Source organism: Streptomyces mabaensis, assembly GCF_053763515.1.
Window position 1 is genome coordinate 1 of the sequence record NZ_JBSOPZ010000032.1, and the last position, 56,799, is coordinate 56,799.

Consider the following 56,799-nt stretch of genomic DNA (forward strand, 5'->3'; position numbering starts at 1 on the left):
GTCGGGCGGCCCCGGGGAGCGGGGCCCCACCAGAGCCGGGACGCTGGCTGCGCTCTCGTCGGTGACCTCAGCCCGGTGGGTAGGTACAAGACACGCACCAGGTTCGGGGACTGCTGGCCCCGGCATAGCGGCCGACGGCCGCCTGTTGCACCGGAACAACGCCCAATCCGAGGTGAGACGACACCAAGCGGCCGAGGGGGCCCCCAAGCAGGCCACAAACCCCGGCAAACCGGACAGGATTGAGGCTCGGCGGACCCCGCATGCCGACAGATGTAGTCATACCTCAGCTCCACCGACCTGACAGCCGGATAGCCGGGGCCAAGCACCTCCCGGCCTGCCACCCGCGGCCCCCGCCCACCGGCCTGCGGCCGCTGAGCCGGGGGCCGGGCCCATCCCGGACCTGCCGCACCCGCCTGGTCACCCACTACCCGGTGGTCGCTGAGCCGGAGCCGGACTCCCGCGAGTCGATGGCGGACCACCCACCGGCCTGCGGCCGCTTGGCCGGGCCGGGCCCAGCCCGAGCCGACCGCGCACCACCCACCACCCGGTGGCCGCCGAGCCGGGGCCGCGCCCATCCCGGGCCTGCCGCGCCCCGCAACCGCCCACCGGCCTGCGGCCGGGGGCGGACCCGCAAGCGGGGCACCAGCAGCCCCGGGACCCCGCTCCGGGGGCCGCCCCCTCAACAAGCAGTAGCGGTGGAGGGACGGGAGTCCAGGGTGGGCGCAGCCCATCGCGCAGCGACGCGACCGCAGGGAGCGCCCTTGACACCCGGCCCGGAGCCGCCATCATCACCAACCGGGCGGCCCCCCACCCGCACGAACCCGCCCCCGGGCACGGCTGCCCGCCCCCCGGCTCACCCCCCGCTACCCCGCCACCGCCACCCGTACCGCCCTCACCAGGGCCTGGGCGCGGGGGTCCGCCGTGACTCCCTTCCGCATGCCGTTGGTCACGTACCCGAGCGCGATTCCCGACTCCGGGTCCGCGAAGCCCAGCGAGCCGCCGCGGCCCGGGTGGCCGAACGAGCCCGGGCCCAGCAGCGGGGACGCCGGGCCGTGCAGCATGAAGCCCAGGCCGAAGCGGGTGTTCACGACCAACACCCGGTCCGGACCCGCGGACTCCTCCGTGCGGGCCAGCGTCAGCGTCGCCGGGGCGAAGAGCCGGTGGCCGTCGACCTCACCGATCGTCGCGGCGTAGAAGCGGGCCAGCGCGCGGGCCGTCGAGATGCCCGCGGAGGCGGGCAGTTCGGCGGCCCGGTACGCCGGGTCGTTCTCGTCCGGGACCGGATCGATGGCCCCGAACGCCCGCCGCGTCAGGGACTCCGGATCCCGGTACGCCTCCGAAACGCTGCGCTTGGGCCTCAGCCGCAACGCCGCAGCACCGCCCCCCGCAGGCTCCTCCACCGGACCGACCCGCCCCGCCCGGTGCGCCTCCCCCGGCGGCAGGCCCATCCAGAAGTCCAGGCCGAGCGGGCCCGCGATCTCCTCCGCCGTCCAGCGCCCGATACTCCGCCCGGTCACCCGGCGGACCAGCTCACCGAGCAGCCAGCTGTACGTCTGCGCGTGGTAGCCGTGGTCCGTACCGGGCTCCCAGACCGCCTGCTGTGCCGCGACCGCGAGCGGCCCGCTCTCCCCGTCCCCCGCCTCCGCCACCGTCAGCGGCCGGTCGAGCACCGGCACGCCCGCCCGGTGCGCGAGCAGGTGCCGTACCAGCGCCCGCTCCTTGCCGCCGGCCTTGAACTCCGGCCAGTACGTGCCCACCGGCGCGTCCAGGTCCAGCTGCCCCCGCTGGTGGAGCAGCAACGGCACCGCCGCGGCCACCCCCTTCGTCGCGGACCGCACGATCTGCGCGGTGTCGACGGCCCACGGCTCGGTGCCGTCCACGTCGCGCGTACCGCCCCACAGGTCGACGACCTTGCGCCCGTCCCGGTAGACGGCGACCGCGGCGCCGCGCTCGCCGCGCTGCTCGAAGTTGCGTACGAAGGCGTCCCTGACCGGCTCGAAGCCGGCCGCAACCGTGCCCTGGACGTCCACGCGCGCACTCACTCCCACGTTGTTCCGAGGCGCCCGGGTGGCGCGTCGTCCCTCCATGGTGCAACGGACGGGCAACCGCCCGCCGCGCGGGTCAGCTCAGCACGATCGCGACGTCGATGTTGTCGCGGGTCACGTTGGAGTACGGACAGACCTGGTGCGCCGCGACCACTCCGACGGACGGAGTCCGGCGCAGCCGGCCGAAGCCTGGGAGGCGCCCCGGCGCCGAGCAGTGCGAGGTCGGCGTTAAAAGGAGACAGCGCGCGGATCGAAGCCGAACGGCAGCTCCAGGCGGTGCGCCCGCATCAGGTCGTCGTCGCACAGCAGATCCTGCGTACGGCCGTCGGCCACGATGACCCCCTCGCTGAGCACCACCGCACGCGGGCACAACTCCAGCGCGTACGGCAGATCGTGCGTCACCATCAGCACGGTGACGTCCAACGACCGCAGGATGTCGGCCAGTTCGCGGCGGGACGCCGGGTCGAGGTTGGACGACGGCTCGTCCAGCACCAGGATCTCGGGCTCCATCGCCAGTACGGTCGCGACGGCGACCCGGCGGCGCTGCCCGAACGACAGGTGGTGCGGGGGCCGTTCCGCGTACTCGGCCATGCCCACCCGCTCCAGCGCCGTGGTGACCCGGGCGTCGAGCTCCGCGCCGCGCAGCCCGGAGGCCGCCGGGCCGAACGCCACGTCCTCGCGGACCGTCGGCATGAACAGCTGGTCGTCCGGGTCCTGGAAGACGATGCCCACGCGCCGGCGGATCTCCGCGAAGTTCCGCTTCTCGACCGGGAGTCCGGCGACCCGCACGGAGCCCACGCCGGCGTCGAGGATGCCGTTGAGGTGCAGGACGAGGGTGGTCTTGCCGGCGCCGTTGGGGCCCAGCAGCGCGACCCGTTCGCCGCGCGCGACGGTCAGGTCGACGCCGTACAGGGCCTGGTGGCCGTCCGGATAGGCGTAGGCGAGGCCGGACACCTCCAGCGACGGAGGCGAGGACGGCGACGCCGACGACACGGGCGCCGCGGGCGACAGGGGCGACAGGGGCGACAGGGGCGACAGGGAATCGTTCACAGGGTCCATCCCATCAGGCAGACGGCGAGGGCCGCCGCCGGGAGTGCGGCCGCGTACGCCCACTGCGCCCGCGAGGCCGTCACCTCGTCGATCACCGGCATGGCGCCCGCGTACCCACGGCTGACCATCGCCAGGTGCACCCGTTCACCGCGCTCGTACGAGCGGATGAAGAGGGCGCCGGCCGTCTTGGCGAGGACGCCCCACTGCCTTACGCCGCGCGCCTCGAAGCCGCGCGAGCGCCGGGCGATCGACATCCGGCGCATCTCGTCGCTGATCACATCGCCGTAGCGGATCATGAAGGAGGCGATCTGGACGAGCAGGGGCGGCAGCTTCAGCCGTTGCAGCCCGAGCAGCAGCGAGCGCAGCTCGGTCGTCGAGGCGAGGAGTACGGACGCGGCGACGCCGAGCGTCCCCTTGGCCAGGATGTTCCACGCGCCCCAGAGGCCGGAGACGCTCAGCGACATGCCGAGCACGTCGACGCGCTCGCCCTCCGCCACGAACGGCATGAGCACAGCGAAGGCGACGAACGGGATCTCGATCAGCAGCCGCTTCAGCAGGAAGCCGGCCGGGATACGAGCCACCGCCGCGACCCCCGCGAGCAGTGCCGCGTACAGGCCGAAGGCCCACACCGCCTCGCGCGGGGTGGACACGACGACCAGTACGAAGCAGAAGACCGCGGCGAGTTTGCAGTGCGGGGGCAGCTCGTGGACCGGCGAGTGCCCGTGCCGGTAGAGCTTGTGTGCGTGGCCCGCGCCCATGTCAGGCCGTGTCCCCCGCGCGCGCCGCCGAGCCGGCCGGGGACACGGCGGACGCCGAGGCCGCTCCGGAGGCCGGCTCCTCGGTACGGCGGCGACGGACCGCCCAGAAGACCCCGCTGCCCGCGGCGACGGTCACGCCGACGCCGATGACACCGGCCAGGCCGCCGGACAGCCGGGCGTTGTCGACGTCCTTGACGCCGTAGTCGGCGAGCGGGGAGCCGGCGGCGTCGTGCTCCTCGACGTTCTTGTCGAAGCCGACCTCCGCGGCGACCTTCTCCAGGCCGTCCGGGTTGGCGGAGGCGTAGAAGCTGACGAACCCGGCCAGGACCAGGGTGGCGGCCAGGCCCGCGCCCCACACCGTACGAGTGGACCGCGCGGCGGCCGGCGCGGGCGCCGCGGCGGGCGCGTCCACCAGCTCGCCGCCGACGCGGAGCTTGAGCGGCGCGGACAGCCCCCGGGCGCCGTGCACCAGGTCGGGGCGTACGGCGATGACCGCACCCACGGTCGCCGCGGTGATCGCGGCCTCGCCGATGCCGATCAGCACGTGGACGCCGACCATGGCGGTCAGCACCTTGCCGATCGGCACGTCGGTCGTACCGCCGACCGCGTAGAGCAGGGTGAACGCGGCCGCCGAGGCGGGCACGGAGACCAGCGCGGCGACGAAGGCGGAGGCGGTCACCGAGCGGCGGCCGCCCGGCAGGATCTTGACCAGGCCGCGGAAGAGGGCGTACGCGACGACGGCCGTCACCACACCCATGATCGTGATGTTCACGCCGAGGGCGGTGAGCCCGCCGTCGGCGAAGAGGATGCCCTGCATCAGCAGCACCACGGACACACAGAGCACGCCGGTGTACGGGCCGACGAGTATCGCGGCCAGTGCCCCGCCCAGTAGATGGCCGCTCGTACCGGCCGCGACCGGGAAGTTCAGCATCTGCACGGCGAAGATGAACGCGGCGACGAGCCCGGCCAGCGGCGCCGTCCGCTCTCCCCCATAGCCTTCGGCATGGGAGGTACCCCCAAGTTCCCTCCGCGCGCCGCGCAGGCTGACGGCGACGGCACCGGCCGCGACGACTCCGGCGGCCACCGAGACCGGTGCGTTGATGAATCCGTCGGGGACATGCATAGGTGGGCTCCGCTTCCTGCGGTCGGTCCGGTCGGCCCGGTCGTCCGATCCAGTCCTGATGAAATGCTTAACCGTTTGATGATAGTGCCCACCTGCAAACTCATTGCAAGAGCGGCGGAGCCGCAATCGAGTTCGAGCAAACGCGCGGAAATATGCGACATTGGAGGACATACGTCGCGAGTGTGAGGAGCCGGCCGATGTCCACCGCCGTCGAAGACCCTGCCCGCGCGCGCATCATCACCGATGCTCCCTACTACAGAGCGGTCCCCGTCGCCCTGCGCTTCGATCCGGACGCGCCCCAAAGCGTGAGCATCGTGTTCCCCGCCGGCCTCTCCCCCGACGGCACCGAGAACGAGTGGATGCTCACCCGCGGCCTCCTGGAAACGGGACTGCGCGCCCCCGCAGGCACCGGCGACGTCCGGGTCTGGCCGTGCGGCCGGGTCCAGGTGGTGGTCGAGTTCCACGCGCCCGAAGGCGTGGCGGTGGTGCAGTTCGACAGCTCGGCGCTGCGCCGCTTCCTGCGCCACACCTACGCGGTCGAGATGGCGGCGGACGCGCAGCGGCCCGGCCGCACCCCCTCGGGAGCACGACCGGGCCGCTGACGCCTGACCCTCGGGCTGACGCCCGGACTCGGACTGACGCCTGGACCTCGGACTCAGACGCGCACCAGCTCGCGCTCCTCGTCCGGGTCCGGGTCCGCCAGCCGCTCACGCAGCTGCTCGCCCTCCACATCCACATTGGGCAGCGCCCGGTCCAGCCAGCGCGGCAGCCACCAGGCCTTCTTGCCCAGCAGCGCGAGGACCGCCGGCACGACGGCCATCCGGACCACGAACGCGTCGAAGAAGACGGCGATCGCCAGACCGAAGCCGATCATCTTGATCATCTGCTCGCTGGACCCGATGAAGCCGGAGAAGACCGCGATCATGATCACCGCCGCGGCGGTGACGACCCGGGCCCCGTGCCGGAAGCCGGTGACGATCGCCTGCCCCGGCCGCTCGCCGTGGACGTAAGCCTCCCGCATCCGCGTGACCAGGAAGACCTCGTAGTCCATGGCCAGGCCGAAGACGACGCCCACCATGAAGATCGGCATCATGCTCATGATCGGGCCGGTCTGCTCGACGCCGAAGACGGAGCCGAGCCAGCCCCACTGGAAGACGGCGACGACCGCGCCGAGCGCGGCGACGACCGAGAGCAGGAACCCGAGGGCCGCCTTGAGCGGGACCAGGACCGACCGGAAGACCACCATCAGCAGCAGGAAAGCGAGACCGACGACGAGCGCGAGGTAGGGCAGCAGCGCGTCGTTCATCTTCTGCGAGAAGTCGATGTTCATCGCGGTGGCGCCGGTGACCAGCACGTTGTCACCGCTGGTGTCCCGGATGGTGTGCACCAGGTCCTCGGTCTCGACCGAGGACGGGCGGTCCTTCGGTACGACGGTGATGATCGCGGTGTCCCCGGCCTCGTTGGGCGTGGGCGGGGTGACCGCCGCGACCCCGTCGAGGCCCTCGATCTCGCTCGCCGTGCGGCCGGCCGCCGCCTTGTCGCCGTCGACGACCACCATCAGCGGCCCGTTGAAGCCGGGGCCGAACCCGTCGGACAGCAGGTCGTACGCCTTGCGCTGGGTGGTGGAGACCGACTGCGAGCCGTCGTCCGGCAGACCCATCTCCAGCGAGGCGGCGGGTACGGCGATGACGCCGAGCCCGACCACACCGGTGAGCAGTACGGCGACCGGCCGGCGCAGCACGAAACGCGCCCAGCGGGTGCCCATGTTGGGCTTGTCGTCGGTCTTCGTCAGAGGCGCCTTGCGGGCCTTGCGGCCGTGCACCCTCTTGCCGGCGAAGCCGAGCAGCGCCGGGATGAGGCTGAGCGCGATGAGTACGGCGATCACGACCGTGCCGGCCGCGGCGACGCCCATCTTGGTGAGCATCGGGATGTTGACGACGGCCAGGCCGACCAGGGCGATGACGACGGTGAGGCCGGCGAAGACGACGGCGGAACCGGCCGTTCCGACGGCCCGTCCAGCCGCTTCCTCACGCTCGCGCCCCTCGGCCAGCTCGGCCCGGTAGCGGGAGACGATGAAGAGCGCGTAGTCGATGCCGACCGCGAGACCGATCATCGTCGCGAGCGTCGCCGTGGTGGAACCCAGGTCCAGGACGTTCGCCAGGGCGGCGATCGTCGAGACGCCGATGCCGACGCCGATGATCGCGGTGAGCAGCGGCAGTCCGGCGGCCACCAGCGAACCGAAGGTGATCACGAGCACGATCGCGGCCACGACGACACCGATGATCTCGCCGGCCCCGGTCTCGGGCGCGGCCTGGAGCGCGTCTCCGCCGATCTCGACCGTGAGGCCGGCGTCCCGCGCCTCCTCGCCCGCCCCCGTGAGCGCCTCCCGGGTCTCCTCGGTCAGCTCCATCCCGCTGACCTTGTACGAGACCTGCGTGTACGCGGTCGAGCCGTCCCGGCTCACCGCCTTGCCGGCGTACGGGTCGACGACCGAGGCCACCTGGTCCGAGCCGGACTTCAGGTCGGCGACGACCTTCTGGACCTCGGCCTTGTGGGCCGGGTCGGTCATCTTCTGGCCGTCGGGGGCCTTGAAGACGACGCGGGCGGTCGCGCCGTCGGCGCTGGCGCCCGGGAAGCGCTGCTCCAGCAGGTCGAAGGCCTTCTGGGCCTCCGTGCCGGGTATCGAGAAGGAGCTGGAGGTGGCGGTCGAGGCGGAGGCCGCGCCGACCCCGGCGAGCGCCAGCAGGGCCACCCACAGCAGGGCGACGAAGCGGCGGCGCCGGAAGGCGAACCGCCCGAGCTTGTAGAGGAACGTGGCCACGAGGGCGTACTCCCGGTCAGGTCGTTGGAACAAGAGGGCAGGAATGACCAGCCCGACGACGTGAGCGGTGCGCGTCAGGTGGGGCTTGGTGCTGCGGGGAGAGTCAGACGCCGAGGGCGGGGAGGACCACGGAGTCGATGTAGTCGCCGAGGAAGGCCTGGTCGGGGGACCGGTCCTGGATCAGCGGATGGGCGATGAAGGCGCCGATGAGCATGTGCGACATGTATTTGAGTGCGGGGTTGTCCGCGGCGACCTCGCCACGGTCGATCGCACGCTGCACCACGACGTCGAGTCCGGTCATCTCGGGCTCGATGAGCAGCTCACGCAGCGCCTGAAGCAGATCGGGGTTCTCGTGGACAGCCCGGGCGAGACCACGCAGCAGCGCGGTGTCCCGCTGCATGCGGACGTCGTCCGAGCGCGCCACGATTTCATGGAAGTCGCCGCGCAGGCTGCCGGTGTCGATCTCCGAGACGTCCACCGGCGTCCCGTGCCGCAGCGCACGCGCCACCAGCTCCGGCTTGCTCCCCCACTGGCGGTAGAGGGTGGCTTTGCTGGAGCGGGTCCGGGTGGCTACGGCGTCCATGGTCAGGGCGTCGTAGCCGACGTCTCGCAGCAGGTCGAGCACGGCTTCGTACAGCTCGGCCTCGCGCTCCGGCGTGATCCGGCTGCGCCGCGACATCACACACTTGGCCATTACCCACCTCCTGTCCGCCTGTTGGCCCGCCGTCCGAGAATCCGTACGTCCGCCTATCCGAACGAAACGGTTTCGTACGCTTAACTTACCGCGCCCGCCCCATCGAAACGAAACCGTTTCGCTGTGGCCTGTGTCACGACCCCGGACGCGGCCCGTACGACTACTCCGTGCGTACGAGTTGCCGCGCCCCCCACAACGCGGAAAGCATGGGAACGTGAGTGACGACCTCGCGTATCTCCGCTGTCCGCATCTCCACGACGACCTGCTCTGCTTCGCCGCCGAGGACGACCTCTGGGTTGCCCCCCTCGTCCCCGCCGGCCAGCGCCCCGGTCGCGCCTGGCGAGTCACCGTCGACCGGACCAGAGTCAGCCACCCGCGCTTCTCCCCCGACGGCCGTCACATCGCGTACACGACCTGGCGCAGCCTCGACCCCGAGATCCACCTCGCCCCGGTCGAGGGCGGCCCGGCCCGCCGGCTCACCTACTGGGGCTCCACCGACACCCGGGTCTGCGGCTGGGACCCCGACGGCAACATCCTGGCCGTCTCCTCGCACGGCCAGCCCTTCTCGTACTTCTCCTGGGCCTACAAGGTGGCCACCGACGGCTCCCCCGGCCGGCGGCTTCCCTGGGGCCCGGCCTCCGACATCCAGGTCGCGGACATCGAGGGCGAGCACCTCACGATGCTGCTCACCGGGAAGCCCCCGCACGAGCCCGCCGCCTGGAAGCGCTACCGCGGCGGGGCGACCGGCCGGCTGTGGCTGCACGGCAAGCGGCTGCTGGACGGCATCGGCGGCCATCTCGACTGCCCGATGTTCGTGTCCGGCCGTATCGCGTTCCTGTCCGACCACGAAGGCATCGGCAACCTCTACTCCTGCCTGCCGGACGGCACCGACCTGCGGCGGCACACCGACCACGACGAGTTCTACGCCCGGCACGCCTCCAGCGACGGCCACCGGGTCGTGTACCAGTGCGCGGGCGATCTGTGGATCGTCGAGGACCTGGGCGCAGACGCCGTACCGCGCAAGCTCGACGTACGCCTCGGCGGCCCGCGGGCCGGCCGGCGCACCTACCAGGTGCCCGCCTCCAGCCATGTCGACTCGCTCTCCGTGGACTCCACCGGCCGCGCGAGCGCGGTGTCCGTCCGCGGCAGCCTGTACTGGCTCACCCACCGCGACGGCCCGGCCCGCACCCTCGTCGACACCCCAGGCGTACGGGTCCGGATGCCGGAGATGCTCGGCAGCGGCGGCCAGGTCGCGTACGTCACCTCGGCGGACGGCGAGGACGCGGTCGAGATCGCGTACCTGCCACGGGCCAGCGGGGAACGCGAGCCGCGCCGGCTCGCCTCCGGGGAGCTCGGCCGCGTACTGGAGCTGCTCTCCGACCCCGACGGCGAGCGGCTCGCGATCGCCTCGAACGACGGACGCCTGCTGCTGATCGACGCGACCGAAGAGTCTGGGGGCACCTCCCGGACGAAGTCTGGGGGAGGAGAGGTCACCGAGCTGATCCGGTCCGTCAACGGGCCGGTCCGCGACCTGTCCTTCTCCCCCGACGGCGCCTGGCTGACCTGGTCCCATCCCGGCATCGGCCGCTCGCTGCGGCAGATCAAGGTGGCCCGGATCAAGGACCGCACCATCGTCGACGTCACCAACGGCCGCTTCGAGGACGAGAATCCGGTCTTCACCAGCGACGGCCGCTATCTCGCGTTCCTGTCCTGGCGCGGGTTCGACCCGGTGTACGACGTGCACACCGGCGACCTCTCCTTCCCGCTGGGCTGCCGCCCCTACCTCGTACCGCTGTCGTCCGCGACCCCCTCGCCCTTCGCGCTGTCGCCGGACGGCCGCCCGGCCGCGGGTGGCCTGGACCCGGCGGACGGCGAGAACGGGGCGGCGGGCGACGGCACGGTGCTGGTCGAGGTCGAGGGCCTCGCGGACCGGGTCACGCCCTTCCCCGTCACCGCCTCCAAGTACTCGGCGCTGCACGCGGTCAGCGGCGGCGGACTGGTCTGGCTGCGCTGGCCGATCTCGGGCGCGCTCGGCGAGACGTTCGTCAACCCGGCGGACACCACGGGCCGTCCCACACTCGAACACTTCGACATCTCCAAGGCGCGCAAGACCGAACTGGTGGGCCACCTCGACTGGTTCGCGGTCAGCGGCGACGGCACCCGGCTGGTCGTGGTCGACGACGGCGACCTGCGGGCCGTACCGGCGACCGAGTCCGGCGACAGCGACTCCACCGTCTACCTGGACCTCCGCCGGATCCTCCACCAGGTCGACCCGGCGGCCGAGTGGCGTCAGGCGTACGACGAGGCGGGCCGCATCATCCGCGCGTACTTCTGGGAGCCGCAGATGTGCGGCATCGACTGGGACGGCGTGCTCGACCAGTACCGCCCGCTCGTCGAACGGGTCGCGTCCCCCGACGAGTTCGCCGATCTGCTGCGCGAGGTGCTGGGCGAACTGGGCACGTCGCACGCGTACGTCTCCCCCGCCCGCCGCAACGAGGGCCCCCCGCACTACCAGCGCGCGATGGGCCTCCTCGGCGCCAACTTCGTGTGCCGGGACGGCGCGTGGGTGGTCAGGCGGATCCTGCCGGGCGACTCGTCCGACTCCAAGGCCCGCTCCCCGCTGGCCGGTACGGGTATCCGCGAGGGCGCGGTCCTCACGCATGTCGACGGCCGCCCGGTCGACCCGGTGACCGGACCGTATCCGCTGCTGTCGATGGCCGGCGGCACGACGGTCGAGCTGACCTTCCAGCCGGCGGAGGGCGAAGGGCGGGCGCGCCGGGTCGCGATCGTGCCGCTGATCGACGAGCGGCCGCTGCGGTACCAGGACTGGGTGACCAAGCGCCGTGAGGTCGTCCACGAGGTGAGCGGCGGCAAGTGCGGTTACCTGCACATCCCCGACATGGGCGGCTCGGGCTGGGCCCAGTTCAACCGGGACCTGCGGATGGAGGTCTCGCGGCCGGCGCTCATCGTGGACGTACGCGGAAACGCGGGCGGCCACATCAGCGAGCTGGTGGTCGAGAAACTCACCCGCACAATCCTTGGCTGGGACCTCACCCGCAACGCGCAGCCCGTCAGTTACGCCTCGAACTCGCCCCGGGGTCCGGTGGTCGCGCTGGCGGACGAGGCGACGTCCTCGGACGGCGACATGATCACGGCGGCCTTCCGGCTGCTGGGGCTCGGCCCGGTGGTGGGTCTGCGGACCTGGGGCGGGGTCGTGGGCATGACCGGGCGGCACCAGCTCGGCGACGGCACGGTCATCACCGTCCCCATGAACGCGGCCTGGTTCGACCAGTACGGCTGGTCGATCGAGAACCACGGCGTAGAACCGGATCTGGAGATCGAGCGCACCCCGCTCGACTGGGCGGAAGGCCGCCACGCGCAGCTGGACGACGCGGTCGAGGTGGCCCTGGAGCTGCTGGAGCGGAACCCGGCCGCGACGCCCCCGGACTACCGGGACGTACCGGACCTGCGCCGCCCCAAGCTCCCGCCGCGCAACGGGGGTTGAGGGCCCGGCGGCGGCACGGAGGGCGCGCCCGGTGGTCCGGGCGCGCCCTTCGTCTGCGTGGTCTGCGTGGGTGGGGAGGTCAGACGTCGTAGTCCTGGTCGAACTTCCGCCGCGCCTCGTCGGCCCGCCGCTCCTCCTCCATCCGCTCCCGGTCAGGATCGGGCATGCCCTGCGGCCGACGCTCGGGCGTGCCCTGCGGGGTGCGACGCTCCGGCGACCCTTCCTTGCCCTTGCGCGCCTTCTGCTTGGCCTGGTCCGCGAGCTCCTGCGCCTTGTCCTTGAACTGGTCCGATATGCCCATGAGATTCACTCCTAGGGGGTGTGAGAGGTGTAGGGCCTGTCCGGCGGATCTTGACCGGGGCCGCGACGCTCCCCCAGCTACCGCTGGGAGGTGCCCCCAGGCACGGCACCTCGCCGCGTTGCCGAAATGCCCAAATAGCTCCGCTATTAGGGCACTCCGGCGCCTTGCGATGCACCGCACCAGACGCCGCGTCCTATCCGGCCCTGATCCGCCGGACAGGCCCTGGGCCTGGACAAGACTGACACGGGCCGACATTCCACGCATTTCGATCAGTGACCGCGCGTGCGCTCCCTCTCGTCCGCGGCTCCGCCCGCCCCCACAAGTCCCTTGCTGACACCGGCAAGACGCGGCTCGAACCTCTTCATCTCGCGCTGCCCGACCGTGGCGATGATGCCCGGCAGATACCCGCGCACCCCCTGCATCCCGCGCAGCCACCACTGCGCGTAGACGTGCGCCGACCGCCGTTCGATCCCGGCGACGATGCGGTCCACCGCCGGGCCGAGCGGGTACGTACGGTTCGACGGCCAGGGCAGCCGCTGCCGCAGCTCGCGCATCACGTCGTCCTGGTCGGCGCCCCGCACCATGTCCGTGTCGGTCCACGACAGATAGCCGACGCCGACCCGCACCCCCTTGTACCCGACCTCGGCGCGCAGGCTGTGCGCGAACGCCTCGACCCCCGACTTGGACGCGCAGTACGCGGTCATCATCGGCGCGGGGGTGATGGCGGCGAGCGAGGCGATCTGCAGGAAGTAGCCCCGGCTCTCCATGAGTACGGGCATGAACGCCCGTCCCGTGACCGCTCCGCCGATCAGATTGACCTCGATGACCCGCCGCCAGGCGTCGGGGTCGGAGTCGACGAACGGCCCCCCGGCGGCGACACCGGCGTTCGCCACGACGATGTCGACCTTCCCGAAGCGCTGCTTCACCTCCTGCGCCACCCGCGCCATCGCCTCGTGGTCGGTGACGTCCACGCACCAGTGGTCGCTGTCGGTGTGCAGCCGCTCGGAGACCTCCTTCAGCGCGTCGGGCTCCAGGCCCACCAGCGCCACCTTCGCGCCGCGCGCGGAGAGCTTGCGGGCCAGCAGCTCGCCCACCCCCCTGGCCGCGCCGGTGACGACGGCGACCTGGCCTTCCAGACTCCTGCGTGCGCTCACAGCGCCTCCTCCTCGGCCGGTACGGGTACGGGTACGGATACGGGTGCGGCAGGGGTGGGTATCAGGACGTACTGGGCCACCAGTTCGCGGATCCGTCCGGTCACCGCCTCAGGTGCCTCGACCGGGGTCATGTGCCCCACGCCCGCGAGTTCGGTGAGGCCGACGCACACCGGGAGGGTCGCCGCGAGGGCGCGCGCGTGCACGATCGGGGTCATCCGGTCCGCGGTGCCGCCGATCACGGCGGTGGGCACCGCCATCTCCCGTACGACTGCGTCCAGATCCAGTTCGCCGAGGACGTGCGACCAGCCGTGCCGCACCGCGCGCGGGCAGGCGTGCACGACCCTCGCGCACGCCTCCACCTTCTCGGGGGACGCGCCGGGGCCCATGGTCGCGTACTTGAGGATCCGCTTGGCCAGGGGCGTGACGGGCCCGAGGGGAGCGCGCGAGCCCAGGACCGAGTGGGTGAGCCGGTTCCGTATCCGCCCGGCGCGCAACGGCAGTACGAGCGATTCGTCGACCAGCCGCGAACTGCCGGTGCTGCACAGCAGTACGGCGGCGGCGTGCTCCCGGAACCTTGCCCGGCCTGAGCTCGCCATCAGCGTCATGCCGCCCATGGAGTGGCCGGCCAGCACGGCCTTCTCGCCCGGCTCCAGCGCCGCGCCGAGCACCGCGTCCAGGTCGTCCGCCAGCGCGTGCGTGCTGTAGCCGCCGGCCGTCGCGGGCGCGGGACTGCGGCCGTGGCCGCGCTGGTCGTAGACGATCACCCGGTGGCTGTCGGCCAGCCCCCGGATCTGCGCGGCCCAGAACGCGGTCGAGCAGGTCCAGCCGTGCGCGAGCACGACGGCGGGGGCGCCGGCGGGACCGTGGATCTCGACGTGCAGCCGGGATCCGTCCGCGGAGACCGCGGTGAGTTCACGCCCGGCGACGGGAGGGGCGTACGGCCCGTCGATCACATGCAGGAGCCGGCTCACGCGGAGACCTCTTCCGCCTCGGAAGCGGCGACAGCAGGGACAGCGGCCAGGGCCCGCACCCGCAGCACCTCGTACTCGGCGAGGTCGACCTCGCGGGTCGCGCGCCGGAACTCACCCGTCGTCCCGGGCCAGATCGTCGTGTTGCGGCCGCTGGCGTCCAGGTACCAGCTGGTGCAGCCGCCCGTGTTCCACACGGTCCGCTTCATTCGCTCCTGCACCCGGCGGTTCCAGGCCTGCACGGCGGACGGCCTGGCCGCGAGCGCGGCCTTCCCGCCGAGGGTGGTCAGCTGACGCAGGTAGTCGGCCATGTAGTTGAGCTGCGACTCGATCATCAGGATCATCGAGCTGTTGCCCAGCCCGGTGTTGGGCCCGATGATCGTCATCCAGTTGGGGAAGCCGGCGGCGGTCGCGCCGCGCAGCGACTCCATGCCGTCCTTCCACTCCTCGGCGAGCGTGGTGCCGTTGGCGCCGACCACGCGTTCGGCGATCGGCATGTCGGTGACATGGAAACCGGTACCGAAGATGATCACGTCCGCCTCGGTCTCGCTGCCGTCGGCCGCGACCAGCGTCGATCCGCGCACCTCGGTCAGGCCGGAGGCGACGACGTCCACATTGGGCTGGGCGAGCGCCGGGTAGTACTCGCTCGACAGCAGGATGCGCTTGCAGCCGATGCGGTACGAGGGAGTCAGCCTGGCCCGCAGCGCCGGGTCCTTGATGGACCGCGCGATGTTGGCCTTGGCGAGCGACTCGATGAGCCCCAGCCGGTTCGGGTGCTTGGTGAAGGCGCCCACCTGGAGCTCCCGGATCCCCCACAGCAGCCCGCGGCGCGCCGCCCCGGTGAACGGCAGCTGCCGGTGCAGCCAGCGCTCGGCGCCCGTGATGGCGCGGTCCACGCGCGGCATCACCCACGGCGGCGTGCGCTGGAAGAGGGTCAGCCGGCCGGCCTCGGGCTGGATCGCCGGGACGATCTGGATGGCCGAGGCGCCGGTGCCGATCATCGCGACGCGCTTGCCGCGGAGGTCGTGGTCGTGGTCCCAGCGGGCGGAGTGGAAGACCTTGCCCGGGAAGTCCGCGAGCCCCGGGATGTCGGGGACCTTGGGGTCGGAGAGCGGTCCGGTCGCGGAGACGACGACATCGGCGGTCAGCCGGCCGTTCGCGGTCTCGATCTCCCAGTGGAGCGCGTCGCCGTCCCAGCGCATCATGCGCACTTCCGCGTTCAGCCGGATGTGCGGGCGCAGCCCGAAGGTGTCGGCGACGTGCTCCAGGTACGCGCGGATGTGCGGCTGGCCGGAGAAGGTACGCGGCCAGTCGGGGTTGGGGGCGAAGGAGAACGAGTACAGATGCGAGGGCACGTCGCACGCACAGCCTGGATAGCTGTTGTCCCGCCAGGTGCCGCCGACGGAGTCCGCGCGCTCCAGAACCACGAAGTCGGTGATTCCCTCGCGGCGCAGCCGGACCGCGGCGCCGAGGCCGCCGAATCCGGATCCGATCACCGCCACTCGTACGTGCTCGTGCTCGGCCATGCCGCCTCCAGCTGTCCTGCGACTCTGCCAGCGAACACTGGCACGGTTGGGAGAGTAGAGCAGCACCGTACTCATGGGTAGGGGTCCGGCACAGGAAAGTTACCGACGGTACGGGGCTCGCCGCGCCCCCGGCCCCACGACATAGGCTGCCGCTGTGGCAGAAGCACAGGAGAGCGACACCGGCACCGTACGCGAGTACCGCATGGCCGAGCTGGCCAGGGAGGCCGGCATCACAGTGCGCACCCTGCGCTTCTACCGCGAGCGCAAGCTGATCCCGCCTCCGCGCCGCGAGGGCCGGATCGCCTGGTACGACGAGCACCACCTGGCCCGGCTGCGCACCATCGCCGCGCTGCTCGAACGCGGCCACACCCTGGGCGGCATCGCCGAGCTGATCACCGCGTTCGAGCACGGCCGGGACGTCGGCGAACTCCTCGGCCTCGGCGGGCTCGGCGGGCTCGGCCCGGACGAGCTCCCGCAGTGGACCGAGGAAACCCCGGTCCGCCTCACGCCCGAGGAGCTGGCCGACTACTTCGAGGGCGAGGTCACGGCGGAGAACCTGGCCGCCGCCCTCGACCTCGGCTACCTGGCCACCGACGGCGACCAGATCGTCCACATCAGCCGCCGGCTGCTGGACGTCTCCGCGGCCCTGGTCCGCGAGGGCGTCCCCCTCGCGGCGGTCCTCGCGGCGGGCCGCCGGGTCCGCGAGCACGCGGAGGCAATGGCCGACCTGTTCACGACCCTGGTGGGCACCCACATGGCCCAGGGCCCGGACGACCTGGGCGCGGCACTGGAACGGCTGCGCCCGCTGGCCAAGAGCGTGGTGGAGGCGGAGCTGTCCATGGCAATGGACCGCAGACTGGCCCACCCGGGTCCCGCCGGCCCGATGCGGCGTGCCTTCGTCCACGAGGCGGTTCTCGTCATGCAGCCGGACGCGGACCTGGCGGCGCCCGGGGCGGCGATCACCGCTGCGCTGTGCGGACACTGGGAACACCCGCCGCCATGTCCGCTGGCGGCGCACCACACCGGAGTGGAACGGGTGGGGGACCAGGTGCTGCTGCGCACCCTGTTCGCCACCGAGCCCGCCACCGAGCACGTGGTGCGCGACCGCATCGACCTCGCCCTGTCCACAGGCCGGCTGCAGGGCCCGGACGCGGCGGTCACCCATTGGCGGCTGCACAGCAGCAGGCCCGGTGAAGTGACCGCCGAGGAGGCGGGCCAGGCCGAGCGCCTGATCAGCGAAGGCCCATGACGGCCTGGCAATCGCCTCCTCGGGATGACCGCCCGCCCCGACGCAAGCGACGGGCCTACAGGTCGTAGACCGCCGTCACCGGTGCGTGGTCCGACCACCGGTCGCCGTGGGTCGTGGCCCGTTCGACGTACGCCTTCACCGCGCGCTCCGCGAGCCGCGGGGTCGCCACCTGGTAGTCGATGCGCCAGCCCGCGTCGTTGTCGAAGGCGCGGCCGCGGTACGACCACCACGAGTACGGCCCCTCCTGCTCCGGATGCAGGGCCCGCACCACGTCCACGTACTCCGCCTCCCCGAAGACCCGGGACAGCCAGGCGCGCTCCTCCGGGAGGAAGCCGGAGTTCTTCCGGTTGGCCTTCCAGTTCTTCAGGTCCGCCTCCTGGTGGGCGATGTTCCAGTCGCCGCACACCAGGACCTCGCGCCCGCCGGCCGCCGCCCGCTCCCTCAGCTCCTTGAGGTAGGGGAGGAACTCGCCCATGAAGCGGACTTTCTCGTCCTGCCGCTCGGTGCCGACCTCCCCCGAGGGCAGGTACAGGCTCGCGACCGTGACACCGGGCAGGTCCGCCTCGACGTACCGGCCGCTGCCGTCGAACTCACCGCTTCCGAAGCCGACCTGCACCCGCTCCGGCGCGCGGCGCGTATAGAGGGAGACGCCGGCCCGGCCCTTGGCGGCGGCCGGTGCGTGCACGGCGTGCCAGCCCTCGGGCTGCCTGACCTCCTCGGGGAGCTGCTGCGGTTCGGCCCGTACCTCCTGGAGGCAGATCACGTCGGCGGCCGTCCCGGCCAGCCACGGCACGAAGCCCTTTTTGGCGGCGGCGCGCAGCCCGTTTACATTCACGGAGGTCACAGTGAGCATTGCGGCACGATACCGAGCCGGATATTCACTCACCCAATCCACTGCATAGAAGTACGATACTCCACATGATTATTCGGCCCACCGCCTACGACCACCCTGACGCGGTCAAGCTCAACGACCAGGTCCAGCTCGAGTACGCCGAGCGCTACGACGGCGAGGGCGACGTCACCCCGCTCGACCCCGCCATGTTCCGGGCGCCGAGCGGCCTCTACCTGCTCGCGTACGACGACCAGGAGCGACCGGTGGCGACGGGCGGCTGGCGCGCCCAGGAGCAGAACGGCGAGGGGTACGCGGACGGCGACGCCGAGCTCAAGCGCATGTACGTCGTGCCCGAGGCCCGGGGCCTGGGGCTGGCCCGCCGCATCCTGGCCGCCCTGGAGGACAGCGCCCGGGCGGCGGGCCGCCTCCGGATGGTCCTGGAGACCGGTACGGCCCAGCCGGAGGCGATCGCCCTCTACACCTCCAGCGGCTACCTGCCGTGCACGAAGTTCGGGCACTACCGCGAGTACGACAACAGCCGCTGCTTCGCGAAGCCGCTCACGTCCCTCACGCCGCTCACCGCCGTCGCGCCGCTCACGCCGTGAGCCACGCGGCCCGGTCCGTCCCCCACCGGCTGGGCGGCCGGCTCCAGTCCGCGGGAGCTCCGTCGAAGCCGAGCGGCGGCAGGGCGTGGCGCAGCGGCCCGTAGGCCGATTCCGTCTCGCTCAGCCACTTCTCCGCCTCGTACTCCCCCGCGCCCGCCGGGGCGGCCCCGATGCCGTGCATCAGCCAGGACGCCGTCCCCGCGAGGGAGAGCCGCAGGTGCCTGCCGAGCCCGTCCTCCTGCCGCCCGGTCAGCGACCGCAGCACCGCGGCCGCCAGCAGATACCCCGTGCCGTGATCCAACGCCTGCGCGGGCAGCACGCCGGGGCGTCCATCCGGCCCGGCCTCGATCCGCGCGATCCCGCACCCGGCCTGTACGAGACTGTCGAAGCCCCGCCGCCCGGCCCACGGCCCGGACCATCCCCACGCGCACAGCTGCGCCACAACCAGGCCGGGCCGCCGCTCGGTCAGCGCGGCCGGCGCCAAGCCGTGCCGGTCCAGCGCGCCCGGCCGATAGCCGGTGATCACCACATCGGCGACCGCGAGGAGCTCCTCGAAGGTCCGCCTCCCCGCCGCCCCGTCCAGATCGAGCCGGGCAGACCGCTTCCCGAACCCGGTGTCGGCCTGCGCGTCCGCCGCCTCCGGCAGCGCCGGGGAGTCGAGGCGCAGCACGTCCGCGCCCAGCAGTCCGAGAGTGCGCGTCGCGACCGGCCCGGCGATGACCCGGGTCAGGTCCAGCACCCGCACCCCCTCCGCCGGCAGCGCACCGGCAGCGAGCGCCGGGCTCCTGCCCTCGCCTCCGGCCGGCCCCATCTCGACGAGCGGAGGGCGGCCCGGGGCATCCCCGGGCGGGGCCACGGCGACGGCGAGCCCGCCGGCCGCGTACACCCGCTCCTGCACCTCCACAGCGGGCAGCTCCGCCACCACCTCGGCCAGCCGTTCCCCGTCCCGGATCCCGAGGGCGTCCAGCAACCGGTCCCGGTGATGCGGATAGTTGGCGTGCGTCCGCACCCAGCCGTCCGCCGCCCGCCAGAACCCGGAGAGCGGCGCGAACGTCGTCGGCGTCCTGCCGCCGATCCGCAGGTGCCGCTCACTGACGAACGCGGTGGCCACGGCGCCTTCGTCCACCCGTACCGCGGCCAGGGGTTTCCCCGTGCGCACCGAGACCAGTTCGGCGGCGGCAAGTGAACACACCCCGACACACGCCCGGGCCAGCTGCCGCACCGGCAGCCGGGCGGCGAGGACGTCCCCGGCCGCGCGGTACGACACCAGCCCGGCCGGCCCGGCCGCCCCGCCGAGGGCGGCCCAGGCCTGCGCGGTCGGGCCGTCGACGGCCTCGCTGCCAGAACTGCCGTGGCTGCCGAAACTCTCGTCCGCGTCCGTCATACCGGCATTGTCGTGTCACTCCACGACCGGGAGCGGCTGCTCCGCCCAGATCGTCTTCCCGCGCCGCGTGTAGCGACTGCCCCATCGCTGGGTGAGCTGCGCGATCAGGAACAGGCCGCGCCCGCCCTCCTCGGTGGTACGCGCCCGCCGCATCCGTGGTTGTGTCGCGCTCGGGTCGGAGACCTCGCAGATCAGCGTGCCTGCCCGGATCAGCCGGAGTTCGACCGGCCCGCCCGCGTAGCGGATGGCGTTGGTGACCAGCTCGCTCACCACCAGCTCGGTGGTGAAGGTCAGTTCGTCCAGACCCCAGCGGGACAGCTGTCCCACCACCAGCTCACGCGCGCTCGCCACGACCGCAGGATCGGCGTCCAGCGACCACGTCACGCTGTCGTCCGGGGCGACCACCCGGGTACGGGCGAGCAGCAGGGTGACGTCGTCGGGGAGCCGGCTCGGCGCGAGCCCCTCCACCACCTCCCGGCCGACCTCCCGCAGCGGCCGTCGGACGGCGTCCGCGTCCATCAGCCGGCTCCGCAGCGCCTCCATTCCCTCGTCGAGGTCGCCCGCGCGCCGCTCGACGAGTCCGTCCGTGAAGAGCGCGAGCACGCTGCCCTCCTCGACATCGATCTCCACGGGTTCGAACGGCAGCCCGCCGACCCCCAGCGGCGGGCCCGGGCTGACATCCACGTACGCGACGGTCCCGTCCGGCGCCACCACGGCCGGCGGCGGGCTCCCGGCGCTGGCCATCACGCAGTGCCGCGCCACCGGGTCGTACGTCATGTACAGGCAGGTGCCGCCGAACGAGTGATACGGGCCCTGCGGTTCGGCGCCCTGCGCGTCGGGCTCGTTGCTGCCGGCTTCGACCGTGAGCTGGGAGACGAGGTCGTCGAGATGGGCGAGCAGCTCGTCCGGCTCCAGATCGAGATCGGCCAGCGTCCGCACAGCCGTGCGCAGCCGTCCCATGGTCGCTGTGGCGTGCAGTCCGTGGCCGACCACGTCGCCGACGACCAGGGCGACGCGGGCGGAGGACAGCGGGATGACGTCGAACCAGTCGCCACTCACCCCGGTGGCCGCGTCGGTGGGCAGGTAGACGCTGGCCGACTGGACCGCGACCGTGTCACTCTCCTCCGGAGGCAGCAGGCTCCGCTGAAGACTCACGTTCGCGCGGCGCTCGCGTGCGTAGCGGCGCGCGTTGTCCACCACCAGGGCCGCGCGGGAGGCGATCTCGCCCAGCAGGTCCAGATCGTCCTTGTCGAACGGGAGGAGGCCGGTGCGCTCGACGGTGACCCGGCCGAGGACCATGCCCCGGGCGCGCAGCAGTACGGTCATCCCGGAGCGGACGCGCTGATCCCGCCCGGCGCCGGTCCCGGCCGTACCCGGCACCTCATCCCCCCAGACATGCCCCCGCTGCACTCCCCCGGTGTCCAGCTCGATCACGTCGCCGGGCTCGCGCCGGCCCGTATCCGGTCCGGCCGCGGCGGCATGGCGCAGCAGGTGGTGCCGATGATGCTCGGGGCCCGGCTCCGCATACCGGAAGACGGCGTCGGCGATGTCGACGGCGGCCGAGTCGGCAAGATCCGGCACGAGTACGTCGGCGAGGTCCTGCGTGGTCTCGGCGACGGACAGCGAGTGCCGGAGCACCGCGGTGGCGCGGTGCAGCAGATCGAGCCGCCGGCGCGCCCTGCGCTGCTCCGTGACGTCGGTGAACAGGCCGGTGACCCCCATCACCCGCCCGTCCGGCTCCTGGAGGCGGAAGGCGGACACCGCCATGATCCGCCCGGCCCCCGGGTCGACCAGCGTGCGTACGTGGGCGTCCACCCCCACCAGCGGGATCCCGGTGCGCAGGACCTCTCGTACCTGGTCGTCGATCTGCCGCGCGTCCTCGGCCCAGATGACGTCCCCCAGCCGGCGGCCCTCCAGGTTCGGGGGCAGGCCGGTGTACGGCAGCAGGTGGGTGTTCGTCCGCACCAGCCGCAGGTCCTTGTCGAACACCGCGAGGCCGACGCGGTCCTGGAGGAGCAGTTCCTGCGTGAACGCGAAGTCCTGCCGCCACTTCGACACCAGTGCGCTCGGCGCCCCCGTGACCAGCCAGTGCGAGTCGTGCTCGCTCATCCCGGCCGGATCCAGCGGGAGGACCCGGTAGGTGATGTCCAACTCCCCCCGGTCCCCCGTCCGCACGACGGCGCGGCCTTCCCAGACCGAGGTGCTCCGCCGGGCCATGATCTCCGCCCAGCCGGCGGGGTCGGCCAGCAGGGAGCGCAGGGGCCGGCCGCGCAGCTCCTCCGCGCTGCGGCCGAGGAGCGCCTCGGCCGCGGGCGTGCAGCCCAGCACGGTCGCGGTGCCGTCCAGCACAAGCCCCGCCGCGTACCCGGCGTCGAGGGGATTCTCGATGTTGCGAACCATGTGCATGCACACCTCGTTCGACGCTCCCGACCACTGGCCATTCTTCACCGCGAGCGGGCAGCAGGCTTCCCGGCCGGTGATCGGACGGCGTCCCGGGAACGCGAAAATCCCGCCCGATCTGAACGATCGGACGGGATCTCTGCGTGCGGTGGACCTGTGGGGATTTGAACCCCAGACCCCCTCGATGCGAACGAGGTGCGCTACCAGACTGCGCCACAGGCCCTTGCAACGAGTGAAACCTTAGCACCCCCGTCGGGGTGCTTGGTAATCCGTTCCCTCGCAGGTCACGTCTCACTCGTTGGCCGCGCGCGGCCGGGCTTCCTCCTCGTACTGGTCGAAGAGCGGAGTGCGGCCGGCCTCGCGAGCGCGGCGCGGTGAGGGCGCACGGCGACTCGGGGCCGGATCGGCTGCCGGGGGTACGGAGGACGCGGGAGGCGCCGCGGCCGGGGTCGGCTCGACGGTGCTGGAGCGGGCGGAGCTCCAGGCGTCCGGGGCCCCGAGGTCCACGCTGCCGGTCGCCCGCGGGGCCACCGGGGCCGTGACGTACGTGGGCAGCGGGACCGGGACCGGCTCCCAGCTCTCGCCCTGGGCCGGACCGCGCTCGCGCTGCTGATCGACCCACTCCGCGTGGTCGGTCTGCTCGACCAGGGCCCGTCGGCCGGCTTCCTGCGGCGAGACGACGGGGACCGGTTCCGGCTCCGTTCGCGTCTCGGGTTCCTCGGCCGGCTCGGCCGGGGGGGCCTGCCTGCGCCGCGTGCGGGTCTCGCGCAGCCGCTGAGCGGCGGCCTCGGCCCGGCGCCGGTCCATGGTGAAGGTGAAGCGCCGCCGCTCCTGGGCGCGCAGATGCATGATGTACGCGCTCAGCAGGGCGGCGGGCACGCCGGGCGCCCAGAGGAAGCGCAGTCCGCCGACCGCCGCGACGACGGCGCCCAGCGTGAAGGCGAGGAAGAGGACCACGGTGGTGCGCCGGCGGCGTGCCAGGACCTTCAGGCGCTTGGCGCGGCGCGCGCGCTCGGCGGCGTCGCCGGAGGAGCCCGATGCACCCGAGGAGCCCGATGCGCCGGACGGGCGGGCGGGTCTGGCGGGCGTGGACGGCTCGGGCCGTCCCGTGGACTCGACGTGTTCGTGCTGCTCGATACTTGTCGGGGGCACGGCGAAAGCCCGGACGTCGACGGAACTGGGAGGGTCCGTCACAGCGTCCGGGTCGGTGCGGTGTTCCGCCTCCTCGTCACTGCGCTCCTGCAGATCCTTGGCGTAACGGCGCTCCATGGCCGCCCGTCCCGACAGCAGCCGGATGGCGGTGGAGAAGCGTTCCGTCGGACGGGCCTCGTTCAGCTCGTCCTGCCTCCGGAGCCACATCGGCACCAGGTAGGCGGCCCAGGCCCCGACAATGACTGCGTAGATGAGGCCGCTGCTGCTCACCCTCACACCGTAGAGGGGTACGAGCGAGGCCATCCGCCAATTGGCCCGGTGTGTCGCACGATCCGGCTGATATCACGGACTTTTTTTGTGATTGTTCGGATCAACCGGCCGCACGAGTGAGCGTGTTTACGGTCGGAGTGCGGTCAATTTCGAACACGCATTTCATTTCCGTGTTGTTCCGGGTCTGGCCTGGTGCCAGCGGCGCAGCAGGCCGTCGGGGACCTCCTCGGCCGTCAGCGCGTACACCAGATGGTCGCGCCACGCGCCGTCGATGTGGAGATAACGCGGGCGCAGCCCCTCCTCGCGGAATCCGAGTTTCTCCACGACCCTGCGGCTGGGGCCGTTCTCGGGGCGAATACAGACCTCCATGCGGTGCAGCCCGACCGAACGGAAACAGTGGTCGACGGCGAGGGCCACCGCGGTGGGCACCACCCCGCGGCCCGCCACCTCCCGGTCGACCCAGTAGCCGACATGCCCCGCGCACATCGAGCCCCAGGTGATCCCGGCGACCGTCAGCTGCCCGACGAGGCGGCCCTCGTACTCGATCACGAACGGCAGCATCCGGCCGGCGTTGGCCTCCGCGCGCAGATGGCGGACCATCTGACGGTACGTGGGCCGCTGCGCGACCGGGCCGGCCGGCGCCGGCGGCGGGATGGTCGCCTCCCAGGGGCGCAGCCAGTCGCGATTGCGCCGGTTGACCTCCCGCCACGCCCGCTGGTCGCGCAGCTTTATCGGGCGGAGGACGACTTCGCCGTCCACCAGCACGACAGGCCAGGAGGGAGCGTTCAGCTCGGGCCCCCCGCCGGCCGTGGGTGGTCGCCGCCCCGCATCTGGTCGACGGCGTGGACGAGAAGCCGGTCCAGGACCGCCAGTCCGTCCCGGACTCCCCCGGTCGAACCGGGCAGGTTGACGATCAGCGTCCGCTCCGCGACACCGGCCAGGCCCCGCGAGAGGGCGGCGGTGGGGACCTTCGCCAGTCCCTCGGCGCGGATCGCCTCGGCGATGCCGGGGATCTCGTAGTCCAGCACCCGCAGGGTCGCGTCGGGGGTCCGGTCGGTGGGCGAGATGCCGGTACCGCCGGTGGTGAGGATGACGTCGTACGCGGCGGCGACGCCGGCGCGCAGCGCCTGCTCGACCGGCTCGCCGTCCGGTACGACCTGCGGGCCGTCGACCGAGAAGCCCAGCGCGCGCAGGCCGTCGGCGAGGACCGGGCCGCCCCGGTCGGCGTAGACGCCGGCGGCGGCGCGGTTGGAGGCGGTGACGACCAGGGCCCGCCGCGGCGACGCCTCCGCCGGAGCGGCAGGCGCACTCGGCTCGGCCGCGGGGCCGCGGCTGTCGCTCGGCTCGGGTGCCGGGCCGTGGCTGTGGCTGTGCACCTCTCCGGCGCGCGGCGCGGCACTCACGACCGGCTCCAGTCGCCGGACTTGCCGCCCGTCTTCTCCTCCACGCGCACGTCCGTGATGACCGCGCCCTTGTCGACCGCCTTCACCATGTCGATGACGGTGAGCGCAGCGACCGAGACGGCGGTCAGCGCCTCCATCTCGACGCCCGTCCGGTCGGTGGTCTTCACCGTGGCGAGGATCTCGACCGCGTCGTCGGCGACCGCGAGGTCGAGCGTGACGCCGGAGACCGCGAGCGGGTGACAGAGCGGGATCAGGTCGGGCGTGCGCTTGGCGCCCATGATCCCGGCGATGCGCGCGGTCGCGAGCGCGTCACCCTTGGGCACCCCCTCGCCCCGCAGCAGCTCGATCACCCGGGGAGAGACCAGCACCCGCCCGCTCGCCCGGGCGGTCCGACTGGTGACGTCCTTCTCCGACACGTCCACCATGCGGGCCGCGCCCGCGGCGTCGATGTGCGTCAGCCTGTCTTGCTGGGGGGATCCGGGGGTCGTCCCCCGGGAAATCGCAGTCATCTTGGGGCGCTCCCGGTCCGGGCCCCATCAGGGCCTCTGTGGGCAGCCACGGTACCCGCACCGGGAGGGATTCAGCCGAGCAGGACCACCTCGAGCCCCGTGCCGGGTTCGGCCGAGGTGACGTCCTCCGGGACGACGATCAGCGAGTCGGCGTGCGCGAGGGCCGCGATCAGGTGGGATCCGGCGCCGCCCACCGGGGTGACGGTGCCCGCCTCGGCGTCGTACGTACCGCGCAGAAACTGGCGGCGGCCGGCCGGTGAGGTCAGCGCCTTGTCGGTGCGGAGCACGGCCCGGACGGTGGGACGCCGGACGTCCCGCAGACCCATCAGGGCACGGATCGCGGGCCGTACGAACAGCTCGAACGAGACGTACGACGACACCGGGTTGCCCGGCAGCGCAAGCAGCGGCGTGTGGTCCGGGCCGATCGACCCGAAGCCCTGCGGCTTGCCCGGCTGCATGGCCAGCTTGCGGAAGTCCACCCCGCTGCCCGGCTCGTCCGCGTCGCCGACGGAGGACAGCGCCTCCTTGACGACGTCGTACGCGCCGACGCTGACGCCGCCCGTGGTGACCAGGAGGTCCGCCCGGATCAGCTGGTCCTCGATCGTCGCCCGCAGGGTCTCCGCGTTGTCCCCGACGGCGCCGACGCGGTACGCGATGGCGCCGGCGTCCCGCGCGGCCGCGGTGAGCGCGAAGCTGTTCGAGTCGTAGATCCGGCCCTCGGTCAGCTCCTCGCCGGGCTGGACCAGCTCGCTCCCGGTCGACATGACGACGACCCGGGGCCGCGGCCGGACCCGGACCGTGCCACGGCCGATGGCGGCGAGCAGGGCGATCTGGGGCGGTCCCAGCACCGTCCCGGCCTCCAGCGCGAGGTCGCCCGCCTGGACGTCGCTGCCGCGCGCCCTGACGTGCGCCCGCGCCTCGGCGGCGCGGTGCACCCGGACCTCGCCGCTCGCGCCCTCCGGTGCCGTACTGGCCGCACGCATCGTCGTCGCCGCGCCCCCGCCCGTACCGCCGTCGGTCCACTCGACGGGGACGACGGCCTCGGCGCCGGGCGGCAGCGGGGCACCGGTCATGATGCGGGCGGCCTCGCCGGGGCGCACGGTGGGCAGCTCGCCGCTGCCCGCCGCGACATCACCGACGACGAGCAGCACCGCGGGGAACTCCTCGCTCGCGCCCGCGACATCGGCCGTACGGACCGCGTAGCCGTCCATCGAGCTGTTGTCGAAGGGCGGCAGGGCGACGGGCACGGTCACGTCCTCGACCAGGACACAGCCCTGGGCGTCGAGGAGTTGCAGCTCGATCGGTTCGAGCGGGCGGACGGCACCGAGGACGTCGTCCAGGTGCTCGTCGACCGACCAGAGCCGCGGGCTGCCGGTGTCCGATGGCGCGGTGCTGCTCAAGGGCTACATCTCCTCGGTGACGTAACTGCGAAGCCAGGCCCGGAACTCGGGTCCCAGGTCTTCACGTTCGCACGCGAGTCTGACAATGGCCCGCAGGTAGTCGCCACGGTCACCGGTGTCATAGCGGCGGCCCTTGAAGACGACGCCGTGCACCGGGCCGCCCACCTTTTCGTCGACGGCCAGCTTCTGCAGCGCGTCGGTGAGCTGGATCTCGCCGCCCCGGCCCGGCTCGGTCTCTCGGAGTATCGCGAAGACGGCCGGGTCGAGGACGTAACGTCCGATGATCGCGTAGTTGCTGGGTGCCTCGGCCGCGTCCGGCTTCTCCACCAGGCCGGTGACCTTGACGACGTCCCCGTGCTGGGTCGGCTCGACGGCCGCGCAGCCGTACAGGTGGATCTGCGCCGGGTCGACCTCCATCAGCGCGACCACGCTGCCGCCGTGCTGTTCCTGGATCTCCACCATCCGGGCCAGCAGCGGGTCGCGCGGGTCGATCAGGTCGTCGCCGAGGAGTACGGCGAAGGGCTCGTGGCCGACGTGCGGAGCGGCGCACAGCACGGCGTGGCCGAGGCCCTTGGGGTCGCCCTGGCGGACGTAGTGCATGGTCGCGAGGTCGCTGGACTCCTGCACCTTGGCCAGCCGCTCGGCGTCGCCCTTACGGGTCAGCGCCGACTCCAGCTCATAGTTACGGTCGAAGTGGTCCTCCAGCGGGCGCTTGTTGCGACCGGTGATCATGAGGACGTCGGAGAGCCCGGCCGAGGCCGCCTCCTCCACCACATACTGGATCGCCGGCTTGTCGACGACGGGCAGCATTTCCTTCGGCGTGGCCTTGGTGGCCGGAAGGAACCGTGTTCCGAGACCAGCGGCGGGAATGACCGCCTTGCTGATCCTGGGGTGCAACTGAGTCATGCGCAGAACCATATCCGCTGCCTATGGGCGGAACATGATGCTCCGGTTAATTCACGGTCATATGGAAGGGTTTGTGAACTGAATATGCACGGGGACCAGTCCAGCAAGTCGGACATCCGGCGCGAACTGCTCGCCACCAGAGCGCGGTTGTCCCAGGAAGACGCCGGGAAGACGGCCGCGGTTCTCGCCCGCCGGGCCCTGGAGCTTCCCGAACTCACCCGGGCCGGCACGGTGGCGGCGTACGTCTCCGTGGGGCGCGAACCGGGCACCCGAGCGCTGCTCGACGCGCTGCGCACGCGGGGCGTGCGCGTCCTGCTCCCGGTCCTCATGGCCGACAACGACCTCGACTGGGGCACGTACGACGGCGCGGAGCAGCTCGTACGCGCCCACCACCCCGGCAAGATCAGCCTGCTGGAGCCGGCCGGTCCACGGCTCGGCCCGGACGCCGTCCTGACCGCCGGCGCGGTACTGCTCCCCGGCCTGGCGGTCGACTCCCGCGGGATGCGCCTGGGCCGCGGCGGCGGTTCGTACGACCGGGTACTCGCGCGGCTCGCCCGGGCGGACGCGCACCCCGCACTGGTGGTGCTGCTGTACGACAACGAGGTGGTCGCGCGGGTCCCGGAGGAACCGCACGACCACCCCGTGCACGCCGTGGTGACACCGGGCGGCGTCACCCGCTTCGGCGGCTGAGCCGGCCTGGGCGGCCGGGGCGGCCGCCCGGGTCCGAGCCCCTACGGCTTGAGCACCATCGCGTCGACCGTGCTCTTGCCGACGGCCTCCTCGGTGAACGCCCAGTCGAGCAGTTCCCCGTCGGCCCACTTGTCGGTCTGGTCCGTGTAGTGCGCGCTGTAGGCGTGCCCCGAGGCGCCGCTGAGGTTGATCCAGCGGGACTTGTCGAGGTCGCCCAGGTTCACCACCATCCGCATGGACGGAACCCAGATGACGTCGTAGCCCTCCGCCGCGTTCCAGCCGGTCGCGTTGACCGCGGCCTCGCCGCCGCCCAGGTGCCACGGGCCCCGGTTGAGCAGCCACTGCAGGTAGCCGGGCCCCTCGGTGCCGAGGGTCTGGTTCTTCAGGGTCAGCTGGTGCAGCCGGCCCCAGCTCCAGCTGTCGACGTCCTTGCCGAGCTTGGCGGTCAGCTCCCAGCGGGCGTCCTTCATGGCCCGGGCGAAGAGCTCGTCACGCGTCTTGGTCGCGGGGTCCAGACGCGTACCGGGCGTCTGCCACCACGCGTTGTCCTCGTCCTCGATGAGCCCGCGTACGACCTCGAACCACCGGTCGCCGCCGTCCGGCTGGGCGGTGTCCCCGCTGCGCTCGCCGCACTCGCGGACCAGCTTGTCGAGGTCGTCCACGGGGCCCGTGGGGTCGGCGGGCCGGACGTTCAGGCACTGGCCCTCGACCCGCAGCTCCTTCGGCAGCTTGTTGCCGAAGGCGAGCTTGAGGATGTTGCGCCAGACCCCGTTGAAGTACGCGGCGGCGGCCGAGTCCGGCTCCTGGGTGTAGTCCCAGCCGTCCAGCAGCTGCTGCGCCTCACGGACGTGCGGGTCCGAGATGTCGATCTCCGACAGGATGTCCTTCAGCAGCACGGCGATCTCGCTGTGGTTGTCCATCTGCATCTTCTGCATGTCCTCGGTCGAGACCTTGCCGCCGTCCTTGATCTTCGTCTCGATGAGGTCGTTGATCCGCTGGCTGCGGGCGCCGTAGCCCCAGTCCGTGGTGAGCGTGTACGGGTACTTGCCCTCGCCCGACTCGGTGACCGCCTGGTTGGCGGTCACGATGTAGCCCCGCTCGGGGTTGAGGTCCCAGGGCAGCTCGTCCTGCGGGATGTACGCGTCCTCGCCGGTGGGCCAGGCGTAGTCGGGGTCCCAGCCGGGGGCCGGCATCCGGCCGTCGCCCTTGCGGCGGTCCGGGATGCGGCCGGGCGCCTGGTAGCCGATGTTGCCCTTGCCGTCGGCGTAGATCAGGTTCTGCGAGGGGACCTCGAAGTCACGGGCCGCCCGGCGGAATCCGTCGAAGTCCTTGGCCCGGTTGAGCTGGAAGACGGCGTCCATGGTCTTGCCCGGCTTGAGGGCGGTCCACTGCAGCGCGACCGCGTAGCCGGTGCCGCGCTCGGGCGCCTGGGTGTCGACCGGGGCCTTCTCGCCGACCGTCTCCAGCTCGTCGCTGCGGTCGGAGACGATGGGGCCGTTGCCGGTGGTCCGGACGATGATCTTCTTGCTCGGGCCGCCCGCGACCTTGATGACCTCTTCGCGCGTCGTGAACGGGCGGGTCTTGCTGCGGTAGAGGTAGCCGTCGGGGGTGATCCGCTCCAGGTAGAGGTCGGTCACGTCGGCGCCGAGGTTCGTCATGCCCCAGGCGATGTCCTGGTTGTGACCGATTATCACGCCCGGCATGCCGGCGAAGGTGTAGCCGGCGACGTCGTACTGGCACGTGGCCGAGACGCTGCGGCAGTGCAGGCCCATCTGGTACCAGAGCGACGGCAGCTGGGGCGCCAGGTGCGGGTCGTTGGCGAGCAGCGGCTTGCCGGTGGTCGTGTACTTGCCGGAGACGACCCAGGAGTTCGAGCCGATGCCGTTGCCGTTCGGGCCGATCAGCGCCGGGACCTCGTCGAGGGTGTCGGAGAGGGCGGAGAGCTGCGTCTGAAGACCCTGGACGGCGCCCTGCGCCCCGCTGCCGTCGCCCTGTCCGTCGCCGCTGCCCGGTCCGTCACCGTCCGAGAGACCCTGTCCGTCGCCGCTGCCCTCTCCGTCACTGCCGGAGGCGGCCTTCGGGTCGTACTTCCCGTCGGCGGAGTCGACGCCACCGCCCTCGACGACCGGCTTGTTCCGGTCGAAGGGGTACGGCGGGTAGAGCTCGTCGATCTGCGTCTTCGACAGCCGGCTCTCCATCAGCGAGCGGTCGATCTCGTCCTGCATATTGCCGCGCAGGTCCCAGGCCATCGCCTTGAGCCAGGCCACCGAGTCGACCGGCGTCCACTTCTCGGGCTTGTAGTCGTTGCTGAGGCCGAGCGCCGCGTGCTCGACGGACAGTTCCTTGCCCGAGCGGTCCTTGAGGTAGGCGTTGACGCCGTCGGCGTACGCCTGGAGGTACTTCTTGGTCTCCGGCGCGAGCTTCGTTTCGTACTCGGCCTGCGCCACCCGGTGCCAGCCGAGGGTGCGCAGGAACGCGTCCGTCTCCACCTGTCCGCTGCCGAACATCTCCGACAGACGTCCGGCGGTCATGTGGCGGCGGACATCCATCTCCCAGAAGCGGTCCTGGGCCTGGACGAAACCCTGGGCGCGGAACAGGTCTTCGTCGGAGTCGGCGTAGATCTGCGGAATGCCGTACTCGTCGCGCTTGACGTCGACGGGTCCGGAGAGGCCTTCGAGCTTCACCGTCCCCGTGGTCTGCGGGAAGGAGGCACGCACGCTGTCGATGCTCCAGTACGCGCCATATCCGACACCTGCGACGAGCGCCAGCACCAGGAGGATCACGATCAGGCGGGCGCGTCGCCCCTTCTTCTTGCCGGAAGAGGCGGTTTCGTTGGCGGGCATCGCTGTCCTTCGAGGGGCAGGGTGGTCCTGGGAGTGCTGGGAGCAACCATAGGCGCAGCGCCTGCGCGGTCCGGACGCGGTATCAGTAACGCGGTCGAACTGCTGTCGCACCGACGGACGCCCGCGTAAAGAACCCGCGTAAAGAAAGCGTCAAAGATTAGGTAAGGTAACGAAGTACCTGCCGCCGGAGGAACGATCCGGCAGGCGTTCGAGGGAAAGGCCGGCCCCTGACTGTTCATCAGCTCAATGAGCTCCTGCTGATCTGCTCGCTCGTCCTGCTCGTCGCGGTCGCGGCCGTACGTGTCTCCTCACGCAGCGGGCTCCCCAGCCTGCTCATCTACCTCGGACTCGGCATCGCCATCGGACAGGACGGCATCGGGGGCGTCGTCTTCGACAACGCCGAACTGACGCAGGTCATCGGCTATGCCGCACTTGTGGTGATCCTGGCCGAAGGTGGCCTGGGCACGAAGTGGAAAGAGATCAAGCCCGCACTGCCCGCCGCCGCCGTACTGTCGCTCGTCGGCGTCGCGGTGAGCGTGGGCGTGACGGCCGCCGGCGCGCACTATCTGGTCGGGCTGGAGTGGCGGCAGGCGCTCATCATCGGCGCGGTCGTGTCCTCGACGGACGCCGCGGCGGTCTTCTCCGTCCTGCGGAAGGTCCCGCTGCCGTCCCGGATAACAGGCGTACTGGAAGCGGAGTCGGGCTTCAACGACGCCCCTGTCGTGATCCTGGTGGTGGCCTTCTCGGCAGCCGGCCCGGTGGACGAGTGGTACGTACTGGTCGGCAAGATCGCCATGGAGCTGGCGATCGGCGCCGCCATCGGCCTCGCGGCGGGCTGGCTCGGTGCCTTCACCCTGCGGCATGTGGCACTGCCCGCCTCCGGCCTCTACCCGATCGCGGTGATGGCCATCGCCGTGGTCGCCTACGCGGCCGGCGCCATGGCGCACGGCAGCGGCTTCCTCGCCGTCTACCTGGCCGCGATGGTGCTCGGGAACGCCAAACTGCCGCACTGGCCCGCCACCCGCGGGTTCGCGGACGGGCTCGGCTGGCTCGCGCAGATCGGCATGTTCGTCCTTCTCGGCCTGCTGGTGACCCCAAGCGAGCTGCTCGACGACTTCTGGCCGGCCGTGGTCGTGGGACTGGTGCTGACGATGGTGGCGAGGCCGCTGGAGGTCTTCGTCAGCCTGCTGCCCTTCCGAGTGCCGTGGCGCGAGCAGGCCCTGATGTCGTGGGCGGGCCTGCGCGGTGCGGTGCCCATCATCCTGGCCACCATCCCGATGGTGGCGCAGGTCGAGGGCAGCGACCGGATCTTCAACATCGTCTTCGTGCTGGTCGTCGTCTACACGCTCGTCCAGGGACCGACGCTGCCCTGGCTGGCCCGCAAGCTGGACCTCGGCGAGTCGGAGGCGGCCGCGGACCTGGGCATCGAGTCGGCGCCGCTGGAGCGGCTGCGCGGGCACCTGCTGTCGGTCGTGATCCCCGAGAAGTCGAGGATGCACGGGGTGGAGGTCAGCGAGCTGCGGCTGCCGCCCGGCGCCGCGGTCACCCTGGTCGTACGGGACGGGAAGAGCTTCGTACCGGGGCCGACGACCGCGCTGCGCCGGCACGACGAGCTGCTGGTGGTGGCGACGGATCCGGTGCGGGACGCGGCGGAGGCGCGGCTGCGGGCCGTCGGGCAGGGTGGCAAGCTGGCGGGGTGGCTGGGAACCGGACATCGAAACTCCGGTTAATCGCAGGTGAACGGTCCGGATGTAGGCGCAATCACAGGTGCACAAGGCCGGTATGCCTGTACCATGAAGGCACACTGATCGACCAACTCTGCCTGACGCAGAGCTGGCGCGACCGCTCGGCGGCCGCGGCGGCCCCCTTCACCGGGGGCGGCCCTGGTATCTACCCCGGTCCTGCGCGTGAGGACAGCTCTCGGGGCTCCCGTACGGCTCACAAGGCCTGTGACGGGGGAGCACTACCAGGCGGCAGAAAGGCAAGGACCGTGCCTAACACGGTCAACGTCAACACCACCGCGGTCACCACCGAGGACTCCCGCCCGGGATACGGGCAACTGCTGCGCACACCCGGAGCCTGGGGCTTCCTGCTGCCCGGCTTCGCCGCCCGCCAGCCCTTCGCGATGCTGACCATCGGCATCGTGCTGCTGGTGCAGCACACCACCGGTTCGTACGGAAGCGCCGGCATCGTCGCCGCGGTCACCGGCGTCTCCATGGCGCTGTTCGCCCCGCAGAGCGGCAAGCTCGCGGACCGGTTCGGACAGAGCGCCGTACTGCTGCCGGGCGTGCTGGTGCACGCGGCCTCCGTCAGCGCCCTGACCGCTCTCGCGCTCGCCGACGCCCCGCTGTGGGCCCTCTTCGCCGCCGCCGTCCCGGCCGGTGCCTCCGTCCCGCAGGTCGGGCCGATGGTGCGGGCCCGCTGGGCCGCCAAGCTGGAGGGCTCGCCGCTGATGTCCACCGCCGCCGCGTTCGAGTCGGTGACGGACGAGTTCACGTTCGTCATCGGCCCGGTGCTGGCGACGGCGCTGTGCGCCGGCGTGCATCCCGCGGCCGGCCTGGCGGCCGAGGCGGCGCTGACGCTGATCGGCGGCCTGCTGTTCGCGGCGCAGCGGCGTACGCAGCCGAAGCCGAGCCGCGGCTTCGACGCGGCGGCCGGCACCGGCGCACCGCACGCCTCCGCGCTCTCCGTCCCGGGCGTGCGCGTCCTGGCGATCGCCTTCCTCGGGATCGGCGCGGTCTTCGGCGGCATGCAGGTCTCGCTCACCGCGTTCTCCCAGGAGATCGGCAACCCGGGCGCCAACGGCCTGCTGTACGGCGTCTTCGCGGCCGGCAACATGCTCGCGGGTATCGCGTGCGGCGCCATCGCGTGGAAGTCCGGTCCGCGCAGGCGCCTGATCCTCGGCTACACGGCGCTCACCCTGGCTACCTCGGCCCTGTGGGCGGTGCACTCCGTACCGGTGCTCGGGGCGCTCGGACTGCTGGTCGGCCTGTGCATCGCGCCCGCGCTGATCACCGGCTACACCCTGGTCGACAAGCTGGTCCCGGCCACCGCCCGGACCGAGGCCTTCACCTGGCTCACCGGCGCGGTCGCGCTCGGCCAGGCGGCAGCCGTCATGGTGGCCGGCCGGCTGGCCGACGCACACGGCGCGAGCGCCGGGTTCATGGTGCCCCTGGCGGGCACGGCGCTGGCGCTGGCGACCCTGGTGGCACTGCGTGCGCGGCTGTCGCCGCAGGTTCCCGGGCGGATCGCGGCACGGGGCGGCCACAGTGGTATCGGTCACCGAGTGCCGGTCACGGTGGACTGATCCCGGGGAATACGTCAGTATGGACCGTCGTTAGCACTCATTGAGTGAGAGTGCCAGGAGGAGCAAGTGCCGACCTACCAGTACCAGTGCACCGCATGCGGCGAGGGCCTCGAGGCGGTGCAGAAGTTCACCGATGACGCCCTGACCGAGTGCCCGAGTTGCGAGGGACGCCTGAAGAAGGTGTTCTCCGCGGTCGGCATCGTCTTCAAGGGCTCCGGGTTCTACCGGAACGACAGCCGCGGCTCGTCGTCGAGCAGCGCACCGGCCGCCAAGCCGGCGGCTTCGACGTCGTCCGCTTCGACCTCGGCGTCCTCGGGTTCGTCGTCGTCCTCGGGTTCGTCGGCCTCGTCGTCGAGCTCCACCAGCTCCGCGAGTTCCGCCGGCAGCTCCTCCTCGGCTGCCTGACACGCTTCGCCGGGGACCCCGCCGTACTCCTTCGTACGGCGGGGTCCCCGGCGTTTTCGCGTCCCCGCCCGAACAGGACCTAGGGTGATCGCCATGGCGAACGCAGAGATCGGCGTGATCGGCGGGTCCGGCTTCTACTCGTTCCTGGAGGACGTGTCCGAGATCGAGGTGGAGACCCCGTACGGAAAACCGAGCGATTCCCTCTTCCTCGGCGAGATAGCTGGACGGCAGGTCGCCTTCCTCCCCCGCCACGGCCGTGGCCACCACCTTCCGCCGCACCGCATCAACTACCGCGCCAACCTGTGGGCGCTGCGCTCCGTGGGCGCCCGCCAGGTGCTGGGACCGTGCGCGGTGGGCGGACTGCGGGCGGAGTACGGGCCGGGGACGCTGCTCGTACCGGACCAGCTGGTGGACCGTACGAAGGCGCGGACGCAGACCTACTTCGACGGCGAGCCGCTGCCTGGGGGCAGCATCCCCAATGTGGTGCACACGACGTTCGCCGACCCGTACTGCCCGGTCGGACGGGCGGCGGCGCTCGCGGCGGCGCGCGGCCGGAACTGGGAGCCGGTGGACGGCGGGACGCTGGTCGTGGTCGAGGGGCCTCGCTTCTCCACCCGTGCGGAATCGCAGTGGCACGCGGCCATGGGCTGGTCGGTGGTCGGCATGACCGGGCACCCGGAGGCGGTGCTCGCCCGGGAACTCGGGCTCTGCTACACCTCGCTGACGCTGGTGACCGACTTGGACGCGGGGGCGGAGACGGGCGAGGGCGTCTCGCACACCGAGGTGCTCAAGGTGTTCGGCGAGAACGTCGGACGGCTGCGCGAGGTGCTCTTCGACGCGGTGGCGGCGCTGCCGGCCGCCGATGCGCGGGACTGCCTGTGCACGCATGCGCACGACGGCTGGGACCTGGGGTTCGAGCTGCCGTAACCACCCTGGCGGGTGGTGGAGTTGTCCACACCGGAGTGCCCGTCCACAGGGCTCGGCGGGGGCGCGCGAAACGTTGGATCGTGGGGGCTGTTCAGGCGTTCGGCCGAAGTCCTCACCCAGCAGGCGGTGTGTGCCATGTCCCTCACGTCCACGTCCACGTCCACCCCCACCCCCACCCCCACTCCCTCGGCGTCTCCCTCGGCGTCTTTCGCGTGCTCGCTGCCGCCCGCGCATCCGGCTCCGCCTCCGCGCGTGGTGCCGATGTTCACTCCCCTGCGGGTGCGCGGTGGCGGTAACCGGCTGCGGCGGGCCGTGCGGCGCCGACGGCGGGCGATGGCCGCGGGTCTCGCGATGGCGGCTGCGGCGATCGCGGCCGGTTCCGCGCCACCGGGGAGTGCCGCGGCTCAGCCGGCGGCCTCGCCGGCCGAGCGCCGGCCGGCCGCGGTGGAGCGGGTGTCCGCTCCGGTACGGATCGCGGACGCGGCGACGGTACGGCTGCTGCGCCCCGGTGACCGGGTGGACGTGGTGGCGGCGGACGCCTCCCCGGGCGGGGACGCCCGGACCCGAGTGGTGGCGACCGCGGCGAGGGTGGCCGAAGTCCCCGGCCCGGACCGGGCGGGCGGCGCGGAAGCGGAAGCGGACAGCGGGGCGCTGGTCGTGCTGTCGGTCCCCCGGCCGACGGCGGCGGCGCTCGCGGGCGCCGGTATGACGGCTCGGCTGGCGGTGATCCTGTGCCCAACGATTGGACAGTGATCCCCCGCGTTGTCGTAGGTTGCGGAGCTGTTTGTTCCGTGTCCTGCGCAGGCGACGAAGGGTTCAGTGGTGAGCGAGAAGAAGGTCGGCGTCCTGGAGGGCTTCAAGGCCTTCCTGATGCGAGGCAATGTGATCGACCTGGCGGTCGCCGTCGTGATCGGCGCCGCGTTCACCCAGATCGTGAACGCCGTGGTCAAGGGCTTCATCAACCCGCTGGTCGGCGCCTTCGGCACCCAGGACCTCGACAAGTACACCTACTGCCTCAAGGAACCGTGCAGGATCGACCCGAAGTCGGGCGAGGCCGCCTCGGGAATCCCGATCATGTGGGGCTCGGTGCTCAGCGCGACCCTCAGCTTCCTGATCACGGCCGCGGTCGTGTACTTCCTGATGGTGCTGCCCATGGCGAAGTACCTCGCCAGGCGGGCGGCCCGCGAGGCGGCGAAGGAGAACGTCAGGGAAGTGGTCGAACTGAGCGAGCTGGAGGTCCTGAAGGAGATCCGCGACGCCCTGGTCGCGCAGCGCGGCTCCGGTCCCGGTCCTGGGCGGGACGCGGGTTCCGCGCCGCGCGATCAGTAGCCGCAGCTGCTCAGAGGTGGTGGGGCGGCTTCTCGTCGAGGAAGCGGGCCAGGTCGGATGCGCTGTCGGCGCCGGCAGGCCGCTCGCCCCACCCGCGGTCCGTATCGTCCGAGGACGGCCGGTCCATCGGATCGTCGAAGACCAGCGCCGGCTTGGGCTGGGAGTCGTGCTTCGATTCGCGCGGTCCGGGGGTGGGGGCGGTGCTCATACCCCCAGGGTACGGCTCCCGGACCGGGCTTCTGGGATCGGCGGGGTCACTTGCGCAGGCGGGTGACCGGCAGCAGGCAGTGCGCCGCAGTGGTGAGGGTCGCCTCGTCGCCGGCGAACGCCCTGAGCATCTCCTCGGTCACCGGCTTGCCCGGCGTCGCCTCCGGCCAAGGGCGGCCGGCCAGCAGGAAGTAGACCTCCCCGTGCTCATGGGCCGCCTGCAGCCACTCCGGCGGGGCGGCGCACTGCGCGCTGAAATACGGCATGTTGAGTACGGCCTGTCCGCCCTCGACGAGGAGCTTGACCGGCAGGCTGGGCACCCGGGCGCCTTCCAGCACTCCGCTGCCCACCGACATCCCGCAGTGCTCGATCAGAGCCCGGACGGCGGCTTCCCCCGCTTCGGGACCGTCGGTCCCGTCACCGAGCGAAAAGACGAGCAGATAGGGAATGTTCTGCCCTTCGGCGGGATCGCCGATCCAGGTGAGCATCGAGAGGGTGCCCAACTGGCCTCGCTGAATGGTGGTTGCCGCGGTCTGAGTTGAGGTCATGGCTCGGCACCCTAGTGGCCTCCGGGGGCCCCTTCCGGCGGGTATTCACCTGGACGGACGAACGTCGGTGGGGCCGAATACACGAACGTGGCGACGAGTTCCACTGTTTCACCGCGCCGAGCCGCAAAACTGGCGAACCCAGAACATTCGATTTCCGGTTCATGGAGGCAGTCATGCGCATGCTCGGCACAGTGGTGGGCGGCATTCTGGTGGCCACGGCATTTCCGACCGCGACCGTCGCGGCGGAGCCTTTCGACAGTGTGTCCGTCCAGCAGTACGGAAACCTCTCGGCGGACGGGCACGTCACGCTGTCCGGCACCTACCGCTGCATCAACGAAGCAGGGTCCGGAACGGTCTTCGTCGCCACCACCCTCAAGCAGAACGGCGCGTCGCGCGGTATCGGCGGCAGCACCGCCGTCTGCGACGGCCTGGAGCACACGTGGACCAACAGCGGAAGCACCACGACCACCCAGATCACGGGAGGCATGGAAGGCACGGAAGGCACGGAGGTCACGGAAGTCGACGCATTCACCGCCGGCGCGGCCCAGGTGGAGGTCCGGCTGATGACGTTCCGCGCGGTCGGCGGCTGGCTCCCGCTGCCGCACTTCCTCGCGGGCCAGGAGAGCGCGGTCACGCTGGTCGAGACCCCGAGGGTGTCCTAGTCGCCAGGGTGTCCTAGTCGCCGCAGTCCGGGCCGATGCCGACGACAGACATGAAGGCCACGGCCTGGCAGTTCGGACCATCGAGGGCGCTTCCGGACGTGTACGCGGACACGGCCGGAAGACCCGCGGCCAGGAGCAGGAGCACCAGCACGCCCTTCACGGTCGTCTTACTCATCCATCGCATGGCTGATTCCGTTCCATGCCTCGATGGTCACCCCGCCCGGCACTCGCCACAACTCGGAGTGTCGCGACCGGCACAGTGAGCGACCGCCGGACAGGTCCTAGTGCTTCACCGCTTCCGGGGCGGCGAACTCGCACCACACCGCTTTTCCCTCGCCGCGGGGCTCCACACCCCAGTGGGTGGCCACCGCGTCGACGAGCAGCAGTCCCCGGCCGGTCGTGGCGGCCTCGCCGGGGGTGCGCCGGCGAGGCCAGACGCTGGAGCGGTCCTTGACCCACAGGCGGATCCGCCGTACCGGCTCGGGCAGCACCTCCAGCGTCAGGACCGCACCGCCGTCGGTGTGCAGGAGGGCGTTCACCAGCAGCTCGCCGGCGGCCAGCTCCACGTCGTCGGCCAGGGCCGCCATGTCCCAGTCCCGCAGGGCCTGGCGCAGCGCGTACCGGGCCTCGGAGAGCCCTTCGGGGTCGGCCTGGTGGACGTACTGGTGAATGCGGGGCGCCTGGTGGGTGCCCGGGTCCGGTGCCCGGCGCAGCACGAGCAGCGCCACGTCGTCGCCGGAGCCCCAGCGTTCCCACAGCCGGTCGGAGAGGTGGTCGGCCAGCTCTCCCGCGCCGAGCGGGCCGGTGCGCACCGCGTGCGCCATGGCGTCCATGCCCTCCGTGATGGCGAGCCCCGGCTCCTCGACCAGGCCGTCGGTGCACAGCACCAGGGTCTCGCCGGGCACCAGGTCGAGGCGGGTCTCCGGGAACTCCTCCTGGTGGAATACGGTCGCGAGGCCGAGCGGCAGACCACCGCGCAGGTTCGGCCATCCCGTCCGGCCGTCGTTGTGCCGGATCAGCGGCCCCAGGTGCCCCGCGCGCACTGCGCGTACGCCGCCGGTCTCCAGGTCCACCTGGGCGTACGTGCAGGTGGCGAAGCGCTGCGTGTCCAGTTCGGCCAGGAACCGCGAGGCGCGCGCCAGCACCGTGGACGGGGGGTGGCCCTCCCCCGCGTACGCGCGCAGGGCGATCCTCAGCTGGCCCATGATGGCGGCGGCATGGGTGTCGTGCCCCTGTACGTCGCCGACCACGACGCCCACCCGCCCCCGGGGCAGCGAGATGACGTCGTACCAGTCACCGCCGACCTCGCGGCCACCCCACGCCGAGTGGTAGCGGACCGCGATCTCGCCGCCGACGATCTCCGGGATGCGGCGCGGCAGCATGGACGCCTGGAGGCCGGTGGCGAACTCCCGCTCCTGGTCGAAGAGGATGGCCCGCTGCAGGGACTGGGCGACGATGCCGGCCAGGCCCAGGCACAGGTTGCGCTCCTCGGGGCTGAAATCCGTACGCCGCCGGTAGAACAGGGCGAGGCCGCCCACCGACCGGGCCTGGGCGACCAGCGGCAGGTAGACGGCGGCGTTGAAGTCGAGCCGCGGCAGATAGGGCGCCAGTGCCGGGAACTTGCCGGCCAGGCCGGACAACTCGCTGACGAACCGCGGCTGCTGCGTCAGTACGGCCTCGCCGAGCGGAAGCGACTTGTCGAGCTTGTTGAAGCGCAGGTCGGCGAGCACATCCATCGTATTTCCGCTCAGCGCGATGACCTTGAGCACGTCACCCTCGACCAGGCTCAGCGCCAGCCCCTGGGCGCCCAGCCGTTCCAGCCCGCCCACGCCGGTCAGCACCGCGGTCACGTCGTCCACGGTCACGGCTCGCGACAGTGCCTCGGTGGTGCGCTGGACGATCGTCGCCTGCTTCGCGCGCTGTGCCTCCAGGGAGCGCAGCAGGGTGGAGTGTGCGAGTTCGGCGGTGGCGTCCCGGACGATCCCGACGATGCGGCGGGCCTGCCCCTGGCCGTCCCGCAGGATGCGTCCCTGCGAGTGCGACCACTGCTCGCTGCCGTCGCGGCGCGTCATCTTGAAGTACGCGCCGTACTGCTCCTGTCCGGTGTGCAGCGCGGCCTGCACGGCGGCGTCCAGCCTGGCGCCCTCCTCCGGGGACACCCGGACGGCGAGCGTCTGCGGTTTCAGGTCGTACTCGGACCGCTCCAGGTCGAACACCGCGAGCCCGGCGTCATCGAGGTCGAACGTTCCCCGGTCCAGATCCCAGTCGAAGCTGCCCATCCGGTTCATGGCCAGCCGCTCGCCCGGCCCGATCACCGGGCCAGTGGGCTCTGCCTCTGCCATACGGCCCTCCGGAGGTCGCGCCGGGGAGGCCCGGGGGGTCAGTCTGCCTGGCTGTACGGTCCGCCGCGCCAGGGGCCGGGCCACGTGGGCTGCGAGATCAGTCTCTCCCACTCTGCATCAGGATGCCCAGGCAGGGTCCGGCCGGCTTCCCGCCAGCGGTTCAGCAGGGCCAGGTAGATCGTCGGCGAGGGTTGCGCGGGGGGAGGCGCGGGTTTCGCGTGCGCGGGTGCCGGCCTGGCGTGCGCGGGTGCGGGCCTCGCCGGTGCGGGCGCCGCCCGGTACGGCTCCGGCTCCGCGCGGCTGGCGGGGATACGTACCCAGCCCCGCCCCCGCGCCTGTTCGGGGTTCACGGCCGGTCCGGGATCGGAGCCGGTCCGGCCGGGAACGTGTCCGTCTGTACGAAGAGGACGCCGAGGGAGTAGCACCCGCCCACGGCGTGGAAACGGAAGTCGAGGTGGTCGCCGCCCCGGGTCAGGGCGGGGGCGAGGTCCAGGACGTCTGAGTCGTATCCCGGCGGGTTCAGCCGGGCGCCCGGCCGGCCGGCCGTCGTGCGCCCGAGATCCGAGATCGTCGAGTTCATCACGTCGGTCGCCGGGTTGGCCCGGTCGCCGAGCCAGACGCGCCGGGCGCCGCCCGCCTCGACACTCAGTGAGTCCCCGAGCACCGCCCGGTCGCCGCCATAGCCCACCACCCCGGCCCGCCCGGCCGCCTCCAGCGGGATGCGCAGCCCCCGCAGCCGTACGTCGTGGCTCCGGCGGTCGGGGCCGAGGGTCTGCCAGCCGTCCCAGAGAGACAGGTACCGCAGCGGTTCCCGGCTGTTCTCGTACGCGACGACGAGGGACCAGCCGCCCCGCACGACGTCGGCCCGCGCCACGCTCCACCGGCCCGGACCGCTCTTGCGCACCAGGCCGGTGACGTCCGCGGAGGCCTGGTGGGTGGCGCTGCCGTCGGCGGTGCTGTGGCCGGTCCGGGTGTCCGCGAGGACCTCCGTGTGCGCGCCCCCCGGCTCGGCGACGAGAACCCGGCCGTTGTCCCTGGACGGCTTCCGCTCGCCGACGGGCAGGTTCCCGCCCCAGTAGAGCCGGGCGTACGTCACCCGCGAACCAGCGGGCAGACTCAGCCGGGCACTGCTGGTGTCGCAGGTGACGCAAGAGGCGGCGGTGCGGACGATGCCCCCGTGCTGCACCGCCTGGTAGCGCTGGACGAAGGGGATCGTGTCCGAATCCCGCGACGCGGGTGCCGCGTCGCGGGACGCAGGTGCCGCCGTGGCCGACGAGAGAGCCATCAGAAGTCCCCAGCACGACAGCACGCTCAGGGCACCACGCCTGGCGCGGCCCGGCGACTTCGGCATGGCTGTGTCTCCATTTTCAGTCAGGACAACAAAGCAGTAGTGCACTTTGTCAGAAAGCGAGTGAGAAATCACGCCGGAATCGGCCGGCCAGCCTTTCGGGGGATCTGTGGCATTGGAGTGACACTGCGGCAGCGCCAAGGGAATCCCGATTCCTTTCCTGGCGCTGCTCGTTACCAGTCCTGCAGCGGTGTTTACGGACAGAGAACTGTGCGCGCAACGCGAGGGTCGTGTATGCGGCAGGCACCACTGCGGGAAGGATCGAAAAAATGAAGCACAAGAAGGCCACCACGGTTGCTGCCGGCGTCATGATGGCCATGGGAGCCGCTGCCCCGGCCCTCGCGGACTCGGGTGCCGTCGGCGGCACCGCCCACTCCCCCGGTGTGCTGTCCGGCAACCTGGTGGAGGTCCCGCTGCACGTCCCCGTGAACGTCTGCGGCAACACCGTCAACGTCATCGCGCTGCTGAACCCCGCCTTCGGCAGCCCCTGCGAGAACGACTGACGACACCACCCGTCACGGGTGAACCTCGGGTGGCCCCGAGTGCACGGCGGTGCGCTCCGGGGCCGCCTTGGATTCCAGCAGCCGGAAGGCAGGAAATACCCATGCGCCAGGTCCTGAGCAAAGGCATGCTCACCGCCGCAGCCGCATCGAGCATGCTCTCGCTCGGTGCCGGCTACGCCCACGCGGACAGCGATGCAGCGAGCGATGCCTCACACTCGCCGGGCGTCCTGTCCGGCAACAGCGTCTCGGCACCGGCCGACATCCCGGTGAACGTGTGCGGCAACACCGTCGACGTGGTCGGCGCGCTCAACCCCGCCCACAACAACGAGTGCGCGGCCGACAGCGTCGACCGTCCCGAACCGCCCCCGGTGAAGCCGGAGCCGCCCCGCCACGTCCCGCAGCAGCCGCCGTCGCCCGAGGCCCCGCCGGTCCCGGTCCCGGAGCCCGAGGCGCCGCCGGCCCCGCGGCCCGAGGTCCCTGAGCTCGCGGTCACGGGATCGTCGGACCAGCTGGTGGCCACGGCCGCCGCCGGCGCCGGACTGCTGCTGGGCGGGATGCTGCTGTACCGGCGACGAGCGCAATAGCTGTTGATAGGAGAATCTCCGTTTCCCGTCAATCGAACGTGTCCCAGAAAGGCCGGGGAACGGAGTTTCCGTTACCGACAGGACTCGTTACCCATGGTGAAAGCGGTGCCGCGAACAGCACGACGGTCGTGATGCAACAAGCACCGCCGGAGAAAGGGATTCGAAATGAAGTACGCCAAGGTCGCTGCGGTCATCGCCGGTTCGGTGGTGGCGGTGGGAGCAGCCTCCCCCGCGTTCGCCTCGAACGGCGCGTCCATTCCCCCCATGAGCCTCAACGGCGCACTTGCGGAGACCCTCACCTCCGAGACCGTCGCGAAGGCCGTGGAGGAGCAGGGCTCCGTGGTGAAGTCGGTGTCGGACGCCGCCGTCGGCCTCAAGGAGGTCAAGGACGACGCTCCGACGGAGGTGCTCAGGACGACGGGCGCGGCGGTCTCCAAGAGCACCCCGATGCTGGGCGGGCTGGACCTGGGCGGCCAGGGCTGAATCGGTCCCCGGCGGACCGGCTCGGTGCGGGCACCGCTGCGCGGACTGCACACGAATGGGGCGCCACCGGCTTCGAAGCCGGTGGCGCCCCATTCGTCTGAACAGCGGGATCAGTCGTTGACGGCCTCGTTGCCGAACACCGGGTTGAGGAGACCGACGAGGTTCGCCGTGTTGCCGGCGACGTTGACGGGAACGTGAACCGGAACCTGGCCCAGGTTGCCCGAGCCGACACCCGGCGAGTGCGCAGCCCCGCCGTACGCTTCGGAGTCGGCGAACGCGGTACCCGCGCCGGCACCGGCTGCGAGACCGGCGGTGGCCAGGACCAGGGCGGCCTTCTTGGCATTCTTCATGGGAGCTGCACCTTCTCTTCGATGTACTGCCCTGAGTCAGGGCTCACACAGAGCGCAACGGATCGCTCCCGGAGATGGCACGGTGCCGCTGTCGATTGACCCTGTTCAGCTCAACGCACGGTAGGCCCAGGTGGAGCGTGCACGGTGGCGGGTCCGCGTCCGGACCCGCCACCGTTGCGTCACGGCGTGGCCGGTGCGGCCGGGGCCTCGGGTACGGCGACGACGGGCTCGGCCGGGGCGGCCGGTTCCGCGGGGGCGGCCGGGTTCGCGGGCTCGGCGGGCTGCGCGGGCTCGGCCGGGGCGGCGGGCTCGGCGGGGTTGGCGGGCTTGGCCGGCTCGGCGGGTTGGGCCGGAGCGGCCGGCTCCGCCGGGGACGCCGCGGGCATGGCGGGCATCTCCGGCAGGCCCGCGAGGTCCGCGGCCGGGAGACCGCTGCCCAGCACCGTGGCGACGATGTCGTTGACCATCGCGGTCATGACGGACTCCGCCGAGGACGCCACATCGGTGCTGCTGCCGGAGGTGGCCGCCTTGATGAGCTGCTCGACCGCCTTCTGCAGGCCGGCGATCGCGTCGTCCAGGACATCCGCGGACGCGGCCCTGCTGTCGGCCCCCGCGGCCGGCGCGGGCGCCGGGGCGGCGGTGTCGGCCGCGGGGGCGAGCGCGGCCTTGACGGCGGCGGCGTGCTTGGCCGCCTCCTCCTTGGAGAGCTGGCCGTTGTCCGCCGCGAGTACGTCCTCCAGGAGCTGGCTGACGGGCGCGAGGTGACCGGAAAGCCCCTGCAGGGACTTGACCTGAGCCGCGAGGGCGGCGGCCTCGGGGAGCGGGGCGGCCTGCGCGGAGATCGCGGTGCGGGCCTTTTCGTGGTGGTCGCTCTGCGAGGCGGCGACGGGGCCGATCGCCGCGAACAGCAGGGCGGCGGATACCGCCGAGGGGACGAGGACGCGGGACGTGGATGTGAAGCGCACAGAAATTCCTTCCGGTGAGTGCGAGTGATCTCTCACTCACCGTGAGAAGGGTGAGCACGGAACGCAACCGCTCACCCTCGGGCGCCCCACCAAGCCGACCCCCCACATGCCCGATGACCAGCAAATTCTGGTCGCCCGGCCCTGTCTACTGCGTACGTGTCAGAGGTACGCAGGGTGAGTGGCGTCCCCACCGCGCTCACGGAGCGCGAGGGGCTCGCATTCCGTAGCCATCAGCGCTCCGCGCGCGGGCCGTTCGGGTGAAGCAGCGGAACCAATCCTCCAGGGGGGAGTTGATCAGGGCGCTCCAGTAGCGGGCACTCGTGCGAAAAAAGGACGAAACATGATCAAGAAGATGCTGGCCACCGCCGCGGTCACGTTCTCCGTGGTTGGCGCCGGAGTCGTCGTAGCCGCCCCCGCCATGGCCATTGACGACGACGACACGACGGCCAACGGAAACGGCGCGTCGCAGTCGTACGGCAACACCGCCATCCAGGGCGACATGAGCCCGCAGATCGGCCTCATCCAGGGCTCGCTGAACAAGCCCTGTGTCGGCGCCCTGGGCAAGGCGAACGTCGGTTCCGTGGTCGGCCTGGTGCCGATCACCGTCCAGGACCTCGTGAACTCGAACAACAACCAGCAGTGCGCCGAGAACTCCACTCAGATCGACGGCGACGACCCGCTGTCGCACATCCTGAGCGAGATCCCGGTCCTGTCCTCCAACGGCTGACCCCCCGCTCCCCTTCACCGTTCGGGCCGCTGATGCCCGTGGAGCGATGCGACGAGACCCCGGCAGCGTGTGCTGCCGGGGTTTTGTCGTACCGGAGTTGGGGCGTCCGTGGTACGCATGGGCCCCATGATCCGAGGAGACGCTCTGACGGACGTGGCCGGCCTCCGGGTCGGCCACGCGCGGCTGACCGGGAACCGCGCCCTCAGCGGTACGACCGTCGTCCTGGCTCCCGAGGGCGGGGCGGTCGCCGCGGTGGACGTCCGGGGCGGCGGGCCGGGCACCCGCGAGACGGACGCGCTCGATCCGCGGAATCTGGTGCAGCGCGTCGAAGCCGTTGTCCTGACGGGTGGCAGCGCGTACGGGCTCGATGCCGCGTCCGGTGTGATGGCCTGGCTGGAGGAACGGGGCCGCGGTGTCCGGGTCGGCCCCGATCCGGCCCAGGTGGTACCCGTCGTCCCCGCCGCCTGCATCTTCGACCTGGGGCGGGGCGGCGACTGGCGGGCCCGCCCCGGCGCCGCGGCCGGCCGCGCGGCCGTGGAGGCCGCCGCCGCGACGGCGGACGGCGCGCCGGTCGCCGAAGGAAGTGCCGGCGCGGGCACGGGCGCGGTCGCCGGCGGCCTGAAGGGCGGCATCGGTACGGCCAGTGTGCTGCTCGAGTCCGGGATCACGGTCGGTGCGCTGGTGGTCGTCAACTCGGCGGGTTCGGTGGTCGATCCCCGCACCGGCGTGCTCTACGGGCAGCTGTGGGACGGCCCGCCCGGCCACCCCGCCGCCGAGGTCCACGCGGCGGCGCAGCGGCGGCTGGCCGAGGCGCGGGCGGAGTCCGCGCGGCGGTCGGCGGCTTCCGTGAACCCGCCGCTGAACACCACCCTCGCGGTCGTCGGAACCGACGCCCTGCTGACCCGCGCCCAGGCGCAGAAGCTCGCGGGGACGGCGCACGACGGGCTGGCGCGCGCCGTGCGCCCCGTCCACCTTCTCAACGACGGCGACACCGTCTTCACCCTGTCCACCGGCAGCCGGCCGCTCGCCTCGGCCGCCGAACCGGACCCGTTCGTTCTGGCCGAACTCACCGCCCTCAACGAGGTACTGGCCGCCGGAGCGGACGCCGTGTGCCGGGCCGTCGTCAAGGCAGTACTGGCCGCTGAGGGCGTGGACGGCCCGGGTGGAGTGTTCCCGGCGTACCGGGATCTGTACTGACGTACGGCGGAAGGGAGTTGGCCCGGACGGTCGGGAACTCGCCACGCGGCCCGTACGTTTTTCCGAACCAAGGACACGATGTCCGACCCAGGGACTACGTTGAGCTTCCGCCAAGTAACGTGCAGCGACGGCCTGGAGATTCACCTTGAGCGATCCGTACGAGACAACCGAGGCGCACCTCGAGCGACTCCTCGGCCGCGCCCTCAACTCCTTCGAACTGCCCGACGCCCTGGTCGAGCGTCTCGGTTCCGCGATGGCCCACAGCAGTTCCCTGTACTCCTCGCACCACAGCTCGGCGTCCGGCCTGCACCGCGAGACCTACCGGCACACCTGTCTGCTCGACGACGGCAGCACGCTCACGCTCTGGGAGCTGGCGTACCGCACGGACCACGACGCCGACGGCACGCGCTACGAGCTCTACGCGGACCGCGCGGAGGCCTGCCTCGCCGCGTCCCGGCTGGGCGGCGAACCGTGCGACGGGGCCACGGAGTTCACGCTGCCGGCCGACGGCCGGGAGTCCGACGGCCTCGCCGTCCTCGGGGCGCTGCTGGCCACCCCGCCTGCGGTGCCCCGCCGGCTTTACGTACCGGACGACTCCGCCGACCACGCGCGGCGCCTGCTGCGCCGGGCGGAGAACGACGACCGGCCCGGCGAGGACACCGCACGGCTGCTGCGCGGCGCGTACGCCCACCGGATCACCCAGGCCTTCGGCCCGCAGTGCAGCGCCGAGGACCGGGGCGCCGGGGCCGCGTTCATGCTGTACGAGCACGCGTTCGTGCTCGCCGACGGCACGGAGATCAGCCTCTGGGAGGTCGAGCACACGGCCACCCCCGACGGGCGGCACATGTGCGAGGTGTACGCCACGGAGGCGGCCGCCCGGGAGGCCATGGAGCTCCGCTCGCGGGTGCGCTGACCGCCGGCGCGAGGCAGGACCGGGCCCGGCCGACAGGGCCCGTCCTTCAGCGCCCGTTCGCACCCGTCCTTCAGGGGACGAGGGCGGGCTCCTTCGCCTGGGGCGTTTCCCGGGTCACCGGACTCGCGGTGGCTTCGGCCGCCTTCGGCCGCGCCGGCAGCGCGAACATCACCACGAAGATCACCCCGAGCACCGCCGCCACCCACCACAGCGAGTGCTGGAACGCGTCCGCGAAGGCCGTACCCACCGCGCTCGGCGCCGGACGGTCGTCCATCGCTCCGAAGAAGACCACCGACACCAGACCCAGACCGAGCGCATTGCCCATCTGCTGGGTCGTGTTGATCAGGCCGGAGGCCGAGCCCGAGTGCTCGCGCGGCACCTCGGAGAGCACCGCGTCGGTCAGCGGCGCCACGATCAGGCCCATGCCGATGCCCATCACGACCAGCGGCAGCGCCATCTGCCACGGGTGGATGCCCGTGCCGTACCGCCCGGCCTCCCAGATGTAGAGCATCAGACCGGCCGCCATCGTCAGCGCGCCCGCCTGGAGCACCTTGCGGCCGAAGCGCGGGACGAGCTTCTGCACGGACAGGCCGGCCGCCACCGAGACCGCGAGCGAGAACGGGATGCCGGTCGTGCCCGCGCGCAGCGGGCTCCAGCCGAGGCCGAACTGCATGTACAGCGTCCAGACCAGGAAGAAGATGCCGCACACGAGACCGAAGGTGAGCTGCACCGCGACGCCGGCCGCGAAGCTCTTCACCCTGAAGAGCGAGAGCTCGACGAGGGGCGAGCCGTCCTTGCGCGTCTTGTACTTCTCGTACGCGACGAACGCGCCGAAGACCGGCAGGCTGCCCGCCATGCAGAGGTGACCCCACAGCGGCCAGTCGAGCTCCCGGCCCCGGATCAGCGGGTACAGCAGCATCAGCAGGCCCAGAGTGGCGAGCGCGACGCCGATCAGGTCGAGACGGAGCGCCTTCGGGGCCCTGGACTCGGTGATGAAGCGCCGGCCGAGGATCAGGCCCGCGATGCCGACCGGCAGGTTGATCAGGAAGATCGGGCGCCATTCGAGGCCGAAGAGGTTCCACTGGGTGAGCAGCGCACCCAGCATCGGTCCGGACACCGCACCGAGACCGACGACCGCGCCGAACATCCCGAAGACCTTGCCGCGCTCGTGCGCCGGGAACGTGACGTGAATGATCGCCAGCACCTGAGGCACCATCATCGCGGCCATCGCGCCCTGGAGGAGGCGGGAGGCGACCAGCATCTCCGGGCTCGCGGCGAAGCCGCACAGCGCGGAGGCGAGGGTGAAACCCGCGATGCCGATGAGGAACATCCGCTTGCGGCCGTAGATGTCGCCCAGCCGGCCGCCCGTGATCAGGCCCGCGGCGAACGCCAGGGCGTAGCCCGCGGTGATCCACTGGATCGAGCTGAACTTCGCGGCCAGGTCCCGCTCGATGCTCGGGATCGCGATGTTGACGATGGTCACGTCGACCAGGTCCATGAAGGCCGCGGTCATCACGACGGCGAGCGCGAGCCAGCGGCGGCGGTCGGCCGTCCGGGCGGAGGCTGGAGCTGGGGCTTGGGATGTCATGCGAAGAACGTAAAGCCGATATAGGACAGGTCACGTCCTAGTTCGCTGCCATCCTGGCTGCATGACAGACACCCCGGCACGACTGCTGAATCTGCTCTCGCTGCTGCAGACCCCGAGGGAGTGGCCCGGCAGCGAACTCGCCGAACGGCTGCGGGTCAGTCCGCGCACGATCCGGCGCGACATCGACCGGCTTCGCGAACTCGGCTACCCGGTGGAGGCCTCCAAGGGCGCGGTCGGCGGCTACCGGCTGGTCGCGGGGGCGGCGATGCCGCCGCTGCTCCTCGACGACGAGGAGGCAGTGGCGATCGCGGTGGGGCTGCGCGCGGGCGCGGGCCATGCGATCGAGGGCATCGAGGAGGCGTCCGTACGCGCGCTGGCCAAGCTGGAGCAGGTGCTGCCGTCCCGGCTGCGGCACCGGGTGGCCACGCTCCAGTCCGCCACGATTCCGCTCACGCGCGGGGACGGCGCGACCGTGGACCCGCAGACGCTGACCGTCATGGCCTCGGCGGTCACCGGCCAGGAGCGGCTGCGGTTCGCCTACCGGGCGGGTGACGGGACGGAGAGCCGGCGGCGCGCGGAGCCGGTGCGGCTGGTCTCGACGGGGCGGCGGTGGTACCTGGTCGCGTACGACCTCGACCGCGAGGACTGGCGTACGTTCCGGGTCGACCGGGTGAGCGAGCCGTTCGCGACGGGTGCGCGGTTCGCTCCGCGGGAGCTGCCGGCCGGTGACGCGGCGGAGTTCATCAAGCGGTCGATGTCCCGGCTGCAGCCGGCGTACCGGGTGGAGATCTCGTTCGCCGCGCCCGCAGCGCTCGTGGCCGCCCGGCTGCCGGCCGCGCTGGGGGCTCCCGAGCCGGTGGACGAGCACACCTGTCGGCTGCGGGCCGAATCGACGGACTCGCCGGAGTGGCTGGCCCTGCGGCTGGCGCTGCTCGACGTCGAGTTCACGGTGCGCGAGCCGGCGGCGCTGGTCGAGTACGTCGCGCGGCTGGGCGGCCGGCTCGCCCGCGCGGCCCTGCCCGAGGCGACACCTGAGGCGACACCTGAGCCATGCGGAGGCGGCGCCTTGAGGCGGGAGGGCGACTCGTAGCATTGACGCAGGAGATGAGGCGCGCAGCCATGAGGGCCGTGGGAAGGCACAGCGTCACGGAAGGCCGCTTCCGGCACCGCCGGGCCGAGCTGGTCTACGACGACGCCGGTGAGGGCCCGCTCGCGGTGTACGCGCACGGCGGGTTCGTCAGCCAGGCCGTCGAGGACCGGATGGGCCTGTTCGACTGGGCGCCGGTCCTGGACGCGGGGCAGCGCCTGGTCCGTTACGACGCACGGGCGCACGGCCGATCGACCGGCGAACCCGTGGACGCCGACTTCACCTATGCCTCGCTCGCCGACGATCTGCTGGGCCTGCTCGATCATCTGGGCGCCGCCGCCGAGCCCGTCGCCGTCATGGGCGCGTCCATGGGGTGCGGCACCGTCCTGCACGCGGCGGTCCAGGCGCCCGACCGGTTCTCCCGGCTGGTCCTGCTCATCCCGCCCACGGCTTGGACGACGCGGGCGGAGCATGCGCGGGTCAACCGGGAATCCGCCGACACGATCGAACGAGAGGGCGTGGACGCCTGGGTCGCCGCCAAGGGGAAAGAGCCGCTGCCCGCAGTGGTGGCCGATGTTCCCGAGTTCCCTCCGACGCCCGCAGCACGGATCCTGCCGTCCGTCCTGCGCGGCCTGGCGCTGTCCGACCTGCCCTCCCCCACGGCGATCGCCGCGCTGCACCGGCCGGCCCTGATCCTGGCCTGGGTGGACGACCCCGGCCACCCCCTGTCGACCGCGGAAACGCTGGCCCGTTCGCTGCCGCACGCCGACCTGCATGTGTCCCGCACGCGCGCCGACATCCGCACCTGGGGGGAGCGCATCGCGGAGTACCTGAGCGGTACGTCCGGCACGTAAGCGGTACGTCCGGTACGTAAGGGCCCCGACACCTGGGGGGATAGGTGCCGGGGCGGGCCACCGACACCTGGGGGGGATAGGTGCCGGGGCCGTTCTCGGGGCGGGTCAGGCCGCCGCGTCGAAGCCCGTGTCGCGGGCCATCCGCTTCAGTTCCAGCAGGGCGTGCTTCTCGATCTGGCGGATCCGCTCGCGCGTCAGGCCGTGCTGCTTGCCGACCTCGGTCAGCGTGCGCTCCCGGCCGTCGTCGATGCCGTACCGCATCTTGATGATCGACGCCGTACGGGTGTCGAGCTTGCCGATCAGGTCCTCCAGCTCCTCGCTGCGCAGCAGCGTGAGCACCGACTGCTCGGGGGAGATCGCCGAGGTGTCCTCGAGCAGGTCGCCGAACTGCGTCTCGCCCTCATCGTCCACCGACATGTTCAGGCTGACGGGGTCACGGGCCCAGTCCAGTACGTCCCCCACGCGCTCGGGCGTCGTGTCCAGCTCGACGGCGATCTCCGCGTGCTCCGGGTCGCGCCCGTGCTCGCGGTTGAACTCGCGCTGGACGCGGCGGATCCGGCCGAGCTCCTCCACCAGGTGGACGGGGAGCCGGATGGTGCGCGACTGGTCAGCTATGGAGCGGGTGATCGCCTGGCGGATCCACCAGGTCGCGTACGTCGAGAACTTGAAGCCCTTCGCGTAGTCGAACTTCTCGACCGCGCGGACCAGGCCCGCGTTCCCCTCCTGGATCAGGTCCAGCAGGGGCAGCCCGCTGCGCGGATAGCGGCGGGCGACGGCCACGACCAGACGCAGGTTGGAGCGGATGAAGACATCCTTGGCACGCTCGCCCTCGGCGACCAGCGCTTCGAGCTCCTCGCGCGTGGCACCGCCGGCGTCGCTGTCTATCTCTTTGTCGAGGATCTGCTGGGCGTACACCCCCGCCTCGATGGTCTGGGACAGCTCGACCTCCTTGGCGGCGTCGAGCAGCGGTGTACGCGCGATCTCGTCGAGGTACATGCCGACCAGGTCGCGGTCGGCGATCTCGCCGCCTCCGGCGCGAACACTGCTTGCCCTGGTCGTCCCGCCGGAAGCGGACTGACTACGGGCGACGGCACGGGTTGCCATGCGTGCTCCCTTGCGATGAGTCGAATGATTCGGTCGCGGGTGGTCTCTGGCTTCAGTGGCTGTCGGAACACTCTCCCGAGTGCCCGCATCCGAAGGAAACAACGACTGGAATCCGGACAGAATTCCCATGGCGCGCGGTCAATTTCGTGATCATGCAGTACCCTGCGCCACCTACGGCTGCGCCCTCATCCCTGAAGACGGCCCGGACCGGCTTCAGGTTGCTCGTGAAGTCCCGTCTGCCCGGATTCACGGGACCGCAACCAGGGACCCCGGCAGCGGAATCTCACAGCAGGGTGACGCGTCTCAGCCGAACTGCACCGAGCGCTTGGCCAGCCCCATCCAGAAGCCGTCGATCACGTTCCGGCCGCGGCCCAGGTCGCCCGCGGCCTCCGCGGCGCCCAGCGTCACGAACAGCGGAGCGAAGTGCTCCGTCCTCGGGTGGGCGAGCCTCCCGGCCGGCGACTTGTGCTCGAAGTCGAGCAGAGCGTCCACGTCCTGCGCCTGAAGGGCCCGCCGCCCCCAGTCGTCGAACTCCGCCGACCAGCCCGGCACCCCGCCGCCCGGGTGCCGGAGTGCGGCCAGGTTGTGGGTGAAGAAGCCGCTGCCGACGATCAGTACGCCCTCGTCCCGCAGGGGCGCGAGCTTACGCCCGATGTCCAGCAGCTTCCGCGGGTCGAGCGTGGGCATCGAGACCTGCAGTACGGGGATGTCGGCGGCCGGGAACATCTCCACCAGCGGCACGTACGCGCCGTGGTCGAGCCCCCGGTCGGGGACGTCCTGCACGGGGGTTCCGGCACGGCGCAGCAACTTGCGTACGCTCTCGGCCAGTTCGGGCGCGCCCGGGGCGTCGTACCGGACCTGGTAGTAGTGCGCGGGGAAGCCCCAGAAGTCGTACACCAGCGGCGCCGGACCGGTCGCGCCGAGCGCGAGCGGCGCCTCTTCCCAGTGGGCCGACACCATCAGGACCGCCCGCGGACGCGGCAGCGCCGCCGACCAGGCGGCGAGCTGCCCGGGCCAGACGGCGTCGTCGGCGAGCGGAGGGGCGCCATGGCCGAGGTAGAGAGCGGGCATGCGCTCGCTTATGGCAGCCATGGCGACCTCCCGGCCCGGACGAGGATCAAGTCCCACTGTCACTCTCGTGAGCCAGCCTAACCCCAGTTCGTTCAAGCTTCAACTACAGGCGCTATCGGTGCATCAGTGCGCCACGACCGGGATCTTCACCTCGTCCGCGATCCCGTCGTCGTGCAGGGCCGAGCCGGCCCGCTCCCCCGCGCCGGAGCCCGGCCGTCCGGTGTTGACCAGGGTGAACGCGATGGCCGCGGCGGCGGCGAGGATGCCGACGGCCCACCAGATGGCGCTCGCGTAGCCGTGCACCATGGCCTGGAGCTGGAGGGCCTGCTGGTTCGCGCCCGACGCCGCGTGCGCAGTGACGTACGCGGTGGTCGCCGAGGCGGCGATGGTGTTCAGCAGGGCCGTACCGATGGCGCCGCCGACCTGCTGCGAGGTGTTGACCATCGCGGACGCGACACCGGCGTCCTCCGGTCGCACTCCGTGCGTGGCCAGGGACATGGCCGGCATGAACGCGGTACCCATGCCCAGGCCCAGCAGCAGCTGCGCGGGCAGGATCAGACCGGCGTACGAGGAACCGACCTCCAGCTGCGTGAGCAGCAGCATGCCGACACCGGCGGTCAGGAACCCCGGGCCCATCAGCAGACGGGGCGCGACGCGCGTCATCAGGCGGGCGCCGATCTGGGTGGAGCCGACGATCATGCCCGCGATCATCGGGAGGAAGGCGAAGCCGGTCTCGATCGGCTTGTAGCCCTTCACGATCTGCAGGTAGTACGTGAGGAAGAGGAACAGCCCGAACATCGCGATGATCGCGAGGCCCAGCGAGAGGTAGACACCGCCGCGGTTGCGGTCGGTCAGGACGCGCAGGGGCAGCAGCGGGGACTTGACCCTCGACTCGGTGAGGACGAACGCGGCGAGCAGCACCGCGGAGGCGATGAACAGGCCCACGGTCACCGGGTCGGACCAGCCGTCGGACTCGGCGCGGGTGAAGCCGTACACCAGGGAGACCAGGCCCAGGGTGGAGAGGACGACGCCGGGTATGTCGAGCGTCGAGCGGTTGCGGGTGCCGGCCGGCTCACGGATCACGAGGTACGCGCCGGCCGCGGCGACGATCGCGAACGGGATGTTGACGAAGAACGTCCAGCGCCAGTTCAGGACCTCGGTGAGGAAGCCGCCGAGGATCAGTCCCACGGCGCCACCGCCGCCGGCGATCGCACCGTAGATGCCGAACGCCTTGGCCCGCTCCTGGGCGTCGGTGAACATCACCGCGAGGAGGGAGAGCGCGGCGGGCGCGAGCAGCGCGCCGAAGGCGCCCTGGAGCGCGCGGGCACCGAGCATCATCGCCTCACCGGTGGCCGCCCCGCCGAGGGCGGAGGCCGCGGCGAAGCCGAGCAGTCCGACGACGAAGGTTCGCTTGCGGCCCCACAGGTCGGCGATCCGGCCGCCGAAGAGCAGCAGTCCGCCGAAGGCGAGGGCGTAGGCGGTGATGACCCACTGCTTGTTGCCCTCCGAAATGCCGAGGTCGTGCTGGGCGGAGGGGAGCGCGATATTCACGATGGTCGCGTCGAGGACGACCATCAGCTGGGCGAGGGCGATGAAGACCAGCGCTTTCCAGCGGCTGGGGTCGGGGAGGGCCGTGTCGGCTGTTTTCGGCATGGGAGTAGCCACCTGTCGGTACGAAGAGGTCAAATCCGGACGAAGGTCCGTACGAGGAGTCGGTGCGAGAAGTCGGTGCGGTTGCGAGAAGTCGGTACGAGGAGTCTTCGGTACGAGGAGTCTTACGAAGGGCCGTCGGCGAACGGCCCTGGTGAAGAGCGGTTACGAAGAGCCGTGGCGCAGGTCCTCGAGGGTCGCCGCCGGGCCCGGGAGCTCGGACCGCGCCGGCGCCTGCAGCCCGTCGAGGAACAGCTGCAGATGCCGGTGGACGAAGCGGTCCATGTCCAGGCAGCCGGTGCCCGGCAGCGGCCGGCTGAGCTGGGAGAGGGCAACCATCAGGTCTCCGACGGCGACGTCGGCGCGGAGCCTGCCCTGTTTGCGCGCCTCCCCCATGAGGTCCTCGACGGCCTCTTCGAGGCGGTCGCGGGCGGCGAGCAGTGCGGGGTGGTTCCTGTCGAAGCCCTCGGAGAGCATCGGACACAGCGCCCCGATCCGCTCGTCGGCCGCCGCGTGCACGAAACGGCGCAGCGCGGCGAAGGCGTCGGCTTCCTCGGCGAGCGCCGTCTCGGCCTGGCCGGTGATCCGTTCAGTGACGGAGAGGACGACCTGCCGGACGAGTTCGGCGCGGTCGGCGAAGTGGCGGTAGACCGTGGCGTTGCCGACACCCGCGCGCCGGGCGATCTCGTCGAGCGGCGCGTCGGCGCCCGTCTCGACGAGCAGCTCCCGGGCCGCTGCGACGATCCGCTCCCGATTACGCAGGGCGTCGGCCCGCGGGCGGGCGGCGCGCCGGTGCTCCTCGGCGCCTTCGGTGGCGGCGATGTCCACGGCTTGCACTCCCCTTCCTCTCCCTCTTCCTCAACCCAACCGGGGAAGCTCTCCCCGTTTTGCAGACACACGTGCAAACGGGGAGGTGGTCCCCGGTTATTTCGGCGCCCGATGTGATGTGCATCACACCCTCTCGGGCGAGAAACGCACGTTCGGCGCACCCGGCGCGCGCGTCCGTCCCGGCCGTCACAGGGTGATCGCACGGAGTGCAGATCGGGCCCGGCCGACTGCC

At 71.8% G+C, this 56,799-nt stretch carries 51 protein-coding genes, 1 tRNA gene and 1 pseudogene; 20 read left to right on the forward strand and 33 right to left on the reverse strand.

Annotated elements, in window-relative coordinates:
• Positions 1-863: 863 nt before the first annotated feature.
• From ACWV17_RS25375 to ACWV17_RS25390, 4 genes are all read right to left on the reverse strand, one after another.
• Positions 864-2,030 (reverse strand): serine hydrolase domain-containing protein, encoded by a 1,167-nt coding sequence (locus ACWV17_RS25375; protein WP_455361589.1) that lies wholly within the window; start codon positions 2,028-2,030, stop codon positions 864-866.
• A 243-nt stretch (positions 2,031-2,273) separates the two neighbouring features.
• On the reverse strand, positions 2,274-3,104 hold the full coding sequence (locus tag ACWV17_RS25380; RefSeq protein ID WP_455361538.1) for an energy-coupling factor ABC transporter ATP-binding protein: 831 nt from the start codon (positions 3,102-3,104) through the stop codon (positions 2,274-2,276).
• On the reverse strand, positions 3,092-3,853 hold the full coding sequence (gene cbiQ / locus ACWV17_RS25385) for a cobalt ECF transporter T component CbiQ (protein ID WP_455351267.1): 762 nt from the start codon (positions 3,851-3,853) through the stop codon (positions 3,092-3,094). The genes ACWV17_RS25380 and cbiQ overlap by 13 nt, the downstream gene beginning before the upstream one ends.
• 1 nt (position 3,854) lies before the next feature.
• Positions 3,855-4,976, reverse strand: a complete 1,122-nt coding sequence (locus ACWV17_RS25390) for an energy-coupling factor ABC transporter permease (protein ID WP_455361539.1) — start codon at positions 4,974-4,976, stop codon at positions 3,855-3,857.
• Between the two features lie 197 nt (positions 4,977-5,173).
• Between ACWV17_RS25390 and ACWV17_RS25395 the strand changes: the two genes are divergently transcribed.
• Positions 5,174-5,578, forward strand: a complete 405-nt coding sequence (locus ACWV17_RS25395; protein ID WP_455351265.1) for an SsgA family sporulation/cell division regulator — start codon at positions 5,174-5,176, stop codon at positions 5,576-5,578.
• Positions 5,579-5,631: 53 nt separating this feature from the next.
• Here the strand turns inward: ACWV17_RS25395 and ACWV17_RS25400 are convergent, their stop codons facing one another.
• Together ACWV17_RS25400 and ACWV17_RS25405 are read right to left on the reverse strand one after the other, a co-directional pair.
• A complete protein-coding gene (locus ACWV17_RS25400) occupies positions 5,632-7,797 on the reverse strand; it encodes an MMPL family transporter (RefSeq protein WP_455361590.1) in 2,166 nt (721 codons plus the stop codon).
• Between the two features lie 103 nt (positions 7,798-7,900).
• Complete coding sequence (locus ACWV17_RS25405) at positions 7,901-8,491, reverse strand: TetR/AcrR family transcriptional regulator (RefSeq protein ID WP_455351264.1); 591 nt, start codon at positions 8,489-8,491, stop codon at positions 7,901-7,903.
• A gap of 214 nt (positions 8,492-8,705) precedes the next feature.
• Here ACWV17_RS25405 and ACWV17_RS25410 point away from each other — a divergent pair, with 214 nt between their 5' ends.
• Positions 8,706-11,996 carry a S41 family peptidase gene (locus ACWV17_RS25410; RefSeq protein WP_455361540.1) on the forward strand — a complete coding sequence of 1,097 codons (3,291 nt, stop codon included), beginning with the start codon at positions 8,706-8,708 and terminating at the stop codon, positions 11,994-11,996.
• 79 nt (positions 11,997-12,075) lie between these two features.
• Here ACWV17_RS25410 and ACWV17_RS25415 read toward each other — a convergent pair whose 3' ends face one another.
• The 4 genes from ACWV17_RS25415 to ACWV17_RS25430 all read right to left on the reverse strand — a co-directional run bounded on the left by ACWV17_RS25415 (position 12,076) and on the right by ACWV17_RS25430 (position 15,945).
• A complete protein-coding gene (locus ACWV17_RS25415; RefSeq protein ID WP_455351262.1) occupies positions 12,076-12,297 on the reverse strand; it encodes a hypothetical protein in 222 nt (73 codons plus the stop codon).
• A 269-nt stretch (positions 12,298-12,566) separates the two neighbouring features.
• On the reverse strand, positions 12,567-13,451 hold the full coding sequence (locus ACWV17_RS25420; protein WP_455361541.1) for an SDR family oxidoreductase: 885 nt from the start codon (positions 13,449-13,451) through the stop codon (positions 12,567-12,569).
• Complete coding sequence (locus tag ACWV17_RS25425; RefSeq protein ID WP_455361542.1) at positions 13,448-14,422, reverse strand: alpha/beta fold hydrolase; 975 nt, start codon at positions 14,420-14,422, stop codon at positions 13,448-13,450. The genes ACWV17_RS25420 and ACWV17_RS25425 overlap by 4 nt, the downstream gene beginning before the upstream one ends.
• Positions 14,419-15,945, reverse strand: coding sequence for a flavin-containing monooxygenase (locus tag ACWV17_RS25430; protein ID WP_455361543.1), 1,527 nt, complete (start codon positions 15,943-15,945; stop codon positions 14,419-14,421). Before ACWV17_RS25430 ends, ACWV17_RS25425 begins: the two co-directional genes overlap by 4 nt.
• A 202-nt stretch (positions 15,946-16,147) precedes the next feature.
• On the opposite strand from ACWV17_RS25430, the pseudogene ACWV17_RS25435 reads away from it, so the two are divergent.
• Positions 16,148-16,804 (forward strand): annotated as a pseudogene (locus ACWV17_RS25435) (MerR family transcriptional regulator); the annotation flags it as partial.
• Positions 16,805-17,249: 445 nt separating this feature from the next.
• Here ACWV17_RS25435 and ACWV17_RS25440 read toward each other — a convergent pair.
• Positions 17,250-18,047, reverse strand: a complete 798-nt coding sequence (locus ACWV17_RS25440) for an exodeoxyribonuclease III (RefSeq protein ID WP_455361544.1) — start codon at positions 18,045-18,047, stop codon at positions 17,250-17,252.
• Between the two features lie 65 nt (positions 18,048-18,112).
• Here ACWV17_RS25440 and ACWV17_RS25445 point away from each other — a divergent pair, with 65 nt between their 5' ends.
• Positions 18,113-18,631, forward strand: coding sequence for a GNAT family N-acetyltransferase (locus ACWV17_RS25445; RefSeq protein WP_455361545.1), 519 nt, complete (start codon positions 18,113-18,115; stop codon positions 18,629-18,631).
• On the opposite strand, the gene ACWV17_RS25450 is transcribed toward ACWV17_RS25445, so the two are convergent.
• The 9 genes from ACWV17_RS25450 to galU all read right to left on the reverse strand — a co-directional run bounded on the left by ACWV17_RS25450 (position 18,621) and on the right by galU (position 28,055).
• On the reverse strand, positions 18,621-20,015 hold the full coding sequence (locus ACWV17_RS25450) for a CoA transferase (protein ID WP_455361546.1): 1,395 nt from the start codon (positions 20,013-20,015) through the stop codon (positions 18,621-18,623). The genes ACWV17_RS25445 and ACWV17_RS25450 overlap by 11 nt on opposite strands.
• A 15-nt stretch (positions 20,016-20,030) precedes the next feature.
• The gene (locus ACWV17_RS25455) at positions 20,031-22,421 is read right to left on the reverse strand and encodes a SpoIIE family protein phosphatase (protein ID WP_455361547.1); all 2,391 of its coding nucleotides are present in this window, start codon (positions 22,419-22,421) and stop codon (positions 20,031-20,033) included.
• Positions 22,422-22,564: 143 nt separating this feature from the next.
• Positions 22,565-22,638: transfer RNA gene (locus tag ACWV17_RS25460), tRNA-Ala, on the reverse strand.
• A gap of 68 nt (positions 22,639-22,706) precedes the next feature.
• Positions 22,707-23,837: a divisome protein SepX/GlpR gene (sepX, locus tag ACWV17_RS25465; protein WP_455361548.1), complete on the reverse strand. Its 1,131-nt coding sequence runs from the start codon at positions 23,835-23,837 to the stop codon at positions 22,707-22,709.
• 162 nt (positions 23,838-23,999) lie between these two features.
• A complete protein-coding gene (locus ACWV17_RS25470) occupies positions 24,000-24,626 on the reverse strand; it encodes a GNAT family N-acetyltransferase (protein WP_455361591.1) in 627 nt (208 codons plus the stop codon).
• Positions 24,623-25,240 carry a MogA/MoaB family molybdenum cofactor biosynthesis protein gene (locus ACWV17_RS25475; protein WP_455361549.1) on the reverse strand — a complete coding sequence of 206 codons (618 nt, stop codon included), beginning with the start codon at positions 25,238-25,240 and terminating at the stop codon, positions 24,623-24,625. The genes ACWV17_RS25470 and ACWV17_RS25475 overlap by 4 nt, the downstream gene beginning before the upstream one ends.
• Positions 25,237-25,749 (reverse strand): cyclic pyranopterin monophosphate synthase MoaC, encoded by a 513-nt coding sequence (gene moaC, locus ACWV17_RS25480; RefSeq protein WP_455351248.1) that lies wholly within the window; start codon positions 25,747-25,749, stop codon positions 25,237-25,239. The genes ACWV17_RS25475 and moaC overlap by 4 nt, the downstream gene beginning before the upstream one ends.
• A 71-nt stretch (positions 25,750-25,820) precedes the next feature.
• Positions 25,821-27,149: a molybdotransferase-like divisome protein Glp gene (gene glp / locus ACWV17_RS25485; protein WP_455361550.1), complete on the reverse strand. Its 1,329-nt coding sequence runs from the start codon at positions 27,147-27,149 to the stop codon at positions 25,821-25,823.
• Positions 27,150-27,152: 3 nt separating this feature from the next.
• Positions 27,153-28,055: a UTP--glucose-1-phosphate uridylyltransferase GalU gene (gene galU / locus ACWV17_RS25490; protein WP_455361551.1), complete on the reverse strand. Its 903-nt coding sequence runs from the start codon at positions 28,053-28,055 to the stop codon at positions 27,153-27,155.
• 84 nt (positions 28,056-28,139) lie between these two features.
• Here galU and ACWV17_RS25495 point away from each other — a divergent pair, with 84 nt between their 5' ends.
• On the forward strand, positions 28,140-28,745 hold the full coding sequence (locus tag ACWV17_RS25495) for a 5-formyltetrahydrofolate cyclo-ligase (RefSeq protein WP_455361552.1): 606 nt from the start codon (positions 28,140-28,142) through the stop codon (positions 28,743-28,745).
• A gap of 41 nt (positions 28,746-28,786) precedes the next feature.
• Here ACWV17_RS25495 and ACWV17_RS25500 read toward each other — a convergent pair whose 3' ends face one another.
• Complete coding sequence (locus tag ACWV17_RS25500; RefSeq protein WP_455361553.1) at positions 28,787-31,588, reverse strand: penicillin acylase family protein; 2,802 nt, start codon at positions 31,586-31,588, stop codon at positions 28,787-28,789.
• A 227-nt stretch (positions 31,589-31,815) separates the two neighbouring features.
• On the opposite strand from ACWV17_RS25500, the gene ACWV17_RS25505 reads away from it, so the two are divergent.
• From ACWV17_RS25505 to mscL, 6 genes are all read left to right on the forward strand, one after another.
• On the forward strand, positions 31,816-33,318 hold the full coding sequence (locus ACWV17_RS25505) for a potassium/proton antiporter (RefSeq protein ID WP_455351485.1): 1,503 nt from the start codon (positions 31,816-31,818) through the stop codon (positions 33,316-33,318).
• 260 nt (positions 33,319-33,578) lie between these two features.
• Positions 33,579-34,895: an MFS transporter gene (locus ACWV17_RS25510; protein ID WP_455361554.1), complete on the forward strand. Its 1,317-nt coding sequence runs from the start codon at positions 33,579-33,581 to the stop codon at positions 34,893-34,895.
• A 66-nt stretch (positions 34,896-34,961) separates the two neighbouring features.
• Positions 34,962-35,300: an FmdB family zinc ribbon protein gene (locus ACWV17_RS25515; RefSeq protein WP_455361555.1), complete on the forward strand. Its 339-nt coding sequence runs from the start codon at positions 34,962-34,964 to the stop codon at positions 35,298-35,300.
• Between the two features lie 93 nt (positions 35,301-35,393).
• Positions 35,394-36,227, forward strand: coding sequence for an S-methyl-5'-thioadenosine phosphorylase (locus ACWV17_RS25520; protein ID WP_455361556.1), 834 nt, complete (start codon positions 35,394-35,396; stop codon positions 36,225-36,227).
• Between the two features lie 261 nt (positions 36,228-36,488).
• Positions 36,489-36,980, forward strand: coding sequence for an RcpC/CpaB family pilus assembly protein (locus tag ACWV17_RS25525; protein ID WP_455361557.1), 492 nt, complete (start codon positions 36,489-36,491; stop codon positions 36,978-36,980).
• Between the two features lie 69 nt (positions 36,981-37,049).
• Positions 37,050-37,556: a large conductance mechanosensitive channel protein MscL gene (gene mscL, locus ACWV17_RS25530; RefSeq protein WP_455351239.1), complete on the forward strand. Its 507-nt coding sequence runs from the start codon at positions 37,050-37,052 to the stop codon at positions 37,554-37,556.
• Between the two features lie 10 nt (positions 37,557-37,566).
• Here mscL and ACWV17_RS25535 read toward each other — a convergent pair whose 3' ends face one another.
• Together ACWV17_RS25535 and ACWV17_RS25540 are read right to left on the reverse strand one after the other, a co-directional pair.
• Entirely contained in the window at positions 37,567-37,764 is a 198-nt protein-coding gene (locus ACWV17_RS25535) for a hypothetical protein (protein WP_455351238.1), read from the reverse strand.
• A gap of 46 nt (positions 37,765-37,810) precedes the next feature.
• Complete coding sequence (locus ACWV17_RS25540; protein WP_455361558.1) at positions 37,811-38,311, reverse strand: DUF5949 family protein; 501 nt, start codon at positions 38,309-38,311, stop codon at positions 37,811-37,813.
• Positions 38,312-38,484: 173 nt separating this feature from the next.
• Here ACWV17_RS25540 and ACWV17_RS25545 point away from each other — a divergent pair, with 173 nt between their 5' ends.
• A complete protein-coding gene (locus tag ACWV17_RS25545) occupies positions 38,485-38,973 on the forward strand; it encodes a DUF6299 family protein (RefSeq protein WP_455361559.1) in 489 nt (162 codons plus the stop codon).
• 13 nt (positions 38,974-38,986) lie between these two features.
• Here the strand turns inward: ACWV17_RS25545 and ACWV17_RS25550 are convergent, their stop codons facing one another.
• The 3 genes from ACWV17_RS25550 to ACWV17_RS25560 form a co-directional block, all read right to left on the reverse strand.
• Complete coding sequence (locus ACWV17_RS25550) at positions 38,987-39,148, reverse strand: hypothetical protein (RefSeq protein WP_455351235.1); 162 nt, start codon at positions 39,146-39,148, stop codon at positions 38,987-38,989.
• Between the two features lie 106 nt (positions 39,149-39,254).
• Complete coding sequence (locus ACWV17_RS25555) at positions 39,255-41,315, reverse strand: SpoIIE family protein phosphatase (protein ID WP_455361560.1); 2,061 nt, start codon at positions 41,313-41,315, stop codon at positions 39,255-39,257.
• Positions 41,316-41,661: 346 nt separating this feature from the next.
• Positions 41,662-42,666 (reverse strand): DUF3344 domain-containing protein, encoded by a 1,005-nt coding sequence (locus ACWV17_RS25560; protein WP_455361561.1) that lies wholly within the window; start codon positions 42,664-42,666, stop codon positions 41,662-41,664.
• A gap of 266 nt (positions 42,667-42,932) precedes the next feature.
• On the opposite strand from ACWV17_RS25560, the gene ACWV17_RS25565 reads away from it, so the two are divergent.
• The 3 genes from ACWV17_RS25565 to ACWV17_RS25575 all read left to right on the forward strand — a co-directional run bounded on the left by ACWV17_RS25565 (position 42,933) and on the right by ACWV17_RS25575 (position 44,233).
• Positions 42,933-43,166: a chaplin gene (locus tag ACWV17_RS25565; RefSeq protein ID WP_455351232.1), complete on the forward strand. Its 234-nt coding sequence runs from the start codon at positions 42,933-42,935 to the stop codon at positions 43,164-43,166.
• Positions 43,167-43,267: 101 nt separating this feature from the next.
• Positions 43,268-43,750, forward strand: coding sequence for a chaplin (locus tag ACWV17_RS25570; protein ID WP_455361562.1), 483 nt, complete (start codon positions 43,268-43,270; stop codon positions 43,748-43,750).
• Between the two features lie 165 nt (positions 43,751-43,915).
• Positions 43,916-44,233 (forward strand): hypothetical protein, encoded by a 318-nt coding sequence (locus ACWV17_RS25575; protein ID WP_455351230.1) that lies wholly within the window; start codon positions 43,916-43,918, stop codon positions 44,231-44,233.
• Positions 44,234-44,343: 110 nt separating this feature from the next.
• Here the strand turns inward: ACWV17_RS25575 and ACWV17_RS25580 are convergent, their stop codons facing one another.
• Together ACWV17_RS25580 and ACWV17_RS25585 are read right to left on the reverse strand one after the other, a co-directional pair.
• Complete coding sequence (locus tag ACWV17_RS25580; RefSeq protein ID WP_455361563.1) at positions 44,344-44,583, reverse strand: chaplin; 240 nt, start codon at positions 44,581-44,583, stop codon at positions 44,344-44,346.
• Positions 44,584-44,762: 179 nt separating this feature from the next.
• Positions 44,763-45,548 (reverse strand): hypothetical protein, encoded by a 786-nt coding sequence (locus ACWV17_RS25585; protein ID WP_455361564.1) that lies wholly within the window; start codon positions 45,546-45,548, stop codon positions 44,763-44,765.
• A 340-nt stretch (positions 45,549-45,888) separates the two neighbouring features.
• Here ACWV17_RS25585 and ACWV17_RS25590 point away from each other — a divergent pair, with 340 nt between their 5' ends.
• The 3 genes from ACWV17_RS25590 to ACWV17_RS25600 all read left to right on the forward strand — a co-directional run bounded on the left by ACWV17_RS25590 (position 45,889) and on the right by ACWV17_RS25600 (position 48,385).
• Complete coding sequence (locus tag ACWV17_RS25590) at positions 45,889-46,275, forward strand: rodlin (protein ID WP_455351227.1); 387 nt, start codon at positions 45,889-45,891, stop codon at positions 46,273-46,275.
• A gap of 126 nt (positions 46,276-46,401) precedes the next feature.
• Positions 46,402-47,472, forward strand: a complete 1,071-nt coding sequence (locus tag ACWV17_RS25595; protein WP_455361565.1) for a P1 family peptidase — start codon at positions 46,402-46,404, stop codon at positions 47,470-47,472.
• 145 nt (positions 47,473-47,617) lie between these two features.
• Positions 47,618-48,385 (forward strand): DUF6227 family protein, encoded by a 768-nt coding sequence (locus ACWV17_RS25600; RefSeq protein ID WP_455361566.1) that lies wholly within the window; start codon positions 47,618-47,620, stop codon positions 48,383-48,385.
• A 70-nt stretch (positions 48,386-48,455) separates the two neighbouring features.
• On the opposite strand, the gene ACWV17_RS25605 is transcribed toward ACWV17_RS25600, so the two are convergent.
• Positions 48,456-49,973 (reverse strand): MFS transporter, encoded by a 1,518-nt coding sequence (locus tag ACWV17_RS25605; protein WP_455361567.1) that lies wholly within the window; start codon positions 49,971-49,973, stop codon positions 48,456-48,458.
• Between the two features lie 61 nt (positions 49,974-50,034).
• Here ACWV17_RS25605 and ACWV17_RS25610 point away from each other — a divergent pair, with 61 nt between their 5' ends.
• Positions 50,035-51,063: a helix-turn-helix transcriptional regulator gene (locus ACWV17_RS25610; protein ID WP_455361568.1), complete on the forward strand. Its 1,029-nt coding sequence runs from the start codon at positions 50,035-50,037 to the stop codon at positions 51,061-51,063.
• A 38-nt stretch (positions 51,064-51,101) separates the two neighbouring features.
• The gene (locus tag ACWV17_RS25615) at positions 51,102-51,914 is read left to right on the forward strand and encodes an alpha/beta fold hydrolase (protein WP_455361569.1); all 813 of its coding nucleotides are present in this window, start codon (positions 51,102-51,104) and stop codon (positions 51,912-51,914) included.
• 105 nt (positions 51,915-52,019) lie between these two features.
• Here ACWV17_RS25615 and ACWV17_RS25620 read toward each other — a convergent pair whose 3' ends face one another.
• The 4 genes from ACWV17_RS25620 to ACWV17_RS25635 form a co-directional block, all read right to left on the reverse strand.
• Positions 52,020-53,018, reverse strand: a complete 999-nt coding sequence (locus ACWV17_RS25620; RefSeq protein WP_455351221.1) for a sigma-70 family RNA polymerase sigma factor — start codon at positions 53,016-53,018, stop codon at positions 52,020-52,022.
• A gap of 303 nt (positions 53,019-53,321) precedes the next feature.
• Complete coding sequence (locus ACWV17_RS25625; RefSeq protein WP_455361570.1) at positions 53,322-54,110, reverse strand: dioxygenase family protein; 789 nt, start codon at positions 54,108-54,110, stop codon at positions 53,322-53,324.
• Between the two features lie 102 nt (positions 54,111-54,212).
• Entirely contained in the window at positions 54,213-55,742 is a 1,530-nt protein-coding gene (locus ACWV17_RS25630) for an MFS transporter (protein WP_455361571.1), read from the reverse strand.
• Between the two features lie 162 nt (positions 55,743-55,904).
• Positions 55,905-56,576, reverse strand: a complete 672-nt coding sequence (locus ACWV17_RS25635) for a TetR/AcrR family transcriptional regulator (RefSeq protein WP_455361572.1) — start codon at positions 56,574-56,576, stop codon at positions 55,905-55,907.
• Between the last annotated feature and the right edge of the window lie 223 nt (positions 56,577-56,799).

Coding starts and splice junctions, on each gene's coding strand:
- ACWV17_RS25415 (WP_455351262.1), bottom strand. CDS start 12,297: ATGGGCATATCGGACCAGTTCAAGGACAAGGCGCAGGAGCTCGCGGAC.
- ACWV17_RS25575 (WP_455351230.1), top strand. CDS start 43,916: ATGAAGTACGCCAAGGTCGCTGCGGTCATCGCCGGTTCGGTGGTGGCG.
- ACWV17_RS25620 (WP_455351221.1), bottom strand. CDS start 53,018: ATGGCAACCCGTGCCGTCGCCCGTAGTCAGTCCGCTTCCGGCGGGACG.
- ACWV17_RS25570 (WP_455361562.1), top strand. CDS start 43,268: ATGCGCCAGGTCCTGAGCAAAGGCATGCTCACCGCCGCAGCCGCATCG.
- ACWV17_RS25520 (WP_455361556.1), top strand. CDS start 35,394: ATGGCGAACGCAGAGATCGGCGTGATCGGCGGGTCCGGCTTCTACTCG.
- ACWV17_RS25380 (WP_455361538.1), bottom strand. CDS start 3,104: ATGGACCCTGTGAACGATTCCCTGTCGCCCCTGTCGCCCCTGTCGCCC.
- ACWV17_RS25625 (WP_455361570.1), bottom strand. CDS start 54,110: ATGGCTGCCATAAGCGAGCGCATGCCCGCTCTCTACCTCGGCCATGGC.
- ACWV17_RS25430 (WP_455361543.1), bottom strand. CDS start 15,945: ATGGCCGAGCACGAGCACGTACGAGTGGCGGTGATCGGATCCGGATTC.
- ACWV17_RS25525 (WP_455361557.1), top strand. CDS start 36,489: ATGTTCACTCCCCTGCGGGTGCGCGGTGGCGGTAACCGGCTGCGGCGG.
- ACWV17_RS25545 (WP_455361559.1), top strand. CDS start 38,485: ATGCGCATGCTCGGCACAGTGGTGGGCGGCATTCTGGTGGCCACGGCA.
- ACWV17_RS25560 (WP_455361561.1), bottom strand. CDS start 42,666: ATGCCGAAGTCGCCGGGCCGCGCCAGGCGTGGTGCCCTGAGCGTGCTG.
- ACWV17_RS25605 (WP_455361567.1), bottom strand. CDS start 49,973: ATGACATCCCAAGCCCCAGCTCCAGCCTCCGCCCGGACGGCCGACCGC.
- ACWV17_RS25610 (WP_455361568.1), top strand. CDS start 50,035: ATGACAGACACCCCGGCACGACTGCTGAATCTGCTCTCGCTGCTGCAG.
- ACWV17_RS25445 (WP_455361545.1), top strand. CDS start 18,113: ATGATTATTCGGCCCACCGCCTACGACCACCCTGACGCGGTCAAGCTC.
- ACWV17_RS25580 (WP_455361563.1), bottom strand. CDS start 44,583: ATGAAGAATGCCAAGAAGGCCGCCCTGGTCCTGGCCACCGCCGGTCTC.
- galU (WP_455361551.1), bottom strand. CDS start 28,055: ATGACTCAGTTGCACCCCAGGATCAGCAAGGCGGTCATTCCCGCCGCT.
- ACWV17_RS25550 (WP_455351235.1), bottom strand. CDS start 39,148: ATGAGTAAGACGACCGTGAAGGGCGTGCTGGTGCTCCTGCTCCTGGCC.
- cbiQ (WP_455351267.1), bottom strand. CDS start 3,853: ATGGGCGCGGGCCACGCACACAAGCTCTACCGGCACGGGCACTCGCCG.
- ACWV17_RS25630 (WP_455361571.1), bottom strand. CDS start 55,742: ATGCCGAAAACAGCCGACACGGCCCTCCCCGACCCCAGCCGCTGGAAA.
- ACWV17_RS25395 (WP_455351265.1), top strand. CDS start 5,174: ATGTCCACCGCCGTCGAAGACCCTGCCCGCGCGCGCATCATCACCGAT.
- ACWV17_RS25500 (WP_455361553.1), bottom strand. CDS start 31,588: ATGCCCGCCAACGAAACCGCCTCTTCCGGCAAGAAGAAGGGGCGACGC.
- ACWV17_RS25450 (WP_455361546.1), bottom strand. CDS start 20,015: ATGACGGACGCGGACGAGAGTTTCGGCAGCCACGGCAGTTCTGGCAGC.
- ACWV17_RS25540 (WP_455361558.1), bottom strand. CDS start 38,311: ATGACCTCAACTCAGACCGCGGCAACCACCATTCAGCGAGGCCAGTTG.
- ACWV17_RS25405 (WP_455351264.1), bottom strand. CDS start 8,491: ATGGCCAAGTGTGTGATGTCGCGGCGCAGCCGGATCACGCCGGAGCGC.
- moaC (WP_455351248.1), bottom strand. CDS start 25,749: ATGACTGCGATTTCCCGGGGGACGACCCCCGGATCCCCCCAGCAAGAC.
- ACWV17_RS25595 (WP_455361565.1), top strand. CDS start 46,402: ATGATCCGAGGAGACGCTCTGACGGACGTGGCCGGCCTCCGGGTCGGC.
- ACWV17_RS25535 (WP_455351238.1), bottom strand. CDS start 37,764: ATGAGCACCGCCCCCACCCCCGGACCGCGCGAATCGAAGCACGACTCC.
- ACWV17_RS25390 (WP_455361539.1), bottom strand. CDS start 4,976: ATGCATGTCCCCGACGGATTCATCAACGCACCGGTCTCGGTGGCCGCC.
- ACWV17_RS25495 (WP_455361552.1), top strand. CDS start 28,140: ATGCACGGGGACCAGTCCAGCAAGTCGGACATCCGGCGCGAACTGCTC.
- ACWV17_RS25590 (WP_455351227.1), top strand. CDS start 45,889: ATGATCAAGAAGATGCTGGCCACCGCCGCGGTCACGTTCTCCGTGGTT.
- ACWV17_RS25565 (WP_455351232.1), top strand. CDS start 42,933: ATGAAGCACAAGAAGGCCACCACGGTTGCTGCCGGCGTCATGATGGCC.
- ACWV17_RS25440 (WP_455361544.1), bottom strand. CDS start 18,047: ATGCTCACTGTGACCTCCGTGAATGTAAACGGGCTGCGCGCCGCCGCC.
- ACWV17_RS25555 (WP_455361560.1), bottom strand. CDS start 41,315: ATGGCAGAGGCAGAGCCCACTGGCCCGGTGATCGGGCCGGGCGAGCGG.
- ACWV17_RS25455 (WP_455361547.1), bottom strand. CDS start 22,421: ATGCACATGGTTCGCAACATCGAGAATCCCCTCGACGCCGGGTACGCG.